Consider the following 57671-nt stretch of genomic DNA (forward strand, 5'->3'; position numbering starts at 1 on the left):
ACTGGCTTCTCACCGGTTTTGGGTAGGTAATCCACAACCTTATCCACAGAAATGGTGGATAAGTATGCTTAACCCTGATGCCACAAGGCTCAGGCCCGTTGTGCATAACATTTTGAGTCTCATTCTCCACCGAACACCCGATTGACAGCCTGAAAATTCTGGCTGCAGCATTTCCGCCAGCGCCGCCGAACAATTGCAGTTAACGGGCACATTGCGGCTTGCATATGCTGACTTAAACTGTTTTTTCAAGTTGTTTGCTTTACTTATGCCCTGAAATAATAAAAAACGGGGCCAACCGCCGTCAGCCCCGTTTTAAATGACCCTGTATTCCGCAGTTTTCGGCATCAAGGCCTTATTGTCATAGATTAGCCGTCAGGGCTTTGTCGTCAGCGCCCTGATATCGGCGGCCAGCATGTCAGCCTGAGGGCCGACAATCAGCTGCAGGTTCTGCTTACCAAGCTTCACCATGCCGGTGACCCCCAGTTCCGTCAGCCGGACTTCGTCGACCCGACTTGGGTCCTTGATGGTCAACCGCACCCGGGTAATGCAGGCGTCGATATGCTCCAGGTTGTCCGCTCCGCCCAGAGCCGCCAGATACTCCGTCGCCAGCTCGCCCGGCTCGATGGCCGCCTTATCACCGTCAACAAGCCGGGGCTCCTCCTCCCGTCCCGGTGTCTTGAGGTTGAATATCCGGATGGCGAAGTAAAAGGTGAAAAAATAAAGGATGGCGAACACCACGCCGATCACCACCAGCGCCCAGGGCCGGGTGGCCTGTTCCCAGTTCAGCACCAGATCAAACAGACCGGCAGAAAAACCAAAACCATGCAGCACACCGAACAGGTTGGCCACTACCAGCGCCAACCCGGTCAGCAGCGCATGCAGCGCATAGAGCAAGGGGGCCAGAAACAGGAAAGCGAACTCCAGCGGCTCGGTAATGCCGGTCAATAACGACGTCACCGCCAGTGACAATAACAGGCCGCCCACCTGAGCACGTTTCCCCCTGTGTGCGGTCAATATCATGGCCAGAGCTGCGGCCGGCAGGCCGAAGATCATGACCGGATAAAAACCGGCCATAAAGACCCCGGCTGTCGGGTCGCCGGCAAAGAACCGATGCAGGTCACCCCGGGTTACCTCGGTGGCCAACCCGGCGATCACACCGCCGTCCACACCAGGCACGGGGCCGCCCACCGTGAGGGTCTGTACCAACGCCGGATCCAGACACAACTGTTGCAGCTTGCCCGCTGCCTCATAACTCAGCTGCAGGCAATCGCCCCAACCAAACCAGACAAGGCTGCTCAGCACCTGATGCAGTCCTATCGGGATCAGCCCACGGTTGAGCAGACCATATAGAAACTGGCCGAACGCCCCCAGGGTGGGGATGGCCATGCCGACACTGTCGACGGCCTGCTGCAACAGGGGCCAGACAACACCAGCTATAAAGGCCACCAGCAATGCGAAGAACCCGGTCATGATGGGCACCAGCCGCTTGCCGCCGAAGAAGGCCAGGTAAGCGGGCAGCCGTACCCGATGAAAACGGTTATAGCTGTGGCCGGCGATGATGCCGGCGATAATGCCGCCGAAGAAGGACAGGTCGATATCGCTGTTGATGCCGTTAGTGGCACCGGTCAGCACAAAATAACCGACAGCGCCGGCCAGGGCGGCGGCACCGGCGTCATCCCGCGTCAGGCCCACCGCTATGGCCAGACCAAACAGCAGCGGCAATTGATTAAAAATGGCCGCCCCCGCCCCGGAAATAAAGGCGATATCCAGCAAATCCGGCTGCCCCAGACGCAACAGCAGGGCCGCCACCGGCAGGGTTGCTATGGGTAACAGCAGCGCCTTGCCCAGTTTCTGTAAGTATCCCGGCACATTCACGACAGATCTCCTTAATTGCAATATGGGCGCGCCAGCATGCTTCACGCTGACCAGAATCCTGCTGAGGCCGCCATTCGAAATATGGTAGGCTTTCGGCATATCACCACGAGAAACCAGCCATGCGTTTAATCCCTTTCGCCAGCGCGGGCCAGGTCAGCCACTGGGCCGCACATTATATTGCCGATAGCATCAATGCCTTTGCGCCCACAGCCGACCGCCCCTTTGTACTCGGGCTGCCCACCGGCAGCACACCACTGGCCACCTATCGGGAACTGGTGGCTCTACATCGGGTAGGAAAGCTCAGTTTCCGCCATGTGGTTACCTTCAATATGGACGAATACGTCGGACTCTCGCCAGAACATCCGCAAAGCTATCACTACTTTATGTACGAAAATCTGTTCAAACATGTGGATATCAACCCGGCGCACATCCATATTCCGGACGGCCAGGCCGACGATCTGGAGGCCGAATGTCACCGCTATGAAGCCGCCATCCGCCACTATGGCGGTATTCATCTGTTTATGGGGGGGGTAGGCAGCAACGGTCATATCGCCTTCAATGAGCCCATGTCGCCTTTCGACTCTCGTACCCACATCAGTACCCTGACCGAGGCCACCCGGCAGGACAATGCCCGCTTTTTCGACCATGACCCGGGGTTGGTGCCAACTACGGCAGTGACCATAGGCCTGGGTACCCTGCTGGAGGCGGAAGAAGTCATGATACTGGTGACCGGCCAGCACAAGGCGCAGGTCCTGCGGGCGGCGGTGGAAGAAAGCGTCAACCCGGACTGGCCGATATCGTGTCTGCAGCTGCATGCCCGCTGCTTGGTGGTGTGCGACGCCGACGCCCGCATGGCGCTAAAGCCAAACACCCTGACCGGGTTTGCACGGCAAGAACATTCCCCCCTCGAGTATCTGGAGTAAGCGTATCCATGTTTGCCCTGACCGATTGCACCCTGTTCGACGGCGAGCAACTGCTCGAAGACATGGCCTTGGTGATAAAGCAAGATCGCATTGTTGCCATTCAGCCCCAGGCGACGCTTGCCGCAGACCTGCCCCGTCACTCGCTGAACGGCGCCCTGCTCAGCGCCGGCTTCATCGACTTGCAACTGAATGGCTGTGGCGGGGTCATGTTTAATGACGACATCAGCAGTACCACCCTGGAGACCATGCACAGGACCAACCTGAAGTCCGGCACCACCAGCTTTCTGCCGACGCTGATCACCTCCCCCGACCGGGATATGCAGCAGGCGGTCAGGGTCACCCGGAACTACATGGCCCGGCATCAACATCGGGTGCCGGGGCTGCATCTGGAAGGCCCCTACACCAACCTCAAGCGCAAGGGTATTCATCCGGCGGCGCAGATCCGGCCGTTGGACGAACCCATGCTGGACTTTTTATGCCGCCATGCGGCGGTGATCGCCAAAATCACCCTGGCCCCCGAGTGCAACAGCCCGGCGCATATTCGCCGCCTGAAAGAGGCCGGTATTCTGGTGGCCATGGGCCATACCGCCGCCAGTTATGACGAGGCCATGGCTGGCTTTGACGCCGGTATCGGCTTTGCCACCCACCTCTACAATGCCATGACCCCTACCCTCAACGGCCGGGAGCCCGGAGCCGTTGGCGCCGTGTTCGATAACGACAGTATCTATGCCGGCATTATAGTGGACGGTTTTCATGTCCATGATGCCAATGTGCGACTGGCACACCAGGTACTGGGCCCGCGTCTGTGCCTGGTGACCGATGCCACTGCCGCCGCCGGTGCCGGCCCCGAGCTGACCCAGTTCGACTTTTGCGGCACCACCGTCCTGGTGCGCGATGGCCGCTGTGTGGACCAGCATGGTACACTCGGCGGCTCGGCGCTGACCATGATAGAAGGGGTCAGGAACCTGGTTGAACGAGTCGGGCTACCGCTGGAAGAAGCGCTGCGCATGGCCAGCCTCTATCCGGCCCGGGCCCTGGGTCTCGACCATGAACTCGGCTCCATTGCCGTCGGCAAGGTGGCCAATCTGGTGGTGCTGAACAAGCAACTGGACGTCACAGCCACCCTGGTCAACGGCCGGTTCAGCACCTGACGTTATCACCGATCATCGAGTCCAACATATGAACAAATTGGTATACAGCACAGATCCCGACTGGCAGGCCAAACAGGCCGATGCCGCGGCTTCCACCGACAGCCCCTTCCCCGACGACGGCGTGGTGCGCCTGCGCCGCGAAACCAAGGGCCGCAAGGGCGCCGGGGTGATCTGCGTGTACGGCGTGCCTAAAGAGCAGGTGGGCACAGTCGCCAAGCAGCTGAAAAAACAGCTGGGCACCGGCGGCGCGGTGAAGAAAGGCGTGATCGAAATTCAGGGCGACCGCCTGGAGCAGGTCAGCGCCCTGCTGACCAAAGCCGGACTGAAAGTGAAAAAGGTCGGCGGTTAGTTCCGCCTTGATTTTCACGTTTCTGCCGCTAAAATACTCGGCTCCTGCACAAGGGGGAGTAGTCTCTCGCCGAAAGGCGAGACGGTCGTCAACATAATTGGTGCAAAATCACCATGGTGGCCGTGACCAGGGTTGTCTTTGTCGAGACACCGTTGGTTTGACGAGACCTTTGACAGGCTGATGCCGATACCGGGGACGGGCGGCATAGCCTGCTCATTGGTTGTCAACACCCTGTCCCCCTGGTAGATACTGTGGAAGCCCTGACCACCTCGACCCTTGCGGTCGCCATTGCCGAAATCGGCGATAAAACCCAGCTGCTCGCCCTGGTGCTGAGCTGCCGTTTCAGAAAGCCTCTGCCCATTATTGTTGGCATCCTGGCCGCTACCCTGCTCAACCACGGCCTCGCCGGCTCTGTGGGTGTCTGGATACAGCACTGGCTGGATCCACTCTGGCTGCAATATCTGCTGGCCGCCTCCTTCTTCGCCATGGCGCTGTGGATGTTGATCCCCGACAAGCTGGACGACGAAGACAGTCAGCTGCGCCGTTACGGGCCCTTTATCACCACTTTCGTGCTGTTCTTTATTGCGGAGATGGGCGACAAGACCCAGCTCGCCACCGTGCTGCTGGCGGCCCGTTTCGTGGACGACTTCTGGCTGGTGGTAGCCGGCACCACCCTCGGCATGATGGCCGCCAACGTGCCTGTGGTGTTACTCGGCAAGAAAGGCGCCGAACGCATTCCCATGCGATGGATTCACGGCGTCAGCGCCTTGCTCTTTCTGGTGTTGGGTATCACCACCCTGTGGTGGTAGGCCGGCGCGGCAATGGTAAGCGTTCACCCGCATAGCATTGACAGCAAAAATGAGGCAGAGCGCGCATTACGCGGCTATGTGCTGTGGCGCAAGGGCAGCTATGGTGTCTGGTCCCAGCGTGGGGAGTTGTTTCGACAGCACATTCTGTCGTTGGTAGAAACCGCTAAGCGGCTGAGCTGCTGAGCTGCTGTCCTCAGCAGTGGCTGCGAACCATAGTGCCGGCCTGTATCGAGAAGACGGATTACCCCATTCCGGCAGCATTGTCCCCGTCAAGTTAGTCTCGGTGAAGAGTTACTGCTGCGCAGTGATTTGTTACACTTGGCGCCATATCATATGGCATTTCGACCATAAATTAGTCTCTACCAGACCCGGCGCCTTAATGTCAGTCAGAGCGTATTTTAATGAAAAAAAATGGAGTGATGAAATGGAACAAAACATGATGGAACGTACACTTCGTTTTGTGAGTCAATCAAATAGTTCAGATACAGAGTTTGATGAACAAGCTCTCGCACTGTTTAGATATCAATTTGAATATAATTTACCCTATCAATCTTATTGTCGAGCGAAAGGAAAAACGCCCAGGTTAGTCAAACGCTGGCAGGACATTCCAGCCGTGCCCATTGATGCATTTAAGCAAGTCAGCCTGAGCTGCAGTGTTCCCAATGAAAAGACTGTTGTTTTTATGACCAGCGGAACGACAACAGGTAATCGGGGAAAGCACTACCACCCTAGCTTAGAAGTGTATAATTTATCGACCATTAAACATTTTAAAGAACGTTTTATGGCACCCTGTGATCAGTTGCCTATGGGTATTTTATTCCCAACTCCCACCACACTGCCTAACTCTTCACTTGCGCATTATTTAGCATTAGTCGCTAAAGAATTCAGCAATCAGGATAGTGATTATTTTATCGATGACTTGGGCCTGCAAATTGATAAATTAATACTAGAGCTGGAACGACGTGAAGCAGACAATAAACCCTATGCGCTACTGGGTGCTTCTTTTAGTTTTGTTCATTTATTTGAAGCCTTAGCAGAAAAAAATCGCAAATTTTCCTTACCTAAAGGCAGTAAATTACTCGATACAGGTGGCTACAAAAATCAATCAGCAGAACTAGATGCCGAACACTTTTATCAGCAGATGCATGACTACCTTGGGGTCGAGCGACAGAACTGCATCAATATGTTTGGAATGACTGAATTAAGCACGCAACTGTACAACAACGGCAGCGAAGTGCTTCCCTCAGTAATGTCAGGCCCCCATTGGATTAAAACAAGAGTCGTTCACCCTGCCACAGGGGAAGATATGCCCGAAGGAGAGCCGGGAGTGCTGATCCAGGTTGATTTAGCAAACTACAACTCGGTTTCTTCCATTTTGACAGAAGATATGGGCGTAAAAAAAGACAACGGATTTATATTTTTGGGAAGGGTTCAAGGGGCCGATGCGAAAGGTTGCTCTCTGGCGCTTGATGAATTTATTCGCTCGGTAAAGGTACAATAAAATGATAGAAAGAGCGGGATTTATTCCGCAATTGGCTGAAGATGAAGTTATTTACGAAACAATCAACTTTGAAAATAAAGGTGTCAGCTTAAATGTAGAAGTGCCTGCATTAACAGCGGTGCAAATTGGGCACATCATTGAAAAAGTAAAAAAAACAAGAAATGAAGTATTAACAAAATTTACGGTTGCTGACATGGTGGCAATTGTGGATGAAGTAGTTCATCGCCTATTAGATCGAAATAATGCGTATCGAAAAAAAGCTGAAAAATTATTGCCGATTGTCACTGGGTATGACGCAGAAATGATCCGCCTCGGTTTGACCTCATCTTTAAAGACATTTAGAAAACCGCAATTATTGAAGTTTTTGGTAGAAGATTTTGGAAACCCTATGCTGCTTGATGAATTTCAGCCTGTGACCAAAGGCGGTTATGTGAAAGCAATTGGCCCACAGTTAATGACACACATATGGGCTGGCAATGTACCTGGGCTCCCTTTATGGAGCCTGGTATCGAGCCTGCTGGTAAAAGGCGGCTCCGTCGGTAAAGTGTCGAGTTCTGAACCACTATTTGCTGGATGGGTCGCGCAAATGTTAGCTGAGGTAGAGCCAAAACTTAAAGACTGCTTAGCAATCGTATGGTGGCGAGGCGGGGATGAAGAAAAAGAAGTACAGCTATTCGAAGCATCCGATGTGGTGCTTGCTTATGGTGGAAATACCTCATTGTCGGCAATGAAGTCTCGCGTACCTGTGACCACTCGTTTCTTGCCATATGGGCATAAGATGGCGTTTAGTCTTATCGCTAGCGAAAGCCTGAATGCTCGCAATGCAAAGGAAACCGCTCATCGCGCAGCATTTGATGTGATAAATTATGATCAACAAGCTTGCTTTTCACCGCATGCTTTCTTTGTGCAGCGAGGTGGAAGCATATCACCGAAAGATTTTAGTGAATATATAGCATGTGAACTTGATAAGTTTGACAAGCGTCATCCCCGGAAAGAGCTTTCCTTCGAGGAAGAAGCCAGCATTGCTTCTTGGAAGCAAAAAGAAGAAATCAGTTTATTTTCTCGTCTAGATAAGGCGGTATTAAGCAAAGAGTCAGGAAGTTGGACCGTGATTTATGAGCAACTACCAGACTCATTTACACCAAGTCCGTTAAATCGCACCGTACGGATCATTGAAGTTGATGACTTTGAGCAAGTGATACCTATTCTAATTCCTTATCGAAAGTACTTGCAAACGGCTGGCATTGCGGCCCACCCTAAAGAGATGTTTAAATTATCGTCAATGCTTGCAGAAGTGGGCGTAACGAGAATTGCATCTATCGGAAAAATGACATCACCGCAAGCAGGTTGGCACCATGATGGCACTTCAAACTTATTAGACTTGGTGCGTGTAGTAGATATTGAGCACGATGTGGAATACTACGCTGATAAATTTTCGCCGTATAGAAGTTAAGAGATATCAAATGGATAGATTACGTATAGAGCAGGTAGCATATAGTTATGGCGAAAAAGCACCCACATTAATCAATATTAACCTGGAAATTAAGCGTGGAGAATTTCATTGTTTAGTCGGGCGTAGCGGCTGTGGAAAAACATCACTATTAAACATAGCCTCCGGACTGTTAATACCTGACCAAGGCACTGTATACATAAATGGGCAGCGATTAAAAAAACCGATAGCGGACGCTGGATTTGTCTTTCAGTCCCCTACTTTATTAGAGTGGAAGACAGTACTGGAAAACATCCTCTTCCCCATAGAGCTAAAAAGAAAAAGCACGCAAAAAGAGCAAGAAAGGGCCTTATCTCTACTATCACTGATGAAAATCAGTGACCAGGCACATCAGTTTCCACAACAATTATCTGGCGGCCAACAAAGTCGCGTAGCCATTGCTCGAGCCTTAATTAAAAACCCGCCCTTTCTCTTTATGGACGAGCCGTTTGCAGCCCTTGATGCAATTACCAGGGAAGAGATACAAGATGATTTACTGGCAATATGCAACGACCAAAACATGACCGCCTTATTTATTACTCATGATATTTCAGAAGCCGTTTACTTGTCGAGTCATGTGTCTGTGATGGGCAAAGGAAATATTATGTATAATAAAGAAATAAACTTACCCGAGCCGCGCACACTGAAAGTTCGTTATAGTGAACACTTTAATGAGTTAAGTCATCTTATTCGGCAAGCATTAGAAGGAAACAACAGAAAATGAAATTTCTGCGGTTTTTCTCTGCCATCTTATTTGTCATATTCATCTGCGTTTGGGAGTGGTTAGGGAGTGCAATGTCTGAGCTTGTATTACCGACACCTTCTGTTGTTTTCCCTCTTTTGTGGTCTGGATTAATCTCGGGATATTTTACACCTCATATAATACAAACCTCCCTGGAAGTAGTAGCAGGCTTGCTCATTGGTAGTATATTTGGTGTGGTAATGGGTATATTAATGGCAGAGTTCAAGTGGCTGCCAAGCTTGTTATCCCCTTATATCATTGCCAGTCAGGCTGTGCCAAAGCTCGCTCTTGCACCATTATTCGTATTATGGTTCGGCTTTGGCATGACCTCTAAAATTATCATTACCGCATTAATTTGCTTTTTCCCACTGCTTGAAAGCACCATGACTGCAATTAAACAAACAAATAAAGAAAAGCAGAATTTATTTAGAGTATTACAAGCATCAAGATGGGAAACGCTTATTCACTTAAAAATACCAGAAGGCCTGCCTAGCATGATGAGTGGGCTTCGTGTCGCGGTGATTTTAGCCCTGGTAGGCGCCGTAGTGGGTGAGTTTATTGGTGCAAACAAGGGATTAGGTGCACTCATCATTGCTTCACAAGGTATGATGGATACGCCGTTAATGTTTGCTGTTTTAATTTTACTCACGTTGTTTGGTATGGTGTTGTATGGTTTAGTAAACTTAGTTGAAAATCTTTTATTAAAAAAATACTTTTATCGAGGTGAAGGAAAATGATCAAGACAATAAGCAAACTATCTACACTCGCGCTTTTAAGCTTAGCCTTAGTCGCTTGCGGTGATGATATAAATTCAGCCAAGAAGGAAGGCGCAGAAAAGTTACGAGTTGCCAGCTGGAGCCAACCAATTACCGAGCAAACCAACATACTTGCCGAAAATAAAGATTTCTTCTCCAAGCAAAACATGGAAATTAAATTCATCCCTGGTGCTGGTGGCGGAGATGCAATAAAAAACATTGCGTCAGGAAAAGCAGACATTGCATTTACAGATCCAGGTTCACTTTTTTCAGCATTAGACAAAGGTGAAAAGCTAATTGCTTTATATGACATTTATCCACGCAACGTGTTTAATGTGGTCTCTTTAAAAGAAAGTAATATTACCAAACCCGAGGATTTAAAAGGAAAGAAAATTGGCGTTTACAGTTTATCAAGCGGCACTCGACAGAATCTATTGGTGTTATTAAACAAAGCAGGATTAACCGAAGATGATGTCGAAATCATTGAGACAGGCGTGCTTAACTTCGCCCCTCTAATGCAGGGGCAGGTTGATGCTACGGCTGCGACAGATACCGGCCTGGCGACGGGAAAGGCGAAGGGACTTGGCGATGTGGAAGTGATGGAAGTAAAGGACTACTTTAACTATTCAAGCGATTTATTTGTAGTAACAGAAAAAACATATGAGCAGAAAAAAGATGAGCTATATGCATTTTTAGAAGGATATAAAGCAAGTGTGAAGTGGATGATGGAAAATACTGAAGAAGCCGCTAAACTTGCAGTTAAATATGCCATTGACGGGAAAAATGAAGCGCACAACGTAAAAATTATTGAGTTACGAAATGCGTCTAGCTTACCGCTTTCAAATGATGTCGCAGAGCTTGGACTGATGAGCCTGAGCAATTTACAAAATGCCGCTGATATGTATTACGAGCTTGGAATAATTAGTCAAAAACTGAACTTGACTCCTGTTGTAAATAAGAAATATATGCTGACCAAATGAGCGGAGATACACCATTGAACTTAGCAGGAAAAGTCGCATTGGTCACCGGTTCAAGCCGTGGCATTGGTGCTGAAATAGCAAAAGGCTTGGCCAAGCAAGGCGCCTTTGTCATTGTCAATTATTTACAAGATGATCAGGCGGCAGCACAAGTCGTCGCCACTTGTCAGTCACTGGGTGGGAATGCCTGGGCGATTAAAGCCGATGTCACGGTTGAAGATGAAGTAAATCGCATGATCAAAGAGATTACTTTAGATTTAGGGAAGATCGATATCGTCGTTAATAATGCTTTTAAGCCTTATCAATTCAACCCTGAACAGCGCAAGCTGGCTTGGGAGCTGACATGGGAAGATTACCAAGCACAATTAGATGGCTCCTTGCGTTCGGTTTACTATGTTAGTCAGGCTGTTATGCCGGTGATGAAGCAACAGTGTGGAGGTAGCATCGTCAATATCGTCACCAATTTAATCGCGCGCCCTGTCGTTCCCTATCTCGACTACACAACAGCAAAAGGAGCCGTGCTCAGTTACAGTAGGAATCTGGCAGCCGAGCTAGGACCTCTGGGCATTAGGGTGAATTGTGTTGCTCCAGGCTTGGTTTTCCCCACAGATGCCAGCAAGTACACCAAGGAAGATGTGAAAGAGTTAATTATTGCGCAAACCCCTTTAGGCAGGTTGGCACAACCCGCCGATGTAGTAGGCCCGGTGTTATTTTTGGCGTCAGACTTGGCAAATTTTGTAACGGGGCAGACCCTTCATGTTGATGGTGGGTTTGTCATGGGGTAACAATGCGGATGCCCGTTATGGTGTATGGTCCCAGCGTGGGGAGCTGTTTCGACAGCGTATTCTGTCGTTGGTAGAAACAGCTAAGCGGCTAAGCTGCTGTCCTCAGCAGTGGCTGCGAACCATAGTGCAGACCTGTATCGAGAAGAGGGATCCCCCATTCTGGCAGCATTGTCCCCGTCAAGTTAGTCTCGGTGAACAGTTACCGGAAATGCCTATGCTGAGGCGATTGAGTATCAAGGGAGTCAGGCATGCGAGTCGCGATTATTGGTAGTGGGGTCATCGGCTTGACCACCGCCTATGCATTGGTAAAAAAAGGGCACCAGGTCGAGCTTTTCGAGCAACGGAACGCGGTCGCCATGGAAACCAGCTTCGCCAATGGCGGCCAGCTGAGCTATCGCTACGTGTCACCACTGGCAGATGCGGGGGTGCCGCTGCAGGCGCTGCGCTGGATGCTGAAAAAGGATGCGCCGCTGCGTTTTCAACCTCGCATGAATCTGGATCAATGGCGCTGGTGCCTGCGCTTCTTGCTGGCCTGCCGCCGCAGTGTCAATCGGTCCAATGGGGCGCACCTGCTGCGACTGGCACTGCACAGCCAGTCGGTATTGCGTGGCTGGCGAGAAGGCGATGGCCTGGATGACTTCGCCTGGCGGGCCAACGGTAAGCTGGTCATTTATCGTGACGGCGCCAGCCTGCAAAAGGCCGCCGCTGGCATAGCCCCCGACTCACCACAACAGCTGCTGGATAGCCGGCAATGCATAGAGGCCGAGCCTGCTCTGGCCAGTCTGGCGTCGCAACTGCAAGGCGGTATTTTTTCTCCCGGCGACGAAGTAGGAGATTGCTACAAGTTCTGCCGGCAGCTGCTGCAGCGCCTGCACGGACATGCCAACTTCAGGCTGCATACCGGGAAAGCCGTCAACAAACTGCACCTCGAACGCGGGCAGATCCGCGCCCTGTCTCTGCCGGACGGCGATGTTGCTGTCGATCATCTGGTGGTTGCCGCCGGCATTGGCAGCGCCGCCCTGCTGCGACCACTGGGACTGAAACTGCCGCTGTATCCCTTGAAGGGCTACAGTCTGACCCTGCCCGTGACCGATCACGCTTTTGTGCCGCAGACCAATGTCACCGACTACGACCGTAAAATCGTCTACGCCCGCCTGGATAATCAATTGCGCGTTGCCGCCATGGTGGATATCGGCGACTGGAATACCGATCTCGACGCCAGCCGAATTGCCTCACTGCGCCAACAGGCTCAGGCCTGCTTTCCGCATGCGGGGGATTACCAAACGGCCACAGTCTGGGCCGGCCTGCGCCCCGCCACCCCCGAGGGCACACCATTACTGGGACCCAGCGGCATCAAGAACCTGTGGTTGAATCTGGGTCATGGCAGTCTGGGCTTTACCCTGGCCTGTGGCAGTGCCGATACCCTGGCCAGTCTGATTAATCGTGAGCCCCCGGCTATTTCTCTGGAAGGCCTGCAACTGGCCTCCTGAGTTTTATACTGGCCTGTATTATTCACGCTATATTTATTCTCACGCTTTTATTGGCACTACTATTGTTATCAGCCCTGTTTGGTTCGCCAAAAGGAAAGTATTACATTAACGTAACTGCTTCATATGGTTTCATATGAGTAAATATGTTAGTCATATGATTGGAAAATAACCCGAGGATATGAATATGGTTATGCATAATCGTAATGTCACCAAGCTTTTTACCGGCGCCATGACCGCCCTCCTGTTCAGCACCCAGGTCAGTGCCGAAGCGCGCTACGTAACCATTGGTACCGGCGGCCAGACCGGTGTTTATTACACCGCCGGCCAATCGGTGTGCCGTTTTCTCAACCGCGGCGCCGACGAGCATGACATAAAATGTAATGCTCCCTCATCGGCAGGTAGCGTCGGCAATATCGTCTCACTGCAAAACGGCGACTACGACTTTGCCTTTATCCAGTCCGATCACCAGTACAAGGCGCTGGAAGGTCAGGCTCCCTTTGACAAGAAGCCGGTAGAAAATCTGCGCGCCGTCTTCTCTCTGCAAAGCGAGATACTCACCGTAGTGGTGCGTAACGATAGCAACATCAATGGCTTCGAAGATCTCAAGGGCAAGCGGGTCAATATCGGCGTACCCGGCTCCGGTAGCCGCGATACCTTCGATGAGTTAATGCAGACCAGCGGCTGGAACAAAGACAGCTTCTCACTTGCCGCCGAGCTGAAACCGGCAGAAATGGCCGCCGCCCTCGGCGACAACAACCTGGATGCCATCACCTATATGGTGGGCCACCCCAGCGGCGCCATTCAGGAAGCGCTGACCACGGCCGACGCCAAACTGATCCCGGTTGAAGGCGCCGGAGTCGACAAGCTGCTGGAAAAAGCCAGCTACTTCACCCGCGCCAACATTCCCGCCGGCCTCTATCCGGGCGTTGACCAGCCTATTCCCTCCATCGGTGGCAAGGCAGTGCTGGCCACCACAGAGCAAGCCGATCCGGACGTGGTCTATCAACTGGTCAAGTCTGTCTTCGACAACCTGGAGCGCTTCAAGCGTCTGCACCCCGCCTTTGCCGAGCTCAAGGCAGAAGACATGATCAGTGCCGGCATTACGGCGCCGCTGCATGAAGGAGCCGAGCGTTTCTACAAGGAAAAAGGCTGGCTGTAACCGCCAGCCAGCGACTCTGCAGGCCATGAGGTACCCGCCAACGGGCGTGCCGCCTGACACAGGTATCTTCTAGCCACCAACCTCTCCTGCCACAGCGGGAGAGGTTTTCTCCTTTCTGTTGCACCACCAAGATAGGTATCCCCCTATGTCAGATAAACAATTGTCCGCAGAGGAGTTGATCGCCCAGGATGTCGGCGCGCGCTCACCGGGCGGCATCATGGCTAAGGTGATCGCCGGACTGGCCCTGTGCTGGTCACTGTTCCAGCTCTGGATCGCCTCGCCGTTACCCTTCATCTTTGGTGTCGGCGTACTCAACAATACAGAAACACGCTCTATTCACCTCGCCTTTGCCTTGCTGCTGGCTTTTTTGGTTTTTCCTGCATTCAGTAAATCGCCGCGTCACCGGGTGCCACTGCTCGATATCGTCCTGGGTCTGGTTGCCGCCGCTTCTGCCGCCTATCTGTTCATCTTCTATCAGGAGCTGTCTCAGCGCCCCGGTAACCTGACTACGGCCGATCTGGCCACCGCCTGTGTCGGTATTACGCTGCTGCTCGAGGCAACCCGTCGGGCACTGGGCCCGCCGCTGGCGATCATCGCTCTGGTCTTTCTCATCTACAGCCTGGCCGGCCCTTATATGCCGGACCTGCTGGCCCACCGCGGGGTCAGCTTCTTTGCCCTGGCCAACCATCAGTGGATCACCACCGAAGGCGTGTTCGGCATCGCCCTTGGCGTGTCCACCAGCTTCGTGTTTCTGTTCGTGCTGTTCGGCGCCCTGCTCGAGCGGGCCGGTGCCGGCCATTACTTCATTCAGCTGGCGTTCAGCCTGCTCGGCCATCTACGTGGCGGCCCGGCCAAGGCGGCGGTGGTCGCCTCGGGGCTGACCGGGATGATCTCCGGTTCCTCCATCGCCAACGTGGTCACCACCGGCACCTTCACCATCCCCATGATGAAGCGCACCGGTTTCTCCGCCGAGAAAGCCGGCGCGGTTGAAGTCGCCTCTTCGGTGAACGGCCAGATCATGCCTCCCGTCATGGGCGCGGCCGCCTTTCTGATGGTCGAGTACATCGGCATGCCCTATGTCGAGATCATCAAACACGCTTTTCTGCCGGCGGCCATATCCTATATCGCCCTGCTGTACATAGTGCATCTGGAGTCGCTCAAACTCGGCCTGCAGCCGATCGGCGGCCACCAGCCCAAACCCTGGCTGCGCCGCCTGACCGGCTTTGCCTTTGGCGCTGCGCTGATCAGCGGCCTGTCGCTGGCCGTCTACTACGGCCTCGGCTGGCTCAAACCCGTGCTGGGCGACTATGTGCTGGAAGGTGTCGGCGTGCTGCTGGCGCTGGCCTATCTCGGCCTGCTAAAAATTGCCGCCAGCGTTGCGCCGCTTGAGCCGGAAGACCCCAGCGCGCCACTCGACGCCCTGCCGCAAACCCGGGCCGTATTGCTGTCTGGCCTGCACTTTCTGTTGCCCGTGGTGGTACTGGTCTGGTGTCTGATGATCGAGCGTCTGTCGCCCGGGTTGTCCGCCTTCTGGGGCAGTATGATGCTGGTGGTCATATTGCTGACCCAGCGTCCGCTGCTGAGCTGGATGCGCACCGATGGCCTGCACGAGCACGGTAACTTCATGGACGGCCTCATCGATCTGCGCGAAGGCCTGCTGGCCGGCGCCCGCAACATGATTGGCATCGGTATCGCGACCGCCGCCGCCGGGCTTATCGTGGGCGCGGTATCACAGACCGGTGTTGGCCTGGTGCTGGCCGATCTGGTCGAGCTGCTGTCGATGGGCAACCTGCTGCTGATGCTGATATTCATAGCGGTATTCAGCCTGATCCTGGGCATGGGCCTGCCAACTACCGCCAACTACATAGTGGTGTCCAGCCTGCTGGCGCCGGTGGTGGTAACCCTGGGCCAGCAAAACGGCCTGATCGTGCCGCTGATTGCGGTGCATCTGTTCGTGTTCTACTTTGGCATCATGGCCGATGTGACCCCACCGGTGGGGCTGGCCTCGTTTGCCGCGGCCGCCGTGTCCAAGGGCGATCCGATCAAGACCGGCGTGACCGCCTTCTACTACAGTCTGCGTACCGCCGCCCTGCCCTTCCTGTTCATCTTCAACACGGATCTGCTGCTGATTGACGTGAGCTTCTGGCACGGTGTGCTCATCTTCGTGATCTCCACCGCCGCCATGCTGATCTTCGCCGCCGGCACCCAGGGATTTTTCCTGGTGCGCAGCCGCTGGTACGAAGGGATCTTGCTGCTATTGGTGGCCTTCACCCTGTTCCGCCCGGGTTTCTGGATGGACATGCTGCACGATCCCTATCGCGAGGTGCCACCGGCCCAACTGGAGCAGGTAATCGGCGAGATTGATGCCGAGAGCAAGCTGCGTCTGCGCATACTCGGGGTAGATGCGGTAGGCGATCCGCAGGAGTTCAGCCTGTTACTGCCGGTACCGGCAGGAGACAGCGGTGCGGAACGACTGCAGAAGCTCGGCCTGATGCTCTATGAGGATAACGGCAAGGTGCTGATCGACAGTGTTGCCTTTGCCAGCCCCGCCGCCGATGCGGGTCTGGATTTCGATCAGGAAATCCTGCTGGTGCGCGCACCGACCGAGCGCTGGATCAAGGAGCTGATGTGGATCCCCGGCTTCCTGTTGCTCGGTCTGGTGGTCTGGCTGCAACGCCGCCGCCAAAAGCCGTTACCCGGCTCTGCCGGCTGATCTGACCCGTCATAAAAACCAAAAAGCCCCGGCAGTCATGCCCAAGCCATTTACCTTTCGTGTGCATAGGTGAGTAGTTGATAACCCATGGATGCCCATCCATACTGTGATTATGTACAGTTATAGGTGGCATCCATGGGACAAATATCCGGCCAAGCCTCAGAATCAAGGGTTCCAGAGAAAACCTCAGATAATGTAGATCTGAACGTCTGTGTGAACCCAACCTGCCAAAATTTCAACATATCCCCTTCACAGAGTCGTCAGCTCATCAGAGATTCCCTTGAAGCTCCCTATGAAATGAACGGCTCAAGAGAAGTCTGGTTCAACAACCCGATAAACCGGATTTACGAGTGCGACAAGTATGTGGCGGTACTAACGGATGCTGAACGGCTCTCTGAAGGTAAGCTCGTTGAGTTCATCTACCGAGCTTCTTTGCACCCGATTGATAATTTCTTCCAGATGGTCAGGCGAAGGCTCTCCTTACTGGAGCGCCCCATGCACTCGGAGTCCAACAATGGCAGAGTATGGACAGGGAAAAGTGCTTACAATCCGGCAATGGTTGATAAAATGCTCCAGATCTTACGGGTTTATTACAACTTCTGTCTGGTAGGAAAAGACAAGAAGACACCTGCTGAGCGGCTTGGTCTGGCAAGGGGGCCAGTAGAGATCAGGAAGATACTGCACCCATAAGGATGAGACAATACAGTATTGAGAGCTGGTTTCAGGTGATTTGCGGCAAGAAAGCATTGCTAGAGCAAAATATGCTTATAAGACATTGATTTAAAATACAAATAAAAAGAGCAGCATTAAGCTGCTCTTTTGGCTCCCATCAAGCCATGCACACGAAAGGTAAATGGCTTGAGTCATGCCGGGGCTTTTTTATGAGCAGGTATTAAACCAATCTGAATAAAGATCTGATCTTTCTCAAGTCCGAACTCAGAGGCAGCACAGCCGCCTCTGTTGCCTCTTCCTGAGCTTCGAGTTGCCTGTAGACAGTGCCAACAGATGACTCTGCGGCATCAGGGAGGACAAAGGGATCTGCTCAGCCGACCATCTGACCGCCATGGATGGCGGGAATGCCTGGACGGCAGGAGCATTTCCCGGCCGCACCAAGGATGGTGCGGCTGAGCCTACATGGAGGTATTCACGGCATGTCGGCGGAGCGGGCCCTTTGTCCGACCTTTACAGAGCAACCAAATAGATCAGTTATTTAATCAGTTTGGTATTAAACAATCGATCTAAACGCTGACGACTTTTCTCAGCCAAACACCTTGAAGCTGTCGGCGTTCAGCCACAGGTGCGCCAGAATACTCGCCACATAACCGAGGAATATTACCGGGGCCCACTTGAGATGGCCGAAAAAGGTATACATGCCCCGGGCCTGGCCCATCAGTGCCACGCCGGCGGCCGAACCGATAGACAAGAGGCTGCCGCCCACACCTGCGGTCAGGGTGATCAGCAGCCAGTTGCCGTGCGACATTTCCGGCTGCATGCTCAGCACCGCAAACATCACCGGAATGTTGTCCACCACCGCAGACACAACGCCCAGTGCAATGTTGGCATAGACTGCATCCCAGCCGCCGTAAAGTACCTCGGACACCAGCGCCAGATAACCCATGAACCCTAGGCCACCCACGCACATCACCACTCCGTAGAAGAACAGCAATGTATCCCACTCGGCGCGCGCGATTCGGTTGAAAACGTCAAATGGCACCACGCTGCCCAGCCGCTTGAGCGCTTCTTCATCGCCCCGCTTTTCGGCCATCACCCGCTTGCGCGCCAGTGAGCCCGGCAGGGTTTCGCGCAGGTAATAACCGAAGAACTGCAGGTAGCCAAGGCCGGTCATCATGCCCAGCACCGGCGGCAGGTGCAGCAGGCTATGGCAGGCCACGGCGGTGGCGATGGTCAGCAGAAACAGCAGCACGATACGAATGGCACCGCGTTTGACCTCCACCTCTTCATAGAGGGCGGAGGGGTGGCGGTTTTCGATAAAGAAATTCATCACCAGCGCCGGCACCAGGTAGTTGAGCAACGCCGGAATGAACAGGATGAAGAATTCGTTGAACTTGATGATACCGGCCTGCCACACCATCAGGGTGGTGATGTCGCCGAAGGGGCTGAAGGCGCCGCCGGCGTTGGCGGCAATGACGATATTGATACAGCACAGGTTGATGAAGCGCTTGTCTCCTTCCGCCACCTTGATCACCACGGCGCACATCAGCAGTGCCGTGGTCAGGTTGTCGGCGATGGGAGATATAAAAAAGGCCAGCAAGCCGGTCATCCAGAACAGCGACTTGTAGCTGAAGCCCTTGCGTACCATCCAGGCCCGCAGGGCATCGAACAGACGACGTTCTTCCATGGCGTTGATATAGGTCATGGCCACCAGCAGGAACAGCAGCAGTTCTGAATATTCCAGCAGATTGTGGCGGAAGGCCGCTTCGGTGACGCCCGGAATATCATGATTGATATAGGTCCAGCCGATGGCGACCCAGATGATTCCGGCGGCAATCAGCACCGGTTTGGATTTACGCAGATGGAGGTATTCTTCTCCCATCACCAGCAGATAGGCGATGACGAAGATGACGACGGCAAAGATACCGACCGAAGAATAGGTCAGGTCCAGTGGCCCCGCGGCCGCAAAAACGGAGGAGCTGAACAGTGCTACCAGCCCTCCCAGAGTGAGTAAGCACAGTTTCCTTTGCATTGTTTTTTCTCGCTTTTGTTATTTTGGCTATAGCTACCGGGAGCCTTTTAATCCTTAGGTCAACCCCGTTGAAAAGACTAACATAAAGCCCTGTTCAAGACAGGCCGCTTTATTGGCGCTCGCTCTCATTTCTCATATCAAAATACCGGGCTGCCACCTCGAGGATTCAGCCAGGAAAGTAAATATTTAGTCTTGTTTTTTGCATTATTTTTCACGATCATGCGTCTTTGTTTTTTCGCTTTAAGGACTGCCCGTGCGCGATACCGATGCCGCCCTGGTCAAGGCGTTTCGTCAATCCAGCCCCTATGTCAATCTGCATCGGGGCTCCACCTTCGTGGTCATGCTAGGTGGCGAAGCCATCGATCAGGAAAACTTCCCCAATATCATCAGTGATATCGCGTTGCTGACCAGCCTCGGTATCCGACTGGTCATCGTCTTTGGCGCTCGCCCGCAAATCGATCAGGGTCTGGAAGAAGCCGGGCTGGAAAATGTTTTTCACAAGCATACCCGGGTGACCGACGAGCACAGTTTTCGCATCATCAAAAATGTCTGTGGCGGCTTGCAGATGGACATCATGGCCCGGCTGTCGATGGGGCTTATCAATACCCCCATGCAAAATGCCCGCATCAACGTGGTCACCGGCAATTTTGTTACCGCCCAGCCTCTGGGGGTGGACGATGGAGTGGATTATCAGCATTCCGGACGGGTACGCCGCATTCATACCGACACCATTCATCATCAGCTGGCCAACGGCGCCACCGTCCTGATCTCCCCCATCGGCTTTTCGGTGACCGGTGAAAGCTTCAACCTGTCTTCCGAAGAGCTGGCCCGACGCCTGGCCATCGAACTCAAGGCTACCAAGCTGATCGGCTTCTGCTCTCAGCGCGGCGTGCTCGACGACGAGGGTGTGGCCATTCCGGAACTCTTCCCCGAACAGGCCGAAGAACATCTGCAGCGCCTGATGTCCGATGGCGATACCCTGTCCGGCACCGCCCGTTATCTGCGTGCGGCCATCTCCAGCTGTCGCGCCGGGGTGCCACGCAGCCATCTGGTGAGTTACAAGGAAGACGGGGCGCTTATTCAGGAACTGTTCACCCGTGACGGTCTGGGTACCCAGCTGGTCAGCCTGAGCGCCGAGCAGGCTCGCCAGGCCCGCATCGACGACATCGGCGGCATCCTGGATCTCATCCGCCCGCTGGAAGAAGAAGGCGTACTGGTGCGTCGCTCCCGCGAACAGTTGGAAATGGAAGTCGATCAGTTCACCATCATCGAGAAAGACGGCGCCATCATCGGCTGTGCCGCCCTCTATCCCTTCCCGGAAGAGGCGATGGCGGAAATGGCCTGTGTGGCCATTCATCCGGATTATCGCCGAGGCAGCCGGGGCGACATGCTGTTGCAAAAGGTGGAAGAGCAGGCCAAGAAACGCGGCATGAGCCGGCTGTTTATCCTGACTACCCGTTCCATTCACTGGTTTCGGGAGCGAGGCTTCGAGCCGGTGGATGTCAGTGCCCTGCCGATGGGCAAACAGGCGCTCTACAACTTCCAGCGTCGTTCCAAGATCATGATGAAAGATCTGGTATAACGCTGATATAACATGGATTTGGCCACTTAATTATTGACAGCGACAGACAGAGTCAGTACTTATATGGCAGCCCGCATGTCGGGCGAGAAGAGGCGCGTTATTCAGGCAGCCGGCAGGAGGAGCTCCCACTCCCAGGATCGCCGGTCAGGGGAGATAACGCCGAGAGGGTGATACGGGGCAGTGCATCATCCTCGGCCACGAGGGCTGAATCCTTCGGGTTGTCACCTGTGGGTGGCGTGCTTCTAAGTGACCTTTTCCGTCTCTGCAGCCGTTTCCCCGTTACTTACTATATGCACACATCAAGGAGCTGCACTTGAGTCAGTTAACCGTTGCCAAATTTGGTGGAACCAGCGTCGCCGATGCCGACGCCATGAGCCGTTGCGCCGCCATTCTCGAACAAAACCCCGATACCCGCCTGGCAGTACTGAGCGCCAGTTCCGGCGTCACCAACCTGCTGGTGGCCCTGGCCTCGGGCGAACAGCAGCCCGAGGCGCGCGCCACGCTGCTGCAACAGTTGACCGATATTCAGCAAGGCATTCTCGACAGCCTGAACAAGCCCGAGATGCTGACCCGGCATATCGAGGATATTCTGGTCCATATCAAGGAGCTGGCCGACAGCGCCGCCATCAGCCCCACCAAGGCACTGCACGATGAAATCGTGGCTCAGGGCGAGCTGATGTCTACCCGGCTGTTCGTGGAGCTGTTGCGCCACCGCGGCACTCCGGCGGTGTGGTTTGATGTGCGCAAGGTGATGCGTACCGACGATCGTTTCAGCCGTGCCGCCCCCGATCTCGGCTTGCTGAGCGCCGAAGTGGAAAGAGAACTCAAGCCATTGTGTGACAACCAGCTGGTGGTGACCCAGGGCTTTATCGGCGCCGCCAACGACGGCCGCACCACCACCCTGGGTCGGGGCGGCAGCGATTTTTCCGCCGCCCTTCTGGGTGAGGCGCTGGACGCCATCGCCGTACAAATCTGGACCGACGTACCCGGCATCTACACCACGGATCCGCGACTGGTGAGTGAGGCTCGTGCCATTCCCGAAATCAGCTTCAGCGAAGCCTCCGAGATGGCCACCTTCGGTGCCAAGGTGCTGCACCCCGCTACCCTGCAACCGGCGGTACGCAAACAGATACCGGTGTTTGTGGGTTCCAGCAAGGCGCCGGAAGCCGGTGGCACCTGGATCCGCAACAGCACCCCCAGCCAGCCGCTGTTCCGCGCCCTGGCCTTGCGTCGTAATCAGGTGTTGCTGACCCTGACCAACCAGAGCATGTTTCAGGTACACGGTTTTCTGGCCGAGGTGTTCGGCATTCTGGCCAAGCACAAGATTTCGGTGGACTTGATCACCACCTCGGAAATTTGCGTGTCGCTGACCCTGGACGCCGGCGCCGAGCTGCTGACCGACGAGGTACAGGCCGAACTCGGCAAACACTGTCACCTCAAGGTCGAACAGGGCCTGGCTCTGGTGGCACTGATCGGCAATCGCATGAGCGAAGTCAATGGCACCGGCACCCGGGTGTTTCAGGCGCTGGAAAACGTCAACATTCGCATGATCTGCTACGGCGCCAGCCCGCACAACCTGTGCTTCCTGGTACAGGAAGACAACGCCAATCAGGTGATTATCGACCTGCACAGAGAGCTGCTGCCGGCGTAACCGCCGCTCACTTCAGCAAGCACCAAGGCCCGGTTTTCCGGGCCTTTCAATTCATCCCCAGGCTACCAGAAGCCCGCCCAGCAGCGACGCCGCCATGGCCAGCGCGACTCGCCGCCCCAGGGCGCTGTCACCCAGCGTCAGCGCCATCGCCGTTTTCACCAGATTGTTGACCGAGGCCGCCAGCACGATGCCAAGCACGGCGGTGCCGTGATCGATGCTCGCGAGTGACATCCGGCTCAGAGACAGGGTAATGGCATCCACATCGGTCACGCCTGAGGCCAACGCCAGCAGCAGGATACCGGCGTTGCCCAGCAACGCTTTCAGCCATTCACCGAGTAGCATGATCACCAGGATCAGACCACCGAAGAAAAATGCCGTCTTCAAATCGAGAGGGTTTATATTAAGACTGGGCTGATCCACCGCATCCACCCCCCGATTCCGATACCAGATCACGGCTGCCGGGCCATACAGCAACAGGGTCATCACCAGCACCGGCAACCACAGCTCGGCCAGCAACGTCGGGTTGATCAGCGCACAATACACCAGAATACGGGGAAACATGGTGCCACAGGCCAGCAAGATGCCGGCTGCCAGCATCGGCGCCAGCACCGGCGAGGTGCGTGACAGCCGGGCATAATGCAGGGTCAGGGCGGTGGACGAGGTCAGGCCGGCAAACAGACTGGTAAAGAAGATGCCCTTCTCGGTCCCCCCCAGACGGATGGCAAAATAGCCGAGAAAGGAAATGGAGGCGATCAGCACCACCATCCACCAGATTTCAAAGGGGTTAATGGCGCCACCCGGCCCCATGGCCCGGTTGGGCAGCAGCGGCAGCATCACCACCGAAATCAGCAGCAGCTTGAGCCCCGCATCCAGCTCGTGTTGCTGCAGTTTTTGCAGCAGGCCGTGGATTTCGCGCTTGTTATCGAGAATAAAGGCGGTGATCACCGCGGCGGTGGCAGCGATGGCCGGGTCATCGAGCAGTGCCAGGGCGCCGAAGCAGAAGGTCAGCGCCAGACCTATGCTGCCGGTGATGCTGTAGTCGGCCTGATCCCGGCTGCGAGCCCGATAGGCCACAAGGGTCAGGGCCACTATGCCCAGCAGCCCCACCCCAGTCAGCCACTGGCCCACATGGCTGCCGAGTAACGCCACCAGACCGCCAAAGAGACCGACCAACGCATGAGTACGCACCCCGGCCACCCGCTGGCCGGACTGACTGTCCCGGCTTTGCCAGCCGCGCTGTATGCCGATCAGGGCCCCCAGCAGCAAGGCCAGCCCCAGCCGGATCAGGGTGCCATGATCGGCCAGCAGAGCGAAATCCGGTTCATTCATGCGGCCGCTGTGCTTTCCAGTGTGCGTATTGCGCCAGATCCGAGCGGGCCAGATCCAGCGCCAGCTTCACCACCAGCGCATCATCCAGGTAACCGGCCAGCGGCAGAAAGTCCGGCACCACGTCCAATGGCGACACAAAATAGATGACGGCCCCGGTGATGGCGGCGATCACCTTCCAGGGCACGGCCCGGTAGTCGCCCTTGCGATAATCATTGAGCAGGCTGACCATCAGCTTCAGCTCTTGCCACCAGTCGGCCAGTGAGCCCGGAGGCCTGTCGCCGAATGTGTTCAGCTTGTGATCACCCTGCCGGGCCGCCTCATTCAGCTCGGTATCGCCCACCTCGTCCATGCCATTGATAAATCGCGCCCGGGCCCGATCTTCCTGCTCTCTGCTCAATGCCATCCTCGTTTCTCCCCTGTATGAGAAAACCGGCCTGTTCAGCTCGTGGCCAGCACCTGTGCCAGCGGGGTATGGTCCAGCCCATGAGCCTCGGCCACTGCCTGACAGGTGATGTTTCCTTGGTACACGTTGAGGCCATTAGCCAGGTGCTGGTCCTGCTGCAACGCCTGCCGCCAGCCCCGGTTGACCAGCGCCTGAATGAAGGGCAAGGTGGCGTTGGTCAGGGCAAAGGTAGAGGTGCGGGCCACCGCCCCCGGCATATTGGCCACACAGTAGTGCACTATGCCGTCTACCTCGAAGGTCGGCTGCTGATGGGTGGTGGCATGGCTGGTTTCGAAACAACCGCCCTGATCGATGGCCACATCCACCAGCACTGCGCCCTGGGGCAGCAGCTTGAGCATGTCGCGGGTCACCAGCCTGGGTGCGGCCGCCCCCGGGATCAGCACGGCGCCGATGACCAGATCGCTGCGAGCCAGTTCAAACTCGATGTTATCGGTGGTGGAATACAGGGTCTTCAGCCCCGGACCGTAAAGATTGTCCAGCTCTTTCAAGCGGTTCAGCGACTTGTCGAGTATGGTCACATCGGCACCCAGCCCGAGCGCCATGCGGGCGGCATTGATGCCCACCACGCCACCGCCCAGCACCAGTACCCGGCCCGGCGCCACGCCCGGCACGCCGCCCAACAACACCCCTCGCCCGCCCTGGGCTTTTTCCAGACAATGGGCGCCGGCCTGTACCGCCATGCGGCCGGCCACCTCGCTCATTGGCGCCAGCAACGGCAGGCCGCCCCGGGCGTCGGTAACGGTCTCATAGGCGATGGCGGTACAGCCTGACTTCAGCAGCCCTGTGGTCTGGGCCAGATCCGGCGCCAGATGCAGGTAGGTAAACAGCAGCTGACCAGGCCTTAGCTGCCGGTATTCTTCCGGCTGGGGCTCCTTGACCTTGACGACCATCTCCGCCCGCACAAAAACCTCGCTCGCTTCTTTCACCAGCTCGGCGCCGGCGGCGGCATAATCTTCATCGAGCAGACCGATGGCGCTGCCGGCACCGCATTGCACCAGCACTCTATGGCCATCGCGCACCAGCTCCTTGACGCCGCCGGGCGTCATGCCGACCCGAAATTCATTATTCTTTATTTCCCGTGGAACACCGATATCCATATCCACCTCTTTATACAAACTTGTCATTGACACTGGCCGGGGCGACGCCGCAAGGCGGCTCCGGTGAGCAGCCGGTTATCTTCATCTTGCGCGTTTGCGTTTTAACATTCAATCCTCCACGGGAGAGAGGAAACGCCGGCGCTCCACGCCGCTAGAAGGTGGGTGGGGTCGCCGCCGAGATCAGCTCGCACTGCTCGCTACCGATATTGCGAAATCGATGGGGCTGGCGGGTATCGAAGTAATAGCCATCGCCGGCCCTCAGCACGCAGCACTGCTCCCCCACCGTGACCTCTATTTCTCCACTCAGAACAAGACCGGCTTCCTCCGCCTCGTTGCTCAGCATCTCGGGGCCTGTGTCGGCGCCCGGCGGATACAGCTCCCGTTGCAGCGCAAGTTTGTGGCCCCGGTGCAGCGGGCCCAGCAGCCACATCTGCACCTCGCCGCTGGACATGGGCAGCAGGTCTTGCTGGCGAAAAAAACACTGTCTGGCCGGCTCCTGTTCCAGGCTGAAAAAGGCGCCCATGGTGATGGGAAAACCATCCAGTATCCGCTTGAGTGTAGCCACCGAGGGGTTGACCGCCGCCTGCTCGATTTGCGAAATCAGGCTATTGTTCACCCCGGCCCGGCGGGCCAGCTCACGCTGAGTCAGGCCATGTCGGCCCCGCAGCCATTTCAGTCGTTCGGCAAGCTCCATCATTTCTTCTCCTTCAGGTGCCAGAACTGCGACCTGCCGCCGCTTCCTGGGCGCGCCGTTTCTCGGCGCGTGCCATCAGCCACCAGCCAATAAAGGTCACCAGCGACACGATCAGAATAATCACCGTCGCCAGGGCATTGATTTTGGGACTGACTCCCAGCCGCACGCTGGAAAAGACCACCATCGGCAGTGTGGTGGCGTTGGGTCCGGACACGAAGCTGGCGATCACCAGATCGTCGAGCGACAGGGTAAAGGCCAGCAACCAGCCGGCGACGATGGCGGGCGCAATAATCGGCAGGGTGATAATGAAAAACACCTTGAGTGGGCGTGCGCCCAGATCCATCGCCGCCTCTTCCACCGAACGGTCCAGCTCGCGCAGCCGGGAGCTGACCACTACCGCCACATAGGCGGTGCAGAAGGTCACATGGGCAATCCAGATGGTGCCCATGCCCCGCTGTTGCGGCCAGCCCAGCCAGTCGCCCATGGCCACGAACAGCAGCAGCAAGGACAGGCCGGTGATCACCTCGGGCATGACCAGGGGCGCCGTGATCAGGAAGGCGAAGCCGCTTTCGCCCCTAAAACGCCCCATGCGGGTCAGCACAAAGCCCGCCACCGTGCCCAGCACCACGGCAGTGCTGGCGGCGAAGAAGGCGATGGTCAGGCTCAGGCCCACCGCCTGCATCATCATCTGATCCTGCCACAGCTCGCCGTACCAGCGGGTGGACCAGCCAGCCCAGACCGTGACCAGCCGCGAGCTGTTGAAGGAGTAGATAATCAGTAACAGCATGGGCAGGTACAGAAAGCCGAAGCCCAGCAGCAGGATAACCGGTCGCAGCCGGGAGCGGCTGATGGGAATCTGGTTCATGGCTCAGCCCTCCATTTCTTTGCGTTGAATGCGGTGGAACCACATGATGGGTACCATCAACAGCAGCAACATGACGCTGGCCACCGCCGCAGCAATCGGCCAGTCACGATTGTTGAAGAACTCCTGCCACAGTACCCGCCCAATCAGCAGGGTATCGGGACCGCCCAGCAGCTCGGGGATCACGAACTCCCCCACCGCCGGAATGAACACCAGCATAGAGCCGGCGATGATGCCCCCCTTGGTCAGAGGCACTATCACCGTCAACAGGCTTTTCCAGGGCCGCGCCCCCAGGTCTGAGGCCGCCTCCACCAGCGAGTAGTCGAGCCGCATCAGGGCGGTATAAAGCGGCAGTATCATGAAGGGCAGATACGCATAGACGATGCCGATGTAGACGGCGGTGTTGGTGTTGAGGATCTGCAGCGGGGACTCGATAACCCCGATGGTCAGCAGTACATTGTTGAGAAAACCGTTGTTACCGAGAATGCCCATCCAGGCGTAGACCCGGATCAGAAAAGAGGTCCAGGACGGCAGTATCACCAACATCAGCAACACGTTGCGAGTCGAGGGCCGGGAATGGACGATGGCCCAGGCCATGGGGTAGCCGATCAGCAGGCACAGCAGGGTCGAGATACCGGCTACCTGGAGCGACTGCAGATAAGACCGAACATAGAGGCTGTCGCTCAGCAGAAACAGATAGTTGCCGAGGTTGAGCACCAGCTGCAGCTGTTCGTCGGCGAAGCTCAGTATCTCGCTGTAGGGCGGTATGGCCAGCGCCGCCTCGGACAGGCTTATCTTGAACACGATCAGAAAGGGGATCAGAAAAAACAGCAGTAACCAGCTGTAAGGCAGGGCGATCACCAGGCTACGGCCAAGACGGTATCGGGAACGGGTATTCATCAGTATCTCCCTAGGTCAGTAACACGGCGCAGCTGTCGGCTTCCCAGCGCAAATACACCCGATCACCCCAGGTAGGATTGCCTCGTCGGTGCCGGTCCATGTTGGGCAGGGTCGCCAGAATGCGTTTACCCGAGGCAAGCCGCACATGATAAATCGACAAACTGCCCAGATAGGCGATTTCGTCGACGATGCCGCTGAGCCAGTTGCAGTCTTCTGTAGGGGCCTCGGCGCAGAGAAACATCTTCTCGGGCCGTACCGCTATCATGATGGGCAAGCCTTCGCCGATGGATACACCGTGATTGATGCGCAGGGGACGCTCCAGTTCGGGGCAGCGGATCAGGGCGCTGTCTGCCTCGTTGGCCTCAAGCGGCCCCTCGAACACGTTGACCGAGCCGATAAACTCGGCGCTGTAACGGCAGTTGGGAAATTCATACACATCCAGCGGCTCGCCTACCTGGATCAGCCGCCCCTTGTTCATGATGGCGATGCGCCCGGCCATGGTCATGGCCTCTTCCTGATCGTGGGTGACCATGACGCAGGTCACCCCCACCTGCTCTATGATGTTGACCAGCTCCAGCTGCATCTCTTCGCGCAGCTTCTTGTCCAGCGCGCCCATGGGCTCGTCCAGCAACAGCAGCTTGGGCCGCTTGGCCAGGCTGCGGGCCAGGGCCACCCGTTGCCGCTGACCACCCGACAACTGATGAGGCTTGCGCTTGGCGAAGTCTTCCATGTGTACCAGTTTCAGCATCTGCTCCACCCGCTCGGCCACTTCCCCGCGCGGCAGCCTGTCCTGCTTCAGGCCGAAGGCGATATTGGCCTCCACCGTCATGTGCGGAAACAGGGCGTAAGACTGAAACATCATGTTGATGGGTCTGTCATAGGGCGGCACCTCGGCGATGTCGACCCCGTCGAGCAGGATCTCCCCCCGACTCGGTGGCTCGAATCCGGCCAGCATCCGCAGCAGGGTCGACTTGCCGCAACCGGAGGCGCCGAGCAGGGCGAAGATTTCCCCCCGCATCACGCCCAGGCTGACGTCGTCCACCGCCGGCTGGCCGTCGTACAGCTTGGTGATCCCCCTGACCTCCAGGAAAGGAGCGATATTGCCTTTGGGCTGGCTTTCGTTTTCCGGCATTTTCACCTCCATATTTTCATCAAACTCTTTGTCATCAAAAGAACCTGTAATACCAATCCACTAAACAAATGATCGATTTCATTTTTGTATAAAAGTCGAACAAAGGGCCCGCTCCCCCGACTCGCCGTGAACCCTCCCTGGAGGCTCAGCCGCGCCATCCGTGCCGCGGATGGTCGGCTGAGCAGATCCCTTTGTCCTCCTTGATGCACCGGAGTTACCTGTTAGCGCGTCTACAGACAACTCGATGCTCGAGAAGAGGCAACAGAGATCGACTACCACGACCGTGAAATGCCATGGACGGCATTTCCCGAGCCCTCAGGGATGAGTTTATGGCGTGTCGTGGGAGGCGACTGTGTTGCCTCTGATCCCGGGGGTTAACATGATCAGATGTTTATTCAAATTGGTATAACTGCAACCGGTTGTCGTCATGCCCCTCGCCTCACTTGCCGGTCTTGACCCGGGTCCAGGCGCGGGTGATCACCCGGTTGACCTTTTGCGGCAACAGCTTGGCGGTATAGAGTTTTTCTGCCGCCGTCTCACTTGGGTAAATGCCGGGATCGTTACGAATGTCCTCATCCACCAGCGCCTTGGCGGGGGTATTGGCGTTGGCGTAAGCAACGTAGTTGGATACGCCGGCAATCACCTCCGGCTGCAGCAGATAGTCGAGCAGCTTGTGCGCATTATCCGGATGTCTGGCATCCTTCGGGATGGTCAGCATGTCGATCCACATCAGGGCGCCTTCTTTCGGGATGCGGTAGGCAATCTTGACCCCCTGCTTGGCTTCGTCGGCCCTGTCCCGCGCCTGCAGTATGTCTCCCGACCAGCCCACCGCCACGCAGATGTCGCCGTTGGCCAGATCGTTGATGTACTTGGAAGAATGGAAATAGGTGATATGAGGCCGCAGGCTCATCATCAGATCTGTGGCCGGCCCCTTGTAATCGGCGGAATTGGTGCTGTTGGGATCCAGCCCCTGATAGTTGAGGGCGGCGGCGAAGACTTCGGTTGGCGCATCGAGAAAGGCCACGCCGCACTGACTGAGTTTGGCCAGATTCTCCGGCTTCATCACCAGATCCCAGGAGTCCAGCGGCGCATCCTCACCCAGAGCCTCTCTGACCTTGTCGACGTTATAACCGATGCCGGTGGTGCCCCACATATAAGGGACGCCATAGGTATTGTCCGGGTCCTTGTCCGCCAGCACGGCCATGATCTTCGGGTCCAGATTGCCGTAGTTGCCGAGTTTGGACTTATCCAGCGGCATGAAGGCGCCGGCCTGGATCTGGCGGGCCATGAAGTCGCTGGTTGGCACCACCACATCGAAGCCGGTGTTGCCTGCCAGCAACTTGGCTTCCAGCACCTCGTTGGAGTCGAACACATCGTAGGTGACCTCGATACCGGTCTCTTTGGTAAAACCGGCCAGAGTGTCTTCTGCGATATAATCGGACCAGTTATAGAAATTCACCTGGGGTGGCTCTGCGGCCCGGGCACTCAATGCCAGCCCCAGGCCAACGGCTACCATGCTTACACGAAAAGCGGTTGTCTTTACCATCTGCGTTTCTCCATCCTTGTCAGTTCATCAGTGTCTGGTACGTCAGATCCAGCGCCTGGCGCGCCTTGCGGATCAGTTCGTCGACTTCGGCCCGGCTGATCACCAGCGGCGGCGAAATAATCATGGTGTCGCCCACGGCCCGCATCACCAGGCCGAGGTCGAAACAGTGTTCGCGACAAATCATTCCGGCCCCGGCGCCCTCGGCAAAGCGCCGGTTATCGCTTTTGTCGGCCACCAGCTCCAGCGCCGCCAGCAGCCCCAGGCCCCGGGTTTCCCCCACCAGGGGGTGACTGCCGAGGCTGGCCCATTCCTGCTGCAGATAGGGGCCAATAACGTCATGCACCCGCTCCACCAGCCGTTCCTTTTGCATCACCTCGATATTGGCCAGCGCCACCGCACAGGCCACCGGATGGCCGGAATAGGTGAAGCCGTGAAAGAACTCGCCGCCTTTTATCAACCCATGAGCCACCCGTGCGCCCACCGCCACCGCACCCAGCGGGATATAACCGGAGGTAATGCCCTTGGCCATGCACAGCAGATCCGGCTCCAGGCCGTAGTGTTCGCTGGCGAACCAGTGGCCGGTACGGCCAAAGCCGCAGATCACCTCGTCCACCACCAGCAGAATGTCGTACTGCCGGCAGATACGTTGAATTTCCGGCCAGTAACTGTCGGGCGGAATAATGACCCCGCCGGCGCCCTGAATAGGCTCGCCAATAAAGGCCGCTACCTTGTCCGGCCCCAATTCCAGAATTTTCTGCTCAAGCTGGCGGGCCCGTTCCAGGCCAAACTGGTACGGATCCTGACCCAGGCCTTCGCCGAAATGATAGGGCTGGTCGATGTGCACTATGTCCGGCAACGGCAAGCCGCCCTGGGCATGCATGGGCTTCATGCCGCCGAGCGAGGCGCCGGCCAGGGTAGAGCCGTGATAGGCGTTGTAGCGACTGATGATGGTTTTGCGCCCGGGCTGCCCCTGTTCGGCCCAGTAGTGACGAACCATGCGGATAACGGTGTCGTTGCATTCGGAGCCGGAGCCGGTAAAAAACAGGTGCTCCATGTCGCCGGGCAGCAGAGCCGCCAGGCTGGCCGCCAGCTCGGTGGCTCTGGGATGGGTGGTCTGAAAGAACAGATTGTAATAGGGCAGCCGGCGAAGCTGTCGCTCGGCGGCCAGCACCAGTTCTTCCCGACCATAGCCCAGGTTGACACACCAGAGTCCGGCCATGGCGTCGAGAATTCTCCGGCCGTCCGCATCCCACAGATAGACGCCCTCCCCCCGCTCTATGACCCGGGCACCTTTCTGATGCAGCGCCTGACTGTCGGTAAAGGGATGCAGGTGGTGCGCCGCATCCAGCTGTTGCAACGGACTCTTCTGTGGCTTTGGCATTCTCGACTCCCTGTTCGTGACACCCATTCCATTCTTGTACCCCTCACACGTTCAGCAGCAAAAACTCCCGTTCCCAGGCGCTGATCACGGTGAAGAAGGCCTCGTATTCCTTGCGCTTGACCGAAATAAAGGCGCTGACGAAGCGCGGCCCCAGCAACTGACACAATTCATCGCACTGCTCCAGTTCAAGCAGCGCTTCTTCCAGGCTGCGGGCCACGCCAAAAGGCATGTTATAGGCACTGCCCTGTATCTGCTCTGTGGGTGCAAGCTTGTTCATCATGCCCAGATAACCACAGGCCAGACTCGCGGCCAGCGCCAGGTAGGGGTTGGCATCGGCCCCGGCGAAGCGGTTTTCGAGACGCCGGTCCGCCGGCCCCGAGCGCGGTACTCTCAGGCCCACGGTGCGGTTGTCTTCGCCCCAGGCCATGTTGCGCGGCGCCGAGTCACCGAAGGCCAGCCGGCGATAGGAGTTGACGTTGGGAGCGAACAGCGCGACCGCACTGGGAATGTAGCGCTGCATGCCACCGATAAAGTGCAGAAATCGCTCGCTGTGGCTGCCGTCGGTATTGGCAAACAGGTTCTTGCCATCGGCATCGACCAGACTCTGATGAATATGCATGGAGCTACCCGGCTCGTTCTTCATCGGCTTGGCCATGAAGGTGGCATAGACGTCGTGCCGCATGGCCGCCTCGCGCATGGTGCGCTTGAACAGAAACACCTGATCCGCCAGATCCAGGGCGTCGCCGTGAATAAAGTTGACCTCCATCTGCGCCGCGCCCGACTCGTGGATCAGAGTGTCTACCTCCAGACCCTGGGCCTCGCAGAAGTCGTACATGTCCTCGAAGATGGGATCGAATTCGTTGACCGCGTCGATGCTGAACGACTGACGAGCCGTCTCGGGCCGGCCATTGCGGCCGATGGGCGGCTCCAGCGGGTAATCCCAGTCTTCGTTTTTCTTGACCAGGAAGAACTCCAGCTCCGGCGCCACCACCGGCCGCCAGCCCTGGGCCTCATAGAGATTAAGCACCCGACGCAACACGCTGCGTGGGGCCATGTCGACCGGATTGCCGTCGGCGTCGAAACAATCGTGGATCACCTGAGCGGTGGGCTCGCTGGCCCAGGGCACCAGCCGGGGAGTATTGATGTCGGCGTGCAGCTCCATGTCGCGCTCGGTCCAGTCGATATTCTCATCGTCCGGCCAGTCACCGTTGACGGTCTGCAGAAAGATATTTTCCGGCAGTCGCATGCCCCCTTCCTTGAGGAATTTGCTGGCGGGCAGGATCTTGCCCCGAGCATTACCGGTAAAGTCCGGCAGCAGACATTCCACCTCGGTAATGGCGTGTTTCTGCATCCACAGCCTTAACCATTCCATATCTCGCTTTTCAGGATCTTGAACACTCATCATTCATACCCATGGTGTGGGAAATAAAGGGAAGCATAGACTACCTTTGGCTAAGGTCATGCTATACATAGAAATTATTACCAAGCTCATCATCACAATGAGCCGGGACGAGACCGAAATCAAGGTTCACCAAAATATCCATATATTAAACACCTGCTTTCATGATTAGCTGACAGCATGGCAAACGCACGTTAAGGATGACGACATGAACAAGGACCATCGAAAACACCACCATTCCGAACCCGACAGCCCCTGGGCCGATTATCAGTCCATCGACCTGATGCTGTGCGATATCAACGGGGTACTCAGAGGCAAGCGTATTCAGAGCAGCGCCATGGAAAAGGCCCTGAGCGACGGCATCTGCCTGCCCGCCTCGGTGTTCGCCCTCGATATTACCGGCCAGACAGTGGAAAATACCGGCCTGGGGCTGGCCCAGGGTGACAGCGACCGCCTGTGCCGCCTGCTGCCCCATACCCTGGTACCGGTGCCTTGGCACAAGACCCCGTCCGCCCAGATCCTGATGTCCATGGAAGAGACCGATGGCAGTCCCTTTTTCGCCGATCCGCGCCACGTGTTACAGAAGGTGATACAGCGGCTGCACGATAAGGGGCTGCACCCCTGTGTGGCGGTGGAGCTGGAATTCTACCTGGTGGATCAGCAGGTCTGCCCCGATGGCCTGCCCCAGCCGCCGATTCTGCCGGGCACCGATGAGCGCATGCACGACACCCAGGTCTATTCCCTCGACGATCTCGACAGCTGGGAAGACTTTCTGGTGCGGGTCTCGGATGTATGCAAGCTGCAGAAAATTCCCGCCGACAACGCCGTGGCCGAATATGCGCCGGGCCAGTTCGAGATCAACCTGACCCACCAGCACAACGCGGTGGATGCCTGCGATCAGGCCGTGCTGCTCAAGCGCGCCATCAAGGCGGTAGCCAACAAGGAAGGGATGTACGCCACCTTCATGGCCAAGCCCTATAACGGCCAGGCCGGCTCCGGCATGCATATTCACGTCAGCCTGCTCGACGAAGAAGGCAACAATGTGTTCGCCGAGGATCACGAGCTGCTGCGCCAGGCCATCGCCGGCAACTGCAGCATGCTGCCCGAATGCATGGCGCTGTTTGCCCCCAACGCCAACTCCTACCGCCGGCTGCAGCCGCACATGTTTGTGCCGCTACACGCCAGCTGGGGCTTCGACAACCGCACCGTGGCGCTGCGCGTTCCTTCCGGCGACAAGGCCAATACCCGGCTCGAACATCGTGTGGCCGGGGCCGACGCCAACCCCTATCTGGTGGTGGCGGCCATTCTGGCGGCGGTGGATCACGGCATCAGCGAACAACTGCAGGCCCCGGCCCCGATTCAGGGCGACGCCAACAAGATGGACTTGCCGTTACTGCCCTATCGCTGGCAGGATGCACTGGATCGTTTCGCCCAGTCCCATCGTTTGTCCCAGTATCTGGGCAAGGAGTTTCATCGCGCCTACCTCATCAACAAGCGCTTCGAGCTGGCCGAATTCGATCAGCACGTGACCCCACTGGAATACCAGTGGTATCAACACCTGGTGTAACAAGATAGCGTCCACATCAGGCAGGCGACCCTGGATATTAAAGCAAAACAACAGTGTGATTAACGGAGCCCTTATGCAACAGCACGCCGATTCCTACTATGCCGCCTCCCTCAATCTGTCCCTGAGCTACCCGCCGCTGGAGCAAGACCTGGATGTGGACGTGTGTATCGTCGGCGCCGGTATCACCGGCGCCTCTGCGGCGCTGTCGCTGACGCAGAAAGGCTACAAGGTGGTGGTGCTTGAAGCCCACCAGGTCGGCTGGGGCGCCTCCGGACGCAGCGGCGGCCAGATGATTTTCGGCTACGCCTGTGATCAGTCCAAACTCACCAACATGGTCGGCCAGGACGCCAGCCGGGCCCTGTGGGACATCTCGCTTGAAGCCATGACCCAGATGCGCCAGCGCATAAAGACCCATGCCATCGACTGCGATCTGGCCGACGGCCACCTGCATGCGGCGGTCAAGCCCCGCCACATGACCGAGCTGGAAGGCTGGGCCGAGGATCTGCGCCGTCACTTCGGCTACGACAGCCTGCAACTGTGGAGCAAGAATCAGGTACAGGAACAAATGGCCACCGAGTCTTATCTGGGCGGTCTCTATGATCCCAACAGCGGCCATGTGCATCCGCTCAACTACACTCTGGGGCTGGTACAGGCGGCCCAACAGGCAGGCGCGCAGTTTTATGAGCAGACGGCCGTCACCCGCATCGAACAAGGCGCCACGCCCGTGGCCCACACGACCCGAGGCCGGGTGCGCTGTCGTCATCTGTTGCTGTGCGGCAACGCCTATCTGGAAGGCATAGCCCCCGACATAGAGCGCAAGATCATGCCGGTGGGCACCTATATCACCGCCACCGAACCGCTCGGTGCCGAACGGGCCCAAGCGCTTATCCAGAACAACATGGCGGTAGCCGACATCAACTTCGTGCTCGACTACTTCCGGCTCAGTGCCGACACCCGCTTGCTATTCGGCGGCCGGGTCAGCTATTCCCGGCTGGATCCGCTCAACCTGGCCGGCGCCATGGGCCAGCGACTGCGTCAAGTGTTCCCCCAGCTCAAGGACGTGAAACAGCAATACACCTGGGGCGGCTATGTGGGCATCACCATGAACCGGGCGCCCCACTTCGGACGCCTGAACGGCAACGTTTATTTTGCCCAGGGTTTTTCCGGCCACGGCATCGCCCTCACCGGCATGGCCGGCAGCCTGATGGCCGATGCCATTGCCGGCAGCGCCGAGCGCTTCGATCTGTTCGGAAAAATTCCGCACCACGACTTTCCCGGAGGTCGACTACTGCGCACCCCGGCACTGGTGCTGGCCATGGCCTGGTACCGGATGAGGGACTGGCTGTAGGCGTGCTGCATAAAGAGGAACAGGGTTGCCTCCTCCGACACGCTGCGAGTACCTCCCTGTATCGCTCAACAAATGCCATCCCTGGCATTTGACGGTCGGCTGAGGCAATCCCTGCCACCTCTTCTTGGCATTCGAGTTAACTGCAGGCGGCAAAAACAGGCGACTCCAGCATATCAAGGAGGACAAAGGGATCTGCTCAGCCGACCATCTGCGCCAAGGATGGCCGGCTGAGCTTAGAGGGGGCAGCTTGCTGCCGTGACGAACTGCTTTAGTCTGACCGAACATCCAGTGAATGTTCGCAGCAGGCTAAAGTGGTGAGTGGCACGTCTCACGGCGAGTCGACTGAGCGGGCCCTTTGTCCGATTGTCTCATCATCGCTCGAAAGCCATATTCTCTATGTTTATTTAGACAAAAGACTGGACGCAAGTCACTTGCCGAAAACGGTGAAATATGCTCCATTTAGGGAGAGTTGGGAGGGAACAAATGGAGCAACTGGAGTTTTTCGAGGTACCCAGCCCCTGTATCGGCGTCTGTCAGGTCAATAACAGAGGCTACTGCAAGGGCTGCTTTCGCAGCCGGGACGAACGTTTCAACTGGCTGCAGTTTACCTCGGGGCAAAAGCGCGAGGTCATTCGCCTGTGCCAGGATCGCAAGCGCCGGGTGTTGGCCGCCGTCCGCAAGAAACAGCTGGAGCTGGAACTCGTCCAGCAGGAGACCCCTCCTCAGGATTCATTGCTTTAGGCCAGCCACTCACCGATCCACACGGCAATACGCCCTGCCGCTTCTTCTTCCAGATGCAGATGATGGCTGCGTTAATCCACAGCATGGATTTCTGCTTCTCTACAGATATTCCCTTCAAGTGCTCAGGGCCTGCCTATACTTGAAACTCGAGGGACCCGTTAGGCACTTTTCATGCCAACGGAAAGCATTAAACCCATACACTGGGGGGAAAGGCTAATGGAAGATCGCCGCAGTCACCCGCGCCGTAAAACGGTCTGCAAGATATGCCTGAGTAACAAACACTTTGGGCCAGTCAAGGGTAACATCAGAAACCTGTCCGAAAACGGTGTTTTTGTAGAAGCCGTCACCACTTCGGATTTCTCAACTGGCATGTTGTTTGCGGCCACAGTCCTGGACCCGGACTGGGACCAGACCCTGCCACCACTCATGATGAAAGTGGTACGGGTAGAGACAGATGGCATTGCTCTGGAGTTTATCGTCTAGGTTCAGGGCTCGGGTAGATCCCGTTAACTCTCGGCTTCAGGCCAGCCGTTCGCCGATCCACTCGGTAATCTGTGCCGCCGCTTTTTCTTCCAGGTGCAGATGATGGCCGCCGGCCAGAACCTTGAGTTCCAGCGCCGGCATCAGTTCGAGGAATGCTTCGACCCGCTCGATGCCGATGCCCTGCTCCGCCATGACCAGCAGCACCGGCATGCTCAGCCGGCGCACGAAAGCGGTGATCTGCTGCTCGCACAAGCGAACGATGGAAGGCTGGGTCAAGGCCAGATCGCTTCGCCAGGTCCAGCCATCCGGCTGCTGCCGCAACCCCCGCTCCAGCAGCCAGCCGGCCGCTTCTCTGCTCACCGGCCAACGGCCGTTCATCCGTGCCTGTACCGCCTGCTCGACGCTGGAATAAGGTCGCAGTGAACGGCGACTCAGGCGCGCACCTCTCACCAGTGCTTCGGCCATCAGCTCCGGCAACTGGTCGGCGGCATAATCGAGCGGAATCAGGCCGTCTATCAACATCATCCGACTGACCCGTTCGGGAAAAGTGCCGGCAAACAGGGTTGCCACCCCGGCACCGAGAGAATGGCCGAGCAGCGCGACGCGCTCCAGTGCCAGTTCGTCGAGCAAGGCCAGCACATCGGCCACATTGTCCCAGATATAGTAGGGCTGGCCGGCGGGTCTGTGATCCGAAAGACCGTGCCCGGCCAGATCCAGGGCAATCAGCCGTACATGAGGTAAATGCCGGGCCAGCAGGGTAAAGCTGGCGGCATTGTCGAGCCAGCCGTGCAGCGCCACCACCGGCACCCCTTGCGGGTCACCCCACTCCATGACCGCCAGCCGACGGCCCTGAACCTCAAGCTGCCATGAACGATGCATCTGATATTTCAAGGCTTAGCGGCCCCAGCTCTCGGGGTACTTGTAGCCCTCGAAACGCTTCACCGCATAGTCCTTGAAGGCCTCGGCGTTGTAGGCGTTTACCACGTCCTGCACGAAGCTCTTGTCTTTATCTTCACTGCGCACCACCACCCAGTTGATGAAGTCGTAGCTGCGCTCGAGAAACAGGCCCTCGCTGAAGGCAATACCGCTGGAGGCCGCGTAGTTGCCGTTAATCACCGCGAAGTCCACATCCTGCCGGGAACGGGGCAATTGCGCCGCTTCCAGCACCACCAGCTTGATGCCCTTGAGGTTCTCGGCCACGTCGAATTCGCTGGCACGCAGCGGATCGATATCGTCACGCAGGGTGATCCAGCCAAGATCTTCCAGCATCAGCAGCGCCCTCGCCTGGTTGGTCGGATCGTTGGGAATGGCCACTGTGCTGCCGCGCTTTATCTGCTCCAGACTGTCCTGCCTGCCGGCATACACCCCCATGGGGCCTGTGGGTACCTGGGTCACGGGACTTAGCTCCAGGCCCCGGTCTTTACTGAAGGTCTCGAGATACGGCTGGTGCTGGAAGCAGTTGACGTCCAGCGCTCCTTCCGCCAGTGCCAGGTTGGGCATAACGTAGTCGGTAAACTCCACCAGCTTGACCTTGTAGCCCAGGGCTTCCAGCTGGGGTTTGATCGACTCGGTCACCATATCGGCGAAGTCGCCCACGGTAGTACCGATGACGATTTCTTTTTTATCCGCATCGACGGCCAGTACCGGAAAGGCACCGAAAGCCAGGGCCAGCAGGGGCAATTTGAGCAGGGTACGACGCATGACAACTCCTTGAGAACGACAGCAACGACCAACGCATGCTTGAACGTTTAGACATTTAGATGGCCATACTAGCAAGGAGCCCGTTTGACGCCAAGAAGAAAAATGAAGGGTTTTTCTTTTGTGGACGCCAACGAAAATATTGAAGGAGGCAAAGGGATCTGCTCCGCCGACCATCGGACCGCCGATGTATGGACTCCTCCACCCCTGGAGGGCTACGGTTAAGTTTGCCAACAACACCGCTGAAGGAGTCCATACATGAAACACCATACTGCGATTGCTATCGATCTGGCAAAAAACTCTTTTCAGGCTTGTCAGATAAAGAATTACAAACCGATTCGTAATAAGGCGTATACCCGCGCTAAGCTCATAGCCCTACTGAGCAAGCATCCGCCTTGCCTGGTGGTGATGGAAGCCTGCGGCTCGGCACATTTCTGGGCGCGTACCGCAGAAGGTATGGGTCATCAAGCCATGATTATCGCTCCTAAAACAGTGGCTGCCTTCCGGGTCGGACATAAAACGGATCACAACGATGCCGAAGCCATTGCGGCTGCACTGTTACATCCTGGCCTTAAAACCGTCAGTCCTAAAACGGTTGAGCAACAGGGGCTGCAAAGCATCGAGCGAATTCGAGAGCACCTGCAAGATCAGCGCACCGCGACCAGCAACCTGATCCGCTCTCTTGTTTTTGAATTTGGTATGACCATCCCCAGAGGGCTGAAAGCACTACGAGAAACGCTTCCTCTTATCTTGGAAGATGCCGAGAACGAACTTCCAATGGCACTTCGTCATGAGTTGGCAGAGCTGTGGCATGAATACCAATTACTCACCACCCGCTTCACTGAGTTAGAAGTTCGACGTGATCAGCTTATCAAGCAGCATCATATCTGTGAAAAGCTCATGAAACTGGAAGGTGTCGGCCCAGTCAACGCTCTCAACTTGTATCTCAGTCTGGGTAACAATGGGGGTAACTTCGCTAATGGCCGAGAAGCGGCTGCTTGCATAGGATTAACCCCCAAACAACACAGTACCGGTGGCAAGGTGGTCCTGGGTAAAATCGGTAAGTTATCGGGTAACCGACGGTTACGTGCCAATCTGGTGCAAGGCGCACGAGCGGTACTCAAAGAAGTGCAGCGCAGAGGACCCGCGAATAACAAAGAAGCATGGATAAACGCCCTGATAGAACGACGAGGGTTCGGCAAAGCGTCCGTCGCCTTGGCCAATAAAACAGTACGCACCGCGTGGGCGATGCTGCATAACAGTGAAGACTATCGAGGGCCGCAGCCACTAGCAGCATGCTGTTGAATTCATTTAGTTAGATACCGATTAACCGAGTTAGACGACAACCACTAAAGAGCGTGAACATAAATAGGTAAGACCGACCTTCAGCAGTCTGACCATCCTTGTGTGCAGCAAATGCCGTACCGCCGAAGAGACCTGAAGGTGCGCATACACCGTGGGACCGGGGTAGCTCCCCAATGAGAGTCCGTATATACGCATGCTCCTTACTCTACTGTTTATTTTTTATGCTCAAAAAGGTTGTCATCTAGGAGGAGTCCATATACATGGATGGCGGGAATGCATGGACGGCAGGAGCATTTCCCGGCCGCGCCAAGGATGGCGCTGCGAGCCTACATGGAGGTATTTATGGCGTGTAGGAGGAGATGGCTCTCTTGGCCGACAGCGGATGGAACGAATATACGTCAGATCACTCGTGCCACTTTTCTGCCGCCTGGGTATCGCTGTCTTTCGCCTCTACCCAGCGTTCGCCATCATCGGTTTGTTCTTTCTTCCAGAACGGCGCCCGGGTCTTGAGGTAATCCATGATGAAATGACAGGCCTCGAAGGCCGCCTCTCTGTGCTGGCTGGCCACCCCGACGAAGACGATTTGATCGCCCAGCGCCAGGGGCCCGACACGATGGATCACCCGGCATTCCAGCAGCGGCCAGCGGCCGTGGGCCTGATCCACTATCTGTTGCAAGGCGTGCTCTGTCATGCCCGGATAGTGTTCCAGGGTCATGCCGCTGACCGACGCGCCCTGGTTCATTTCCCGCACCTTGCCGATAAAGGTGACCACGGCGCCGGTCTGATGCGACTGGCTGAGGGCGGTGTATTCGTCGCCCAGGCTGAAGTCGGCGGTTTGTATCCGAATCATCTCAACCTCCGGTAACCGGCGGGAAGAAGGCAACTTCATCCCCCGACTTAACAGGGGTGTCGAGCGGCACTATGGTGTGATTAACCGCCGCCAGCAATTTGTCATTGGCCAGCGCCAGCGCCCACTTGTCTCCCCGGGTGACCAATGCCTGACGCAGCGACTCCACGTTGGCGTAATCCTCCGTCAGGCTCAGTTCATCCTGCCCTACCAATTCGCGTACCTGAGCGAAAAATACCACCTTGATCGTCATGCTGTGAAATCTCCCGATTTTCCGCCGCGTTTTTCCAGCAGGCGGACGCCTTCGATGCGCATGTCCTTCTGCACCGCCTTGCACATGTCATAGATGGTCAGTGCCGCCACCGAGGCGGCGGTGAGTGCTTCCATCTCGACCCCGGTCTGACCGGACAGCTTGCAGTAACTGCTGATCTGTACCCCGCCCCGCTCCACGTCTGCCGTCAGTTGTACTTCCACCTTGGACAGCGCTAGCGGATGGCACAGCGGGATCAAGTCGGCGGTTTTCTTGGCCGCCATGATGCCGGCGATGCGGGCGGTGGCGAACACGTCACCCTTGTGGTGCTGGCCACTCAGGATCAGCTGCAGGGTCTCGTCGGCCATCAGCACCCAGGCTTCGGCCCGGGCCTCGCGTACCGTCACCGCCTTGTCGCTAACGTCCACCATGTTGGCCTCGCCCGAGGCGTTGATATGGGTCAGTTCGCTCATGCGGTCACCAGATGCTGGACGAAGTTGCAGGGCTTGTGGCGGGCGTCGAGCTGCTCGGCCAGAATGCCGTTCCAGCCGGTACGGCAGGCACCGGTAGAGCCCGGCAGGCAGAACACGGCGGTGCGATTAGCCAGGCCACCGAGGGCCCGGCTCTGCACGGTCGAGGTGCCCAGCTCCTGATAGGTGATGTGACGGAACAGCTCGCCGAAACCGTCGATCCGGGTGTCGAACAGTGGTTCCACCGCCTCGGGCGTGGTGTCACGGCCGGTAAAACCGGTGCCGCCGGTGATGATGACCACCTGAACCTCGGCGCTGGCAATCCAGCGGGAAATCAGGGCGCGAATGTCGTACTTGTCGTCCTTGAGAATGACTTTTTCCGCCAGCCGGTGACCGGCGCCGGTCAGCGCTTCGACCAGATAACGGCCCGAGCTGTCGGTGTCTTCGTTACGGGTGTCGGAAACGGTAAGCACCGCTATGTTCAAAGGCACAAAGGCCGTATCGGCATGGCTCATGAAATCCTCTTTCTCAATCAGGAAAAAATATGAATAGAGTGTTACTCACTCAGGGCACCGGCGGTCAGCCGCCGATGGAGGCCAGATGCGGCGTCATGCCGGTATGGCCCTGATGGAGAAAGTGGGTGGCTTTCTTGTCTGCCAGGGCTTCCCGCAACCGTAGCTGCAGCGCCGCCTGCTGTCCGTCTTCGGCCAGCAGATCGCGCAGGTCCACGCCGTAGTCCCCGAACAGGCACAGGTGCAGCTTGCCCAGCGACGAGACCCGCAAACGATTGCAACTGGCGCAGAAGTCCTTGGCATAGGGCATGATCAGGCCGATTTCGCCTCTGTAATCCGGATGCCAGAACACTTCGGCCGGGCCGTCGTTATGGGCGCGCAGCTTTTGCTGCCAGCCCTGTTGCAGCAACTGCTCCTTGATAAGGGCGCCGCGCACATGGTGACGGTTGAACAAGTCGTCCATTTCGCCGGTCTGCATCAGCTCGATAAAGCGCAGCTGAATGGGATTATCCTTGATCCATTCAAGAAAACGGCCGAGATCGCCGTCGTTGAGACCCCGCATCAGCACCGCGTTGACCTTGACCTGTTCGAAGCCGGCATCGAAGGCGGCATCGATGCCCGCCATCACCTCATGAAAACGGTTCTGGCCCGTGATCTGGTGAAACATGCGTGGGTCCAGGCTGTCGACGCTGACGTTGATGGCGGTCAGGCCGGCACGACGCCAGTCTGCCGCCTGCTTCGCCATGCGATAACCATTGGTGGTCATGGCCACCTTCTGGATACCGGGCGTCGCCGCCACGGTCTCGATGATGTCGGTAAAATCCTTGCGCAACGAGGGCTCGCCGCCGGTAATACGCACCTTGCTGGTACCCATGGCGGCAAAAGTCCGGGTCAGGCGGCGGATTTCGTCCAGAGTCAGAAATGACTTGCGGCCATCGGGTCGATAGCCGTCCGGCAGACAGTAATTGCACTTGAAGTTGCAGACATCGGTGACCGACAGCCGCAAATACTGGAACTTGCGCGCAAACGCATCCTGTAATTCAAACATAAACACCTTTCCAAATACGGGAGGCAGGGACATTTCTCTCCCAACCCTTACAGCCGGTGGCTGAACGGTCTGGCAACCTTATTGACCTGGGTCAACGTAGGTCCACCAGACTCGGAGTTTTTGACGTTTTTCGGTTTTCTGCTACCACCTTAGGTACAAACGTAACTTCAAATCAAGAAGAATATGAAAGCGACCCGGATTCTCTGGGGGAGCTCACTGTTTTGGCGTGAGGCGTGAGGCGTGAGGCGTGAGGCGTGAGGCGTGAGGCGTGAACATTCTCAATATGAGAGTCGAGACATTGCAAAAGGAATATTTTTCGCAATATGCTTGGCTCACATTTTAACCGAGAGAATGGGAAACCCCTGTCATGACTGCATTTGAAAAGTTGGCACGATTATTTCATATATAACAGCAGTTGTTTTTATCCCGTGCTCTCTTCAGCTCTCGCTGAAGTTCGGCCAACCCTTTGGGTTGGCCATTTTTTTGCCTGCTATCCGGCATTCAGCCGGGTTTCGAGTTGCTGCAGGGTTTCTTCCAGCGCTTGCTGCCATGCCCGCATCCGGTTTTCCACCTGAATGTCATCCCGCTCATGGCAGGACTGTTCCAGTTTTTCGCTCAGATACTGACAGCGCAGGGCGCCGTAACTGCCACAGGCCGATTTCAGGCTATGGCAACAGCGAGCCATCAAAGCATAATCCCGTTCGGCAAAGGCCCCTTCCAGAGCCTCCCCCTGCGTTCGGCCATCCTCAACAAAGAGCCGCAGCAATCGTGTCAGCACCTCGGCCCGCAGCTCTCCCTCCATCCGCTGTAACTGATGCTGATCGAGCAAGGGGAGCCGTGCCTGCAGGCGTTGCCAGTCGGCCATCAGTTGTTGTCCCAGCTCTGCAGCTTGCGGTAAATGGTGGAAGGGCTGACTTCCAGCAGGGCGGCGGCCCGGGAAACATTGCCCTGGCAATGGCTGATGGCCCTTTCTATCGCCTGCCGTTCGATCACCGATAACGGCACTATGGGGGCCGGCATGGCATCGGTCACTCGCTGAGCAGTTGAGCTCTGCGCATGCGGGGTATCCAGAGGGGCCGGCAGCATCTCCTGCTCTATCCATTCGCCCTGATGCAGCACCACCGCATTACGGATCACGTTTTGCAGCTGACGCACATTACCCGGCCAGTGGTAGCCCTGCAGCCGGTCTTTGGTGGCCTCCGACAGGCCGACAAACGACTTGTTTTCTTCCCGGGACGCCTGACGTACCAGGGCGTTGGCGATGCTGATCACATCGCCTCCCCGTTCCCGCAGCGGTGGAAGATGGATGGGGATCACATGCAGGCGGTAATAGAGATCTTCCCGAAAACGACCCTGCTCCACCTCGACCAGCGGATCCCGGTTGGTGGCACAGACGATGCGAACGTCGACCTTGATCTGCTGGGAACTGCCCACCGGCTGTATCAGCCCGCTCTGCAGGAAACGCAGCAGCTTGCTCTGCAGCTCAAGATCCATTTCGCAGATTTCATCCATGAACAGGGTACCGCCATCGGCCCGGATCACGGCGCCGTCCCGGTCCTGCAGGGCACCGGTAAAGGCCCCCTTGATATGGCCAAACAACTCGCTTTCCATCAGATCCTTGGGAATGGCGGCACAGTTCAGGGCGATAAAGGGACCCTCGCTGCGGCCACTTAGCTGATGCAGCGCCTCGGCGCAGACTTCCTTGCCGGTACCGCTTTCACCGGTAACGAAAACAGTCGCGGTACTGGGCGCGGCGTTCTCAATCAGGCGGTACACCTTCTGCATCGGCAGGCTGGCACCGATAAACCCCTGAAAGGGCTCCCGTTCGATTTCGTGACGATAGCGGTCCACCAGCTGGTTGAGCTGGCGAAACTTCATAGTGTTATGTAGCGTCACCTTGAGCCGCTCGGCCTCGACTGGCTTGTTGATAAAGTCGTGGGCACCCAGGCGCATGGCATCCACCGCCACATCAACCGATCCATGGGCCGTTATCACTATGGTGGTGACATTTGGCTGCTCCCGATGTAGCCACTGCAGGATTTCCATGCCGGGCATGTCGGGCAAGATCAAATCAAGCAACAGAATATCAGGTGGTTGCCGCCGAATATGTTCCAGCGCCTTCTGACCATTGCTGACCACCGTCAACGACAGCGGCTCATCCTGCAAATAGGCCTGATACAGCGCCGCCAGGGAGGCCGTATCCTCTACCAACAAGACATTCAGTCTCTCATCTACCATCTTTTATCTCTCACCCTTAACCGTCTGGTTCGTCTTTTCACATTTTCTGCGCAAACATGATCTTCGAAAACATGATCTTTGAAAACATGGTCTACGAAAAAACATGGTCCGCGAAAAAACACTTGCAGCAAATTAACTTCATGTTAACATCAGTTCAACACCGCGTACGACTCATTTGTCACTCATCTCGTTGCTGTTTTATTGACTGCCATTTCATTGTTTTTTCATTGCTAGTGTTAGTAACGACAACCGTTTTAAGCCTGTGTGGCTGCTGCGAAACCAGGGTATTCATGTACCCTGGTATTTTTTATGCCTGCGTCTTTTACTACCTAAGCTGGATTGTCGAGATCGACGAAGCTGACCTGTAGTCCCAGCTCCCGCGCCAGCCATTCACCAAGCGCCTTGATACCATAGCGCTCGGTCGCGTGATGGCCGGCGGCAAAAAAGTGTATTCCCCGCTCTCGCGCCACATGCACGGTTTGCTCCGACACCTCACCACTGATAAAGGCGTCCATGCCCTGGTCGGCGGCAAGATCGATATACCCCTGACCACCGCCGGTACACCAGCCCACCCGACGGATCAGCGCCGGACCCTGATCACCCACATGCAATACTGACCGGCCCAGTCGTTGTTGCAGCCGCTCGCTCAGCTCAACGCCGCTGAGCGGGGGATCCAACTCGCCCCTCATCGACACCGAAAGCGCATTGTCCGGTTCGAGCGGGCCTTCGACCCGGATCCCCAGCAAGGCTGCCAGCCGGGCGTTATTGCCGAGCTCGGGGGCAATGTCCAGCGGCAGGTGATAGGCATAAAGGTTGATATCATGGCTGAGCAGGGCCTTGAGCCGCAGGCGCTTGATGCCGCGCACCCGCTCGTCTTCCCCTTTCCAGAAATAACCGTGATGCACCAGCAGGGCGTCTGCGCCCACTTCGATGGCGTGATCGATCAGCGCCTGGCTGGCGGTAACGCCGGTCACCAGATGCTTCACCTCGGTTTTGCCTTCCACTTGCAGGCCATTCGGACAATAATCCTTGATGGCTGCTACGTTGAGCTGCCTGTTCAGCAGCCGTTCGAGTTCCAGATTGTTCATGCTGACTCCATCGCGTGACTTTGGCCCATTGTAAAACAAAAGGTTCCCTTGATGAGCGATTCACTCCGCCCTTTATTAACGCAGCTGACCGACCCGGTGGTGCGGGATCTGGCCTGGGCGCTGGCCAGCCCCAACCTGCTGCAAAGCTCACCGCTGGCACCCGATAATGAATGGTACCGGCAACTACTCGCCGAATACCAATCGCGGTTGTTCGAACTGGATGCCGCTCCCGAGGTGCTTCACGCCCATTGCCGACCTTATCGCCGCCTCGGCCTGTATTTCGAAGCACTTTGGCACTTTTTTTTGCTCGACCACTCCCGTTTTCAACTGTTGGCCCATAACTGGCAGCAGGTGATCGACGGCACCACCCTGGGTGCCTTCGATTTTATCGTCTGGGATCAGCAGTCACAGCGTATCGAACACTGGGAGCTGGCGGTCAAATTCTACCTGATAAGCAACCCGAATGACGCCTACGATCAGGCCTGCGGCATAAATACTCGCGACAAGTTACGACACAAAGTCGAGCATATGCTCCATCATCAGCTCAGACTCAGTCAACATCCGCAGATCCGTGAACGTCTCATGCTCCAGAAGCTGATGCCACAAAGCACCCGACTGATCATGAAAGGGCGTCTCTATTATCCGCCCTCCTGCCAGCAATTTTTGTCCGATCAGGGAGAGCGTGGACACTGGGGGGTCGAGCTTCCGGACGCTTCTTTTAAGCCACAGCAAAAACTGGGTTGGCTAACAGGTGGACGACACAGCGAACATCAGGATAGAAGACAGAATTTTCAGGACAAAAAAGGTAACTGGTATATTAAGGTAGATTCTGAATGGCTTAACGAGAGGAAATAAGAAACGAGGATACAACGAAGAATATGGAGGCGCGTTCCGGAGTCGAACCGGACTGAACGGATTTGCAATCCGCTGCATAACCGCTTTGCTAACGCGCCTTTGCAAAATTTGGAGCGGGAAACGAGATTCGAACTCGCGACCCCAACCTTGGCAAGGTTGTGCTCTACCAGCTGAGCTATTCCCGCTTAATCTTTTACTGGTTTTTACTGCTGTATTCCTGTGAAGCCGTGTAAGGTGCCGCGAGCGACCCTCTTTCAACTTCAGCAAGATTGTGCTCTAACAACCGAGCTATTCCCGCTTTAAAACTGGTGCATCGAACCGCAGTTGCTGCCTTCCGATGGCTGCGCATTATAGACAGACCACCAGACAATACAAGTCATTTTTATGGCGCCGGGTTTATTCGCTTTAATTTTCAGCATGTTGAACATTTTTTAACGGATTGATACCTTGGCCGCTCAATCAGAACTGGCTAAGCTTGCAGACATCCTGTTCTATGGAGTGACTCCCATGCCCCTGCTTTTACTGACGTTCATCTTGCTGGCTCCCCTCACCCTGTATCATGCTCGGGCCGACACCAGTGCGCCCATGCACACGCCTACTAATACGCCGGCACCGGAGGCAGCCACCGGCTGGCGTAACAAGCCGCTGGTCACCGCCGACAAGGCCATGGTGGTCACGGCCAATCCCTATGCCAGCCGGGCGGCACAACAGATGCTGCAACAAGGCGGCAGTGCGGTCGATGCCATGATCGCGGCCCAGGCGGTGCTGACTCTGGTTGAACCCCAATCCTCGGGCATCGGTGGCGGCGCCTTTCTGGTGTACTGGCAACAAGAGCAGGCCCGGCTAACCACCCTGGACGGTCGGGAAACGGCCCCTATGGCGGCAGCGGACGATCTGTTTCTTGATGAAGAGGGTCAGCCACAGGCCTTCTTCGACGCCGTGGTCGGCGGGCAGTCGGTGGGCACGCCCGGCACCGTTATGCTGATGTGGCAGGCGCATCAACGCTTCGGTATCCTACCCTGGCGCGAACTGTTCAAACCCGCTATCACCCTGGCTTTGAACGGTTTTACCGTATCACCGCGTCTGGCTCGGCTGGTCGCGGAAGACCAGGACTATCTGTCACGGGACCCCGACAGCCGTCGATATTTCTTCGATGACAAAGGCCGCCCCCTGCAGGCCGGCAGCACAAAAACCAACTCCCTGCTGGCCGCAGCACTAAGCCGGATCAGCACTGAGGGTCCCTCGGCGTTTTATCAGGGCCAGCTCGCCACCGCCATGGTCGACAAGGTACGTCAGGCCAGCCCGGCCGGCCACCTGAGCCTGACCGACCTGGCCGATTACCGGGTCAAGGAACGCGCGCCGCTCTGTGCCCCCTATCGTCAATACCGGATTTGCGGCATGGGGCCGCCTAGCTCCGGCACCCTGGCCCTGGGGCAGATACTCGGCATCTTGTCGCATGTCAGTCTGGCCACGGCAGGACCCAATTCTCCCGACAGCTGGAGGTGGATTGCCGATGCCTCGCGTCTGGCCTTTGCCGACCGTCATTTTTATGCCGCCGACAGCGACTTTGTCCCGGTACCGGTGGCCGAGCTGCTTGCCCCCGACTATCTTGCCGGTCGGGCAAAGCTTATCAGCGAAGGCTCCGTCGCCCTGCCACAGGTGAGCCCCGGCACACCGGTGCCCTCTCTCGGCCACCGGGCGCCCGACCAGTCCCCCGAGTTCCCGTCCACCTCGCACATCAGCATCGTCGATGCCGAAGGCAATGCCCTGTCCATGACCTCGACCATAGAAAACGGCTTCGGCTCCCGCCTGATGGTGCAGGGTTTTCTGCTCAACAACGAGCTGACCGACTTTGCCTTCAGCCCCAGCCTGAATGGTATACCGGTCGCCAACCGGCTGGAGCCAGGCAAGCGGCCCCGCTCTTCCATGTCGCCCACCATAGTGCTGCATCAGAACAAGCCTTTGCTGGTGATTGGCTCCCCCGGCGGTAGCAGTATCATCGGCTATGTACTGCACAGCCTGATCAACGTGCTCGACTGGGGCATGAATCTGCAGGAAGCGCTGCATCAACCCCATGTGCTGCATCGCGGCGGGGTATTGGAAATGGAGCCGGCTGGGAGAAACCTGGCGTTGCAAACGGCCATGGCACAGCTCGGCTTTGACACCCGTCTGACCGAGCTCAACTCCGGCCTGCACGGCATCATGCTGCACGGGGGCCATCTCAGTGCCGCCGCCGATCCCCGGCGAGAAGGCATGGCGCTGGCCGCAGACTGATCCATGACCGACAACCACTATAGAGTATTGACCCTGCTTGCCCTGGTTCCCCCGGGGCTGGTGGTCAGTTACGGGCAACTGGCGGACTTGGCCGGCCTGCCGGGACGAGCCCGGCTGGTCGGACGCATTCTGCGTACCGAAGATACCTCAATGCTGCCCTGGCACCGGGTGGTGGCCGCCAATGGCCGCATCAGCCTGCCCAGGGGCAGTGATGGCTGGCATGAGCAACGGCAACGATTGCAGGCAGAGGGGATATTACTGAAAGGAGACCGGGTGTCGATGGAGCAATACAGATGGCGGCCCGATCTGGCCGCTATCCTGATGTTGATGGATCAGTAAGTTAATGGTCTTGCAATGAACTCAGCTTCTTTCTTCCAGCAGTTCGCTGACATGAACCTGGAAGGGAATTGTCTCGTCTTCGCGCTGTAACAAGACCAGCTGATTGTTGATATCGACTTCCAGCACGTAACCGGAGCCGTCCGGCGTGTGACAGATCATGCCCGGCCTGATGTCATGAATATCCATATTCAGTCTCCATTAGCAGGCATGCCTGCGTTGAATTAACGTCCCTGTTTCATCGTGCTGCACTCTTTCATTATATTGCAATAACCCGACTTGCCCGGGCCAGCGCTTACCTGCCGGCCCGGATCGCGGTTATTTTCCCTTCTGGCTTTGCTGCCATTTGCCGTCAACATAATGTGCCGTCCAGCCGGTCGCTTTCTTATTGACCTCGGTCATGACATATTGTTCCTTGTTTTTACGACTAAAGCGTACAACAGCCTTGTTGCCTTCAGGATCCTGGGTCGGCGCCTCGGCCAGATACAGGAACTTGGGCGGCAGTCTGTCCTTGAACTGCACCAGCTCTTCCACCAGTGGAGCCCGGGTTTCCCTCGATTTGGGAAAGTTGCTGGCCGCCATGAAAATACCCGCCGCACCGTCACGCAGCACGAAGTAGGCGTCAGACTGGGTACAGGGCAGTTCGGGCAGATGCACCGGATCTTCCTTGGGTGGCGCTACCTCGCCGTTCTTGAGGATCTTGCGGGTATTCTTGCATTCCTCGTTGGTACAGGCCATGTACTTGCCGAAGCGGCCGTTTTTCAGCTGCATCTCGGCGCTGCAGCGATCACAGTCGATCACCGGGCCTTCATAGCCTTTCAGCTTGAATTGACCCTGCTCCAGCTCGTAGCCGTCACAATCCGGGTTCTGACCGCACACATGCAGTTTGCGCTTGTCATCGATAAGATAAGCGTCCATGGCGGTACCGCACTTGTCACAACGGTGCTTGGCACGCAGGGCATCGGTTTCCGCCTCTTCGTCGTTGGCCAGCACGAACTCATCACCAGGGATCAGGTTGATGGTCTGCTTGCAGCGCTCCTTGGGCGGTAACGCATAGCCGGAGCAACCGAGAAACACCCCGGTACTGGCGGTACGAATACCCATCTTGCGGCCACAGGTCGGGCAGTCGATGTCGGTCAGCACCATTTCATTGGCGCGCATGCCGCCCTCGTCTACCGGGCGCTCGGCCTTTTCCAGATCTTCGCTGAATTCCGCATAGAAGGCGTCCAGCACCTGAGTCCAGTTGAGACTACCGCCGGCAATTTCATCCAGCTTGCTTTCCATCTGGGCGGTAAAGTCGTAGTTCATCAGCTCGGCAAAGCTTTCCTGCAGCCGATCGGCAACGATCTCGCCCATTTTTTCCGCATAGAAGCGGCGGCTTTCAACCTTGACGTAGCCCCGGTCCTGAATGGTGGAAATGATGGACGCATAGGTGGAAGGCCGGCCGATGCCGCGCTTTTCCAGCTCGCGCACCAGCGCCGCTTCGGTAAAGCGCGCCGGTGGCTTGGTAAAGTGCTGCTTGGGATCGAGTTGTTCGAGCGTAAGCACCTCGCCTGCCTGTACGGCGGGCAATACCGTATCTTCGCCTTTGCGGCCCTGCGCGGCCGCCTGTACCTTGGTCCAACCGGCAAAACGCAGGATGCGGCCACGGGCCTTGAGATCGTAGTCGCCGGCACGCACGGTAATGGTGCTGCTGTCGTACAGGGCCGGCACCATCTGACAGGCCACAAACTGGCGCCAGATGAGGTCGTACAGCCGCTTGGCATCCGCTTCCATGCCATCAAGTTTGTCGGCAGACAAGGCCACATCGGAAGGACGAATCGCTTCGTGTGCTTCCTGCGCATTGGCCTTGGCGCTATAGACATTCGGATTTTCGGGCAGATAATTCGGGCCGTACTGTTCCTGAATAAATTCACGTACCCCGGACACCGCTTCCTGACTCAGGTTGGTCGAGTCGGTTCGCATGTAGGTGATGTAACCCGCCTCGTAGAGGCGCTGGGCCAGCATCATGGTGCGCTTGACACCGAAGCTCAGCCGGGTACTTGCCGCCTGCTGCAGGGTCGAGGTAATAAAGGGCGCCGGCGGCTTGCTCTGGGTCGGCTTGTCATCCCGCGAGATAACCTCGAAGCGGCTCGCCTTGAGCGCATCGACTGCGGCCATGGTCTGGGCTTCGTTGTCCGGGCGGAATTCCTTGCCCTGGTATTTGGCCACCGCCATCGACAACGCCAGTTTGTCTTCGTTACTCAGACTGGCCTGAATGTCCCAGTATTCTTCCGGCACGAACGCCTTGATTTCACGTTCTTTCTCTACCAGCAGACGTACCGCTACCGACTGTACCCGACCGGCAGACAGGCCACGAGCCACTTTTTTCCACAGCAGGGGCGAAACCATATAGCCCACTACTCTGTCCAGAAAACGGCGTGCCTGCTGGGCATTCACCCGGTTCTGGTTAAGCTCGGACGGACGGCTGAAGGCATCCTGAATGGCGGTTTTGGTGATTTCGTTGAATACCACCCGCTTGAAACGCTCATCGTCACCACCGATAAGTTCCTTGAGGTGCCAGGCAATCGCCTCCCCCTCGCGGTCCAAATCCGTTGCCAGATAGATGGTGTCGGCTTTTTCGGCCAGCGCCTGTAATTCGGTAACCACCTTCTCTTTGCCGGGCAGCACCTGATAGTTCGCCTTCCAGCCATGATTGGGATCGACTCCCATGCGGGCGATCAGCGCCTTCTGCTCTTTCTGCTGCTTGAGCCGGGCTTTTTCTTCGGGACTCAGCTGCTTGGTGTCGGCTTTTTTCCCTCCGGCTTTCTTGGCGGCAGAGGAGCCGGCGGTGGGCAGATCACGCACATGGCCGACACTGGATTTGACGATGAAGTCTTTACCCAGATATTTGTTGATGGTTTTTGCCTTGGCGGGCGATTCCACTATAACGAGGGATTTGCTCATAAAGCGCGTATAAGTCCTTAAGGTCTGGCCCCCACTCAGGGGTCCGGCGGCAAGGTAATGACGGCTGTATAAGTGAAAAAGCCGTAAAAAGCAAACTTGCCAGGCTAGGGCCGGAAAAAAGTTAAGTGAATTTATATTTACTTATTAACACCTTCATACCTGCAGGAATCAACCGCTTTTTTGATTAAGTTGCCTGTTCGACCGCTTTTTATGCATTGTTATGATTAAGGCATAATCTGTTGTTAAATTCGGGTTACATCTCTTCTAAAAATCCACATATAATGGCGCAACGCAGAATTATCTCGGTCATTTCCACCATTTAAAAGGACAATATAATGGTACAGTTTGAAGCTAACTTTGACGGTCTGGTTGGCCCTACCCATAACTACGCCGGCCTGTCTTACGGCAATGTAGCCTCTCAAAGCAATGCGCAGGATGCATCCAGCCCCAAACAGGCGGCCAAACAGGGCCTGCAGAAAATGAAGGCGCTGACCGATCTGGGCCTGGTACAGGGCGTACTGGCGCCCCAGGAGCGTCCCGATATTCATACCCTGCGTCGGCTGGGTTTTACCGGCAGCGATGCCCAGGTGCTGGAAAAAGCCTTTCGCGAAGATCCCGTGCTGCTGGCCGCCTGTTGCTCCGCTTCCAGCATGTGGACCGCCAACGCCGCCACCGTCTCACCCGGCGCCGATACCCTCGATGGCCGCATTCACTTTACCCCGGCCAACCTGACCAACAAGTTTCATCGCTCGATAGAACACGAAGTAACCGGCCGCATCCTGGGTCAAGTCTTTGCCGACGAGCGTTATTTCAGCCATCACTCCGCCCTGCCCACCAACGAGTATTTCGGTGACGAGGGCGCGGCAAACCACACTCGCCTGTGCGCCGACTACGGCCAGGCCGGGGTTGAGCTGTTCGTTTATGGCCGCAGCGCCTTCGATCAAAGCCGGCCGGCACCGCGCCGTTATCCAGCCCGCCAGACCCTGGAAGCCTCTCGCGCCGTGGCCCGCTTGCACGGCCTGAATGACGACACCGCCATTTTCATTGCCCAGAACCCGGAGGTTATCGATCAGGGGGTATTCCATAACGACGTAATCGCGGTCGGCAACCAGAATGTGCTGTTTTACCATCAGCAAGCCTTTCTCGACACCGCCGCCGCCCTGGACGAAATCCGCCGCAAGCTACCCAATACCGAGCTGCACTTCATCGAGGTGCCCACCGCAGAAGTACCGGTGCTGGACGCGGTGAAAAGCTATCTGTTCAACACCCAGATAGTGACCCTGCGCCCAGGTCACATGGCGATTATCGCCCCCTCGGAATGCGCCGACACTCCCAGCGTCAAGGCCTACCTGGACAAGTTGCTGACCCTGAACACGCCCATTCGGGAAGTCCACTTCATGGATGTAAAACAAAGCATGCGTAACGGCGGCGGCCCTGCCTGCCTGCGGCTGCGGGTTGCGATGACAGAAGCGGAACATGCGGCCACCAATCCCGCCTGCCTGATGAACGAGGCGCTGTTTGGCCGGCTCAACCAGTGGGTAGACCGGCATTACCGCGACAGCCTGAGCCTGAACGACCTGCGTGACCCGGCCTTGTTGCTGGAGTCTCGTGCCGCCCTGGACGAGCTGACCCAAATCCTGCAACTAGGCTCCGTCTACCCCTTCCAGCGGTAGTTAAAAACCGGGGATTGGGGACTGGGGAAGACCGGCAAAACCTGATCCCTATTCCCTATTCCCTATTCCCCGAACTTAATCAGCCGAAGGGGCGTTGTCCCGCTTCCACCAGCTTCATCAGTCCCCGGCTGACGCCCGCTTCCACCGCCTTGCCCAGCTTGTCTTTGATAGTCTGTTTCGGATGATAATGCAGGCGGATTATCCGTTTGTCGGCACTTTGCGCCAGCAGATAGTCGCTGCTGGTCATCAGTTCGTCCACCAGCCCCAGCTCTCGGGCGTCGGTCGCCAGCCAGTGTTCACCGGTGGCCACCTTGTCCAGTGCAAGCTGAGGTCGGTTTTCGGCGATAAAGTCCTTGAATCTGTGGTGAATGACCTCCAGCTCTTCGCGGAACTTGGCGCGACCTTCATCGTCGTTCTCGCCGAACAGGGTCAGGGTGCGCTTGTACTGGCCTGCGGTATGCAGCTCGATGTCGATGTCTTTGTTCTTGAGGAATTTATTGAAGTTGGGCAACTGCGCCACCACGCCGATGGAGCCGACGATGGCAAAGGGCGCCGCGATAATGCGCTCGGCGACACAGGCCATCATGTAACCGCCACTGGCGGCCACCTTGTCTACCGCCACGGTAAGATGCAGACCCTTCGCCTTGAGTCGTGCCAGCTCGGCGGCCCCCAGGCCATAACCATGCACCACGCCGCCGCCAGACTCCAGATTCAGCAGCACTTCGTCCCCTTCGCGAGCCAGCTGCAGCAGTCCGGTGATTTCCCGGCTGAGGCCGCTCACCTCATGGGCATCCATGCTGCCCTTGAAATCGAGCACATAAAGCCGAGGGCCCTTGTCCGCCGTTTTTTTCTCGGCCTTGGCCTGCTGCTTGAATTGCTGCTTGAGTTCCTTGCGTTCACCGTCGTTCGCCGCCGTGGCCAGTTGCAACCGTTGCTGCTGCCGGCGCAACCCGGCGCCGATATCCTCGACCTCCAGCCGATCGTCACCCCGCTTTTGTCGCATGGCAGCTCCGGAGACCAGTGCCACCACCGCGCCGATGGCCAGCACCCAGGTCAGACTCTTGGCCATGAACAGGCCATATTCGTATAAAAATTCCAGCATGAGATTTCCTTGAGACCTAATTCGACCCCCATTGTAAAAGCCCTCATGGCGAACACCAACGAGCTTTTTACCGCCAGGACTTTTCCTTTCCACTTTTCCTGCCAACTTTTGGCTTTCGAAGCTGGCATCCGTGCCCAGAGTCTGGTTTGATCTGAATACTTAGATTTTTTCTGCGAGAACACAGGCACATGCTCGACTATCATGCATCCCCCGACTTACTCAACGACAAGGTGATTCTGATCACCGGTGCCGGCGACGGCATCGGCCGCGAGGCAGCCCTGAGCTATGGCGCTCATGGCGCCACCGTCATTCTGCTGGGCAGAACCGTGAAAAAACTGGAAGCGGTCTACGATGAACTGCTGGCCCAGGGCAGCCCCGAGCCGGCAATTATTCCGCTGGATTTGCAGGGCGCGACAAAACAGCATTATCTGGACATGGCCGAGACCCTGAAGCAGCAATTCGGCCGTCTGGACGGGGTGCTGTTCAACGCCGGTCATCTGGCCGTGCTCGGTCCCTTCGAGATGATCGGGGAAGACGACTGGGACAAGGTGATGCAGATCAACGTCAAATCCCAGTTCCTGATGACCCAGGCGCTGTTGCCGCTGCTGAAAGCCACTCCCAACTCCTCCATCGTCTATACCAGCTCGGGTGTGGGCAAGCAGGGTCGGGCCTACTGGGGCAGCTATGCGGTATCAAAGTTTGCCACCGAAGGCATGATGGAAGTGCTGGCCGACGAGCTGGACAACACCACGGTGCGCGTGAACTGCATCAATCCGGGCGCCACCCGCACCGGCATGCGGGCCCAGGCCTACCCCGGTGAAGATCCGGCTACCCTGCGTACCCCGCAAGAAATCATCCCCCTCTATCTGTATCTGATGGGAAGCGACAGCCAGCATATCAGCGGCCAGTCGCTCGATGCCCAGCCGGACAAAATCCGCCCGCGCGCCAGACAATAAGCTGACAGGTGACATAATTTCGTCTAGAACTAAGCTTACGGATTCGTTAACTCCGGGGTCATAACAGCTTGACCCCATTGCCAAAAGGATGAGGCAACAACCATGTATCGTCCCAAGAGCACGGTAGAGCAATGGCGAATTTTTCAAGCGGTCGTCGACTGTGGTGGTTATGCCCAGGCTGCGGAAAAACTCAGTAAAAGCCAGTCGTCACTCAACCACGCCGTAGCCAAGCTCCAGCAGGGGCTGGGTGTACCACTGCTGGAAGTCAGGGGCCGCAAGGCCTATCTGACTCCGGAAGGTGAGGTTTTTTTACGCCGTTCACGCAAGCTGACCCAGGGCATAGAAGAACTCGAGCTGCTCGCCGGCGTGCTGGCCAGTGGCTGGGAGCCGATTCTGCGCATCGTGGTAGAAGCGTCACTCCCCCGTCAGCCCCTGTATCAGGCGCTGGCGGATTTTTCTCCCCGCTCGCGAGGCTG

Annotated in this window: 52 protein-coding genes, 2 tRNA genes, 2 pseudogenes and 3 riboswitches (1 of these 59 cut by a window edge); of the genes and pseudogenes, 29 read left to right on the forward strand and 27 right to left on the reverse strand. The window is 56.9% G+C overall.

Annotation, left to right across the window (positions count from 1 at the left end; genetic code table 11):
• Window positions 1-372 precede the first annotated feature (372 nt).
• Window positions 373-1875 carry an N-acetylglucosamine-specific PTS transporter subunit IIBC gene (nagE, locus tag UN63_RS03845; RefSeq protein ID WP_104485460.1) on the reverse strand — a complete coding sequence of 501 codons (1503 nt, stop codon included), beginning with the start codon at window positions 1873-1875 and terminating at the stop codon, window positions 373-375.
• A 119-nt stretch (window positions 1876-1994) separates the two neighbouring features.
• On the opposite strand from nagE, the gene nagB reads away from it, so the two are divergent.
• The 16 genes and pseudogenes from nagB to UN63_RS03925 all read left to right on the forward strand — a co-directional run bounded on the left by nagB (window position 1995) and on the right by UN63_RS03925 (window position 17408).
• Window positions 1995-2798, forward strand: coding sequence for a glucosamine-6-phosphate deaminase (gene nagB, locus UN63_RS03850; protein ID WP_104485461.1), 804 nt, complete (start codon window positions 1995-1997; stop codon window positions 2796-2798).
• Between the two features lie 8 nt (window positions 2799-2806).
• Window positions 2807-3949: an N-acetylglucosamine-6-phosphate deacetylase gene (gene nagA, locus UN63_RS03855; RefSeq protein WP_104485462.1), complete on the forward strand. Its 1143-nt coding sequence runs from the start codon at window positions 2807-2809 to the stop codon at window positions 3947-3949.
• Between the two features lie 28 nt (window positions 3950-3977).
• Entirely contained in the window at window positions 3978-4298 is a 321-nt protein-coding gene (locus tag UN63_RS03860; RefSeq protein ID WP_104485463.1) for a translation initiation factor, read from the forward strand.
• Between the two features lie 41 nt (window positions 4299-4339).
• A riboswitch (yybP-ykoY riboswitch) is annotated at window positions 4340-4457 on the forward strand.
• A gap of 92 nt (window positions 4458-4549) precedes the next feature.
• The gene (locus tag UN63_RS03865; protein WP_104485464.1) at window positions 4550-5107 is read left to right on the forward strand and encodes a TMEM165/GDT1 family protein; all 558 of its coding nucleotides are present in this window, start codon (window positions 4550-4552) and stop codon (window positions 5105-5107) included.
• Between the two features lie 42 nt (window positions 5108-5149).
• Window positions 5150-5385, forward strand: a pseudogene (locus UN63_RS03870) (IS66 family transposase); the annotation flags it as partial.
• A gap of 158 nt (window positions 5386-5543) precedes the next feature.
• On the forward strand, window positions 5544-6608 hold the full coding sequence (locus tag UN63_RS03875; RefSeq protein ID WP_219821065.1) for a LuxE/PaaK family acyltransferase: 1065 nt from the start codon (window positions 5544-5546) through the stop codon (window positions 6606-6608).
• A 1-nt stretch (window position 6609) separates the two neighbouring features.
• Window positions 6610-8061 carry an acyl-CoA reductase gene (locus UN63_RS03880; RefSeq protein ID WP_104485466.1) on the forward strand — a complete coding sequence of 484 codons (1452 nt, stop codon included), beginning with the start codon at window positions 6610-6612 and terminating at the stop codon, window positions 8059-8061.
• A gap of 10 nt (window positions 8062-8071) precedes the next feature.
• The gene (locus tag UN63_RS03885) at window positions 8072-8821 is read left to right on the forward strand and encodes an ABC transporter ATP-binding protein (RefSeq protein ID WP_104485467.1); all 750 of its coding nucleotides are present in this window, start codon (window positions 8072-8074) and stop codon (window positions 8819-8821) included.
• Window positions 8822-8892: 71 nt separating this feature from the next.
• Window positions 8893-9576: an ABC transporter permease gene (locus UN63_RS03890; RefSeq protein WP_219821066.1), complete on the forward strand. Its 684-nt coding sequence runs from the start codon at window positions 8893-8895 to the stop codon at window positions 9574-9576.
• Window positions 9573-10574, forward strand: coding sequence for an ABC transporter substrate-binding protein (locus tag UN63_RS03895; protein WP_104485469.1), 1002 nt, complete (start codon window positions 9573-9575; stop codon window positions 10572-10574). Before UN63_RS03890 ends, UN63_RS03895 begins: the two co-directional genes overlap by 4 nt.
• A complete protein-coding gene (locus tag UN63_RS03900) occupies window positions 10571-11356 on the forward strand; it encodes an SDR family oxidoreductase (RefSeq protein WP_104485470.1) in 786 nt (261 codons plus the stop codon). Before UN63_RS03895 ends, UN63_RS03900 begins: the two co-directional genes overlap by 4 nt.
• A gap of 16 nt (window positions 11357-11372) precedes the next feature.
• Window positions 11373-11513 (forward strand): annotated as a pseudogene (locus tag UN63_RS03905) (IS66 family transposase); the annotation flags it as partial.
• A 91-nt stretch (window positions 11514-11604) separates the two neighbouring features.
• On the forward strand, window positions 11605-12846 hold the full coding sequence (locus UN63_RS03910) for a D-amino acid dehydrogenase (RefSeq protein WP_104485471.1): 1242 nt from the start codon (window positions 11605-11607) through the stop codon (window positions 12844-12846).
• A gap of 190 nt (window positions 12847-13036) precedes the next feature.
• On the forward strand, window positions 13037-14005 hold the full coding sequence (locus tag UN63_RS03915; protein ID WP_104485533.1) for a TAXI family TRAP transporter solute-binding subunit: 969 nt from the start codon (window positions 13037-13039) through the stop codon (window positions 14003-14005).
• A gap of 145 nt (window positions 14006-14150) precedes the next feature.
• Complete coding sequence (locus tag UN63_RS03920; protein ID WP_104485472.1) at window positions 14151-16718, forward strand: TRAP transporter permease; 2568 nt, start codon at window positions 14151-14153, stop codon at window positions 16716-16718.
• Between the two features lie 135 nt (window positions 16719-16853).
• Window positions 16854-17408: a hypothetical protein gene (locus UN63_RS03925; RefSeq protein WP_146084712.1), complete on the forward strand. Its 555-nt coding sequence runs from the start codon at window positions 16854-16856 to the stop codon at window positions 17406-17408.
• A gap of 568 nt (window positions 17409-17976) precedes the next feature.
• Here UN63_RS03925 and nhaD read toward each other — a convergent pair.
• Window positions 17977-19422, reverse strand: a complete 1446-nt coding sequence (gene nhaD / locus UN63_RS03930; protein ID WP_104485474.1) for a sodium:proton antiporter NhaD — start codon at window positions 19420-19422, stop codon at window positions 17977-17979.
• A gap of 253 nt (window positions 19423-19675) precedes the next feature.
• Here nhaD and argA point away from each other — a divergent pair, with 253 nt between their 5' ends.
• Both argA and lysC read left to right on the forward strand, forming a co-directional pair.
• Window positions 19676-21004: an amino-acid N-acetyltransferase gene (argA, locus tag UN63_RS03935; protein WP_104485475.1), complete on the forward strand. Its 1329-nt coding sequence runs from the start codon at window positions 19676-19678 to the stop codon at window positions 21002-21004.
• 79 nt (window positions 21005-21083) lie between these two features.
• Window positions 21084-21254, forward strand: a riboswitch (Lysine riboswitch).
• Window positions 21255-21317: 63 nt separating this feature from the next.
• A complete protein-coding gene (gene lysC / locus UN63_RS03940; protein WP_104485476.1) occupies window positions 21318-22655 on the forward strand; it encodes a lysine-sensitive aspartokinase 3 in 1338 nt (445 codons plus the stop codon).
• Between the two features lie 51 nt (window positions 22656-22706).
• Here lysC and UN63_RS03945 read toward each other — a convergent pair whose 3' ends face one another.
• The 10 genes from UN63_RS03945 to UN63_RS03990 form a co-directional block, all read right to left on the reverse strand.
• Complete coding sequence (locus UN63_RS03945; protein WP_104485477.1) at window positions 22707-23984, reverse strand: MgtC/SapB family protein; 1278 nt, start codon at window positions 23982-23984, stop codon at window positions 22707-22709.
• Window positions 23977-24387, reverse strand: coding sequence for a YkvA family protein (locus tag UN63_RS03950; RefSeq protein WP_104485478.1), 411 nt, complete (start codon window positions 24385-24387; stop codon window positions 23977-23979). The genes UN63_RS03945 and UN63_RS03950 overlap by 8 nt, the downstream gene beginning before the upstream one ends.
• Window positions 24388-24422: 35 nt before the next feature.
• Complete coding sequence (ald, locus tag UN63_RS03955) at window positions 24423-25544, reverse strand: alanine dehydrogenase (RefSeq protein ID WP_104485479.1); 1122 nt, start codon at window positions 25542-25544, stop codon at window positions 24423-24425.
• A gap of 151 nt (window positions 25545-25695) precedes the next feature.
• Window positions 25696-26241, reverse strand: coding sequence for a cupin domain-containing protein (locus UN63_RS03960; RefSeq protein ID WP_229793506.1), 546 nt, complete (start codon window positions 26239-26241; stop codon window positions 25696-25698).
• A 10-nt stretch (window positions 26242-26251) separates the two neighbouring features.
• A complete protein-coding gene (gene potI / locus UN63_RS03965; RefSeq protein WP_104485480.1) occupies window positions 26252-27103 on the reverse strand; it encodes a putrescine ABC transporter permease PotI in 852 nt (283 codons plus the stop codon).
• A gap of 3 nt (window positions 27104-27106) precedes the next feature.
• Entirely contained in the window at window positions 27107-28000 is an 894-nt protein-coding gene (gene potH / locus UN63_RS03970; protein ID WP_104485481.1) for a putrescine ABC transporter permease PotH, read from the reverse strand.
• Between the two features lie 10 nt (window positions 28001-28010).
• Window positions 28011-29144, reverse strand: coding sequence for a putrescine ABC transporter ATP-binding subunit PotG (gene potG, locus UN63_RS03975; RefSeq protein WP_181068168.1), 1134 nt, complete (start codon window positions 29142-29144; stop codon window positions 28011-28013).
• Window positions 29145-29571: 427 nt separating this feature from the next.
• Complete coding sequence (locus tag UN63_RS03980) at window positions 29572-30678, reverse strand: extracellular solute-binding protein (RefSeq protein ID WP_104485483.1); 1107 nt, start codon at window positions 30676-30678, stop codon at window positions 29572-29574.
• 19 nt (window positions 30679-30697) lie between these two features.
• Window positions 30698-32059, reverse strand: a complete 1362-nt coding sequence (locus UN63_RS03985) for an aspartate aminotransferase family protein (protein WP_104485484.1) — start codon at window positions 32057-32059, stop codon at window positions 30698-30700.
• 43 nt (window positions 32060-32102) lie between these two features.
• A complete protein-coding gene (locus UN63_RS03990) occupies window positions 32103-33431 on the reverse strand; it encodes a glutamine synthetase family protein (protein WP_104485485.1) in 1329 nt (442 codons plus the stop codon).
• Window positions 33432-33666: 235 nt separating this feature from the next.
• Here UN63_RS03990 and UN63_RS03995 point away from each other — a divergent pair, with 235 nt between their 5' ends.
• The 4 genes from UN63_RS03995 to UN63_RS04010 all read left to right on the forward strand — a co-directional run bounded on the left by UN63_RS03995 (window position 33667) and on the right by UN63_RS04010 (window position 37597).
• Window positions 33667-35025: a glutamine synthetase family protein gene (locus tag UN63_RS03995; RefSeq protein ID WP_104485486.1), complete on the forward strand. Its 1359-nt coding sequence runs from the start codon at window positions 33667-33669 to the stop codon at window positions 35023-35025.
• Between the two features lie 73 nt (window positions 35026-35098).
• Entirely contained in the window at window positions 35099-36373 is a 1275-nt protein-coding gene (locus UN63_RS04000; protein WP_104485487.1) for an NAD(P)/FAD-dependent oxidoreductase, read from the forward strand.
• Between the two features lie 483 nt (window positions 36374-36856).
• Window positions 36857-37114, forward strand: a complete 258-nt coding sequence (locus UN63_RS04005) for a DUF1289 domain-containing protein (RefSeq protein WP_104485488.1) — start codon at window positions 36857-36859, stop codon at window positions 37112-37114.
• A 216-nt stretch (window positions 37115-37330) separates the two neighbouring features.
• Window positions 37331-37597, forward strand: coding sequence for a PilZ domain-containing protein (locus UN63_RS04010; RefSeq protein ID WP_104485489.1), 267 nt, complete (start codon window positions 37331-37333; stop codon window positions 37595-37597).
• 36 nt (window positions 37598-37633) lie between these two features.
• Here UN63_RS04010 and UN63_RS04015 read toward each other — a convergent pair whose 3' ends face one another.
• Both UN63_RS04015 and UN63_RS04020 read right to left on the reverse strand, forming a co-directional pair.
• Window positions 37634-38476, reverse strand: a complete 843-nt coding sequence (locus UN63_RS04015) for an alpha/beta fold hydrolase (protein WP_104485490.1) — start codon at window positions 38474-38476, stop codon at window positions 37634-37636.
• Between the two features lie 15 nt (window positions 38477-38491).
• A complete protein-coding gene (locus UN63_RS04020) occupies window positions 38492-39298 on the reverse strand; it encodes a MetQ/NlpA family ABC transporter substrate-binding protein (protein WP_104485491.1) in 807 nt (268 codons plus the stop codon).
• Between the two features lie 255 nt (window positions 39299-39553).
• Here UN63_RS04020 and UN63_RS04025 point away from each other — a divergent pair, with 255 nt between their 5' ends.
• Entirely contained in the window at window positions 39554-40600 is a 1047-nt protein-coding gene (locus UN63_RS04025; protein ID WP_104485492.1) for an IS110 family RNA-guided transposase, read from the forward strand.
• A gap of 403 nt (window positions 40601-41003) precedes the next feature.
• Here the strand turns inward: UN63_RS04025 and moaE are convergent, their stop codons facing one another.
• From moaE to UN63_RS04065, 8 genes are all read right to left on the reverse strand, one after another.
• Window positions 41004-41450, reverse strand: coding sequence for a molybdopterin synthase catalytic subunit MoaE (moaE, locus tag UN63_RS04030; RefSeq protein ID WP_104485493.1), 447 nt, complete (start codon window positions 41448-41450; stop codon window positions 41004-41006).
• 1 nt (window position 41451) lies between these two features.
• On the reverse strand, window positions 41452-41700 hold the full coding sequence (gene moaD, locus UN63_RS04035; RefSeq protein WP_104485494.1) for a molybdopterin synthase sulfur carrier subunit: 249 nt from the start codon (window positions 41698-41700) through the stop codon (window positions 41452-41454).
• The gene (gene moaC, locus UN63_RS04040) at window positions 41697-42170 is read right to left on the reverse strand and encodes a cyclic pyranopterin monophosphate synthase MoaC (RefSeq protein WP_104485495.1); all 474 of its coding nucleotides are present in this window, start codon (window positions 42168-42170) and stop codon (window positions 41697-41699) included. The genes moaD and moaC overlap by 4 nt, the downstream gene beginning before the upstream one ends.
• Window positions 42167-42682 (reverse strand): molybdenum cofactor biosynthesis protein B, encoded by a 516-nt coding sequence (moaB, locus tag UN63_RS04045; RefSeq protein ID WP_104485496.1) that lies wholly within the window; start codon window positions 42680-42682, stop codon window positions 42167-42169. Before moaB ends, moaC begins: the two co-directional genes overlap by 4 nt.
• A 64-nt stretch (window positions 42683-42746) precedes the next feature.
• The gene (gene moaA, locus UN63_RS04050) at window positions 42747-43727 is read right to left on the reverse strand and encodes a GTP 3',8-cyclase MoaA (protein WP_104485497.1); all 981 of its coding nucleotides are present in this window, start codon (window positions 43725-43727) and stop codon (window positions 42747-42749) included.
• Window positions 43715-43856, reverse strand: a riboswitch (molybdenum cofactor riboswitch). It overlaps the preceding gene by 13 nt.
• A 361-nt stretch (window positions 43857-44217) precedes the next feature.
• Window positions 44218-44592 carry an Hpt domain-containing protein gene (locus UN63_RS04055; protein ID WP_104485498.1) on the reverse strand — a complete coding sequence of 125 codons (375 nt, stop codon included), beginning with the start codon at window positions 44590-44592 and terminating at the stop codon, window positions 44218-44220.
• On the reverse strand, window positions 44592-45965 hold the full coding sequence (locus UN63_RS04060) for a sigma-54-dependent transcriptional regulator (protein ID WP_104485499.1): 1374 nt from the start codon (window positions 45963-45965) through the stop codon (window positions 44592-44594). The genes UN63_RS04055 and UN63_RS04060 overlap by 1 nt, the downstream gene beginning before the upstream one ends.
• Window positions 45966-46294: 329 nt before the next feature.
• Entirely contained in the window at window positions 46295-47053 is a 759-nt protein-coding gene (locus tag UN63_RS04065; protein WP_104485500.1) for a Nif3-like dinuclear metal center hexameric protein, read from the reverse strand.
• Between the two features lie 51 nt (window positions 47054-47104).
• Here UN63_RS04065 and UN63_RS04070 point away from each other — a divergent pair, with 51 nt between their 5' ends.
• Entirely contained in the window at window positions 47105-47908 is an 804-nt protein-coding gene (locus UN63_RS04070) for a DUF1853 family protein (RefSeq protein WP_104485501.1), read from the forward strand.
• A gap of 24 nt (window positions 47909-47932) precedes the next feature.
• Here the strand turns inward: UN63_RS04070 and UN63_RS04075 are convergent.
• Both UN63_RS04075 and UN63_RS04080 read right to left on the reverse strand, forming a co-directional pair.
• A tRNA-Cys gene (locus UN63_RS04075) sits at window positions 47933-48006 on the reverse strand.
• Window positions 48007-48017: 11 nt separating this feature from the next.
• Window positions 48018-48093 (reverse strand) — tRNA-Gly (locus UN63_RS04080).
• A gap of 322 nt (window positions 48094-48415) precedes the next feature.
• Here UN63_RS04080 and ggt point away from each other — a divergent pair.
• Together ggt and UN63_RS04090 are read left to right on the forward strand one after the other, a co-directional pair.
• Window positions 48416-50182, forward strand: a complete 1767-nt coding sequence (ggt, locus tag UN63_RS04085) for a gamma-glutamyltransferase (protein ID WP_104485502.1) — start codon at window positions 48416-48418, stop codon at window positions 50180-50182.
• Between the two features lie 3 nt (window positions 50183-50185).
• On the forward strand, window positions 50186-50521 hold the full coding sequence (locus UN63_RS04090) for an MGMT family protein (RefSeq protein WP_104485503.1): 336 nt from the start codon (window positions 50186-50188) through the stop codon (window positions 50519-50521).
• 21 nt (window positions 50522-50542) lie between these two features.
• Here UN63_RS04090 and UN63_RS17040 read toward each other — a convergent pair whose 3' ends face one another.
• The gene (locus UN63_RS17040) at window positions 50543-50707 is read right to left on the reverse strand and encodes a hypothetical protein (protein WP_181068169.1); all 165 of its coding nucleotides are present in this window, start codon (window positions 50705-50707) and stop codon (window positions 50543-50545) included.
• Window positions 50708-50836: 129 nt separating this feature from the next.
• Window positions 50837-53464 carry a type I DNA topoisomerase gene (gene topA, locus UN63_RS04095; RefSeq protein WP_104485504.1) on the reverse strand — a complete coding sequence of 876 codons (2628 nt, stop codon included), beginning with the start codon at window positions 53462-53464 and terminating at the stop codon, window positions 50837-50839.
• A gap of 335 nt (window positions 53465-53799) precedes the next feature.
• Between topA and astB the strand changes: the two genes are divergently transcribed.
• Window positions 53800-55137: an N-succinylarginine dihydrolase gene (gene astB, locus UN63_RS04100; RefSeq protein WP_104485505.1), complete on the forward strand. Its 1338-nt coding sequence runs from the start codon at window positions 53800-53802 to the stop codon at window positions 55135-55137.
• A 79-nt stretch (window positions 55138-55216) separates the two neighbouring features.
• Here the strand turns inward: astB and sohB are convergent, their stop codons facing one another.
• Window positions 55217-56236 (reverse strand): protease SohB, encoded by a 1020-nt coding sequence (gene sohB / locus UN63_RS04105; RefSeq protein ID WP_181068172.1) that lies wholly within the window; start codon window positions 56234-56236, stop codon window positions 55217-55219.
• Between the two features lie 191 nt (window positions 56237-56427).
• Here sohB and UN63_RS04110 point away from each other — a divergent pair, with 191 nt between their 5' ends.
• On the forward strand, window positions 56428-57195 hold the full coding sequence (locus tag UN63_RS04110) for a YciK family oxidoreductase (protein WP_104485507.1): 768 nt from the start codon (window positions 56428-56430) through the stop codon (window positions 57193-57195).
• A 102-nt stretch (window positions 57196-57297) separates the two neighbouring features.
• Window positions 57298-57671, forward strand: the start of a protein-coding gene (locus UN63_RS04115) for a LysR family transcriptional regulator (protein WP_104485508.1). It continues 583 nt past the right edge of the window; the window shows 374 of its 957 coding nt (coding positions 1-374); the start codon lies at window positions 57298-57300; the stop codon falls past the right edge of the window.

The organism is Oceanisphaera arctica (assembly GCF_002936955.1).
Classification (GTDB): domain Bacteria; phylum Pseudomonadota; class Gammaproteobacteria; order Enterobacterales; family Aeromonadaceae; genus Oceanimonas; species Oceanimonas arctica.

Coding starts and splice junctions, on each gene's coding strand:
- moaA (WP_104485497.1), bottom strand. CDS start 43,727: ATGTTTGAATTACAGGATGCGTTTGCGCGCAAGTTCCAGTATTTGCGG.
- UN63_RS04020 (WP_104485491.1), bottom strand. CDS start 39,298: ATGCGTCGTACCCTGCTCAAATTGCCCCTGCTGGCCCTGGCTTTCGGT.
- UN63_RS03990 (WP_104485485.1), bottom strand. CDS start 33,431: ATGGAATGGTTAAGGCTGTGGATGCAGAAACACGCCATTACCGAGGTG.
- UN63_RS03920 (WP_104485472.1), top strand. CDS start 14,151: ATGTCAGATAAACAATTGTCCGCAGAGGAGTTGATCGCCCAGGATGTC.
- UN63_RS04110 (WP_104485507.1), top strand. CDS start 56,428: ATGCTCGACTATCATGCATCCCCCGACTTACTCAACGACAAGGTGATT.
- UN63_RS03980 (WP_104485483.1), bottom strand. CDS start 30,678: ATGGTAAAGACAACCGCTTTTCGTGTAAGCATGGTAGCCGTTGGCCTG.
- UN63_RS03925 (WP_146084712.1), top strand. CDS start 16,854: ATGGGACAAATATCCGGCCAAGCCTCAGAATCAAGGGTTCCAGAGAAA.
- ggt (WP_104485502.1), top strand. CDS start 48,416: ATGCCCCTGCTTTTACTGACGTTCATCTTGCTGGCTCCCCTCACCCTG.
- UN63_RS04005 (WP_104485488.1), top strand. CDS start 36,857: ATGGAGCAACTGGAGTTTTTCGAGGTACCCAGCCCCTGTATCGGCGTC.
- UN63_RS03895 (WP_104485469.1), top strand. CDS start 9,573: ATGATCAAGACAATAAGCAAACTATCTACACTCGCGCTTTTAAGCTTA.
- UN63_RS03915 (WP_104485533.1), top strand. CDS start 13,037: ATGCATAATCGTAATGTCACCAAGCTTTTTACCGGCGCCATGACCGCC.
- moaE (WP_104485493.1), bottom strand. CDS start 41,450: ATGATTCGGATACAAACCGCCGACTTCAGCCTGGGCGACGAATACACC.
- UN63_RS04010 (WP_104485489.1), top strand. CDS start 37,331: ATGGAAGATCGCCGCAGTCACCCGCGCCGTAAAACGGTCTGCAAGATA.
- UN63_RS03900 (WP_104485470.1), top strand. CDS start 10,571: ATGAGCGGAGATACACCATTGAACTTAGCAGGAAAAGTCGCATTGGTC.
- topA (WP_104485504.1), bottom strand. CDS start 53,464: ATGAGCAAATCCCTCGTTATAGTGGAATCGCCCGCCAAGGCAAAAACC.
- UN63_RS04025 (WP_104485492.1), top strand. CDS start 39,554: ATGAAACACCATACTGCGATTGCTATCGATCTGGCAAAAAACTCTTTT.
- UN63_RS03950 (WP_104485478.1), bottom strand. CDS start 24,387: ATGGCATTGAGCAGAGAGCAGGAAGATCGGGCCCGGGCGCGATTTATC.
- UN63_RS03960 (WP_229793506.1), bottom strand. CDS start 26,241: ATGATGGAGCTTGCCGAACGACTGAAATGGCTGCGGGGCCGACATGGC.
- UN63_RS04055 (WP_104485498.1), bottom strand. CDS start 44,592: ATGGCCGACTGGCAACGCCTGCAGGCACGGCTCCCCTTGCTCGATCAG.
- UN63_RS04000 (WP_104485487.1), top strand. CDS start 35,099: ATGCAACAGCACGCCGATTCCTACTATGCCGCCTCCCTCAATCTGTCC.
- moaB (WP_104485496.1), bottom strand. CDS start 42,682: ATGAGCCATGCCGATACGGCCTTTGTGCCTTTGAACATAGCGGTGCTT.
- UN63_RS04070 (WP_104485501.1), top strand. CDS start 47,105: ATGAGCGATTCACTCCGCCCTTTATTAACGCAGCTGACCGACCCGGTG.
- potG (WP_181068168.1), bottom strand. CDS start 29,144: ATGGAGGTGAAAATGCCGGAAAACGAAAGCCAGCCCAAAGGCAATATC.
- UN63_RS04015 (WP_104485490.1), bottom strand. CDS start 38,476: ATGCATCGTTCATGGCAGCTTGAGGTTCAGGGCCGTCGGCTGGCGGTC.
- UN63_RS03985 (WP_104485484.1), bottom strand. CDS start 32,059: ATGCCAAAGCCACAGAAGAGTCCGTTGCAACAGCTGGATGCGGCGCAC.
- astB (WP_104485505.1), top strand. CDS start 53,800: ATGGTACAGTTTGAAGCTAACTTTGACGGTCTGGTTGGCCCTACCCAT.
- nhaD (WP_104485474.1), bottom strand. CDS start 19,422: ATGCAAAGGAAACTGTGCTTACTCACTCTGGGAGGGCTGGTAGCACTG.
- UN63_RS03860 (WP_104485463.1), top strand. CDS start 3,978: ATGAACAAATTGGTATACAGCACAGATCCCGACTGGCAGGCCAAACAG.
- UN63_RS04060 (WP_104485499.1), bottom strand. CDS start 45,965: ATGGTAGATGAGAGACTGAATGTCTTGTTGGTAGAGGATACGGCCTCC.
- UN63_RS03885 (WP_104485467.1), top strand. CDS start 8,072: ATGGATAGATTACGTATAGAGCAGGTAGCATATAGTTATGGCGAAAAA.
- UN63_RS03995 (WP_104485486.1), top strand. CDS start 33,667: ATGAACAAGGACCATCGAAAACACCACCATTCCGAACCCGACAGCCCC.
- nagA (WP_104485462.1), top strand. CDS start 2,807: ATGTTTGCCCTGACCGATTGCACCCTGTTCGACGGCGAGCAACTGCTC.
- UN63_RS03880 (WP_104485466.1), top strand. CDS start 6,610: ATGATAGAAAGAGCGGGATTTATTCCGCAATTGGCTGAAGATGAAGTT.
- UN63_RS03945 (WP_104485477.1), bottom strand. CDS start 23,984: ATGAATGAACCGGATTTCGCTCTGCTGGCCGATCATGGCACCCTGATC.
- moaC (WP_104485495.1), bottom strand. CDS start 42,170: ATGAGCGAACTGACCCATATCAACGCCTCGGGCGAGGCCAACATGGTG.
- UN63_RS17040 (WP_181068169.1), bottom strand. CDS start 50,707: ATGGATATTCATGACATCAGGCCGGGCATGATCTGTCACACGCCGGAC.
- moaD (WP_104485494.1), bottom strand. CDS start 41,700: ATGACGATCAAGGTGGTATTTTTCGCTCAGGTACGCGAATTGGTAGGG.
- UN63_RS03875 (WP_219821065.1), top strand. CDS start 5,544: ATGATGGAACGTACACTTCGTTTTGTGAGTCAATCAAATAGTTCAGAT.
- potH (WP_104485481.1), bottom strand. CDS start 28,000: ATGAATACCCGTTCCCGATACCGTCTTGGCCGTAGCCTGGTGATCGCC.
- potI (WP_104485480.1), bottom strand. CDS start 27,103: ATGAACCAGATTCCCATCAGCCGCTCCCGGCTGCGACCGGTTATCCTG.
- UN63_RS03910 (WP_104485471.1), top strand. CDS start 11,605: ATGCGAGTCGCGATTATTGGTAGTGGGGTCATCGGCTTGACCACCGCC.
- nagB (WP_104485461.1), top strand. CDS start 1,995: ATGCGTTTAATCCCTTTCGCCAGCGCGGGCCAGGTCAGCCACTGGGCC.
- UN63_RS03890 (WP_219821066.1), top strand. CDS start 8,893: ATGTCTGAGCTTGTATTACCGACACCTTCTGTTGTTTTCCCTCTTTTG.
- ald (WP_104485479.1), bottom strand. CDS start 25,544: ATGGATATCGGTGTTCCACGGGAAATAAAGAATAATGAATTTCGGGTC.
- UN63_RS04065 (WP_104485500.1), bottom strand. CDS start 47,053: ATGAACAATCTGGAACTCGAACGGCTGCTGAACAGGCAGCTCAACGTA.
- UN63_RS04090 (WP_104485503.1), top strand. CDS start 50,186: ATGACCGACAACCACTATAGAGTATTGACCCTGCTTGCCCTGGTTCCC.